Here is a 56,204-nt window from a genome sequence, read left to right as displayed (position 1 = left end):
GGGACGCGCCCAGTAGCAGGTTGACGGCCAGGGGGTAGTTTTTCAGCGTGGTCAGCATCCGAGCCTCAGTGCCAGGGTTTATCCGGTCATAGCTTACCGTTGAGCTAATTTCTGATTTAGGATGCTTTTTACCAAGTTGCCTGAACTGAATTCACCAATAAAGGATGTGCATGTTTTCTTCCGAACGCTTGAAAGGTATCGATGTGTTTGTGTGTGTCTCGGACCACGGCAGCTTTACCGCCGCCGCCGAGAAAATGAACCTGACCGCCTCGGCCATCAGTAAAAGCATCGCGCGGCTGGAAAAACGCTTGGGTGTTCGGCTGTTCCAGCGCACCACGCGGCGCTTGTCCCTCACCGATGCCGGTGTGGCGTTTTACCGGACGTGCACGGGCGTACTGGCCGACTTGGAAGAAGCCGAGCTTTTACTGCACGTGGAAAATACCGAGGCCCGCGGCCGTGTGCGCATCGACCTGCCCAGCGCATTGGGGCGCGCGCAGGTACTGCCGGTGTTACTGCCTTTTTTGCAGGCGCATCCGCTGCTTTTGGCGCACTTCACGTTTGGCGACGGGTTCATCGAGCCGTTCGAGGAAGGCGTGGACATTGTGGTGCGTATCGGCGGCACGAATGCCTGGCCGGAAACCGTCGGGCAGCGTGTGCTCGCCCATGAATGGCACACCTTGTACGCCTCGCCGGTCTACTTGTCGCGGCACGGCACTCCGCTGTCGGAACACGACCTTGAGCACCATCAGTGCATCGCCTACGGCTGGGTGGACGGGCGCATCAGCCCATGGAATTTCGCGGATGAACAGGGCGCTCCCCGACGCAGGCAGATCACCCCGCAACTGGTGGTGGGCAATGGCGACGGGCTGCTGATGGCCGCTTTGGCCGATTGCGGCATCGTGCAATTGCCTTCGTGGATGGTCCAGCAACCGCTGCAGGAAGGGACGCTGGTCGAGGTGTTGCCGCACCTGGCCACCCAAGGGGCGGCAATCACGTTGGGCTGGGTCAAAAGCCGCCAGGCGTTGCCCAAGGTACGCGTGGTACTGGAGGCATTGGTGGCCGGGCTTGGGAAGCAGTAGCTTCAGGTGATTTAACTGGGGGGAGGGGGCAAGCCCTAATGCCAGTCAGCTAAGGGCATTAGGGCTTGCCCCTCCCACAGTTGAGCGGTGCCGTTGCGACAGGCGGTGAGGCTTCGCTTACTTGCGATCCAGCCACACCGTCTGCGCGTTGCAGAATTCCCGCACGCCGAAGTGCGACAACTCACGCCCGAAGCCGCTCTTCTTGATCCCCCCAAACGCTACCCGAGGGTCGGAGACGCTGAAGGCGTTGACGAAAATACCGCCGGTTTCCAGTTGGTTGGCGATGTCCCGTGCCTTCGCGGCGTCGGTGGTGAAGATGCTGGCGGTGAGGCCGAACTCGCTGTCATTCGCCAGGGCCACGGCGTGGTCGGCGTCGCGGGCGGTGATGATCGAGGCGACGGGACCGAACAGTTCCTGTTTGAACGAGGTCATCTGGTCGGTGACGTTGGCCAGTACGGTCGGTGCGTAGTAATTGCCGGCGCCGGGCACTTTGTGGCCGCCCAGCAGCAGGGTCGCCCCTTCTTCCAGCGTGGCCTGGACCTGGTCGTGCAGCTCGTCACGCAAATCGAAACGGGCCATCGGGCCGATGTAGGTGGCCGCTGATGTCGGGTCGCCCATGACCAAGGCACGGCTGGCGTCGAGGAATTTGGCGGTGAAGGCTTCTACCACACCCTCCTCGATGATCAGGCGCTTGGCGGCGGCGCAGACCTGGCCGCTGTTCTGGAAGCGGCCGATCAGTGCGGCTTGCACAGCTGCGTCGAGGTCGGCGTCGTTGAGCACGATGAAGGGGTCGGAGCCGCCCAGCTCCAGCACGCATTTTTTCAGCGCAGCACCGGCTTGTGAACCGATGGCGATCCCGGCACGCACGCTGCCGGTGAGGGTGACGGCGGCGATACGTGGGTCGGCGATGGCTGTGGACACGCCGTCGTTGGCCACGTTGATCACTTCGAACAGGCCTTCAGCGAAGCCCGCTTTTTGGAAGGCCTGCTTGATCAGGTAGGCGCTGCCCATTACGTTCGGGGCGTGTTTGAGCACGTAGGTGTTGCCGGCGAGCATGGTCGGCACGGCGCCACGCAGCACTTGCCACACCGGGAAGTTCCACGGCATCACGGCGAGGATAGGGCCCAGCGGGCGGTACTCGATCTGGGCGCTGCCGTTGTCCACCAGGGTCGGTTCTGGAGCGAGCATGGCCGGGCCATGGGCGGCGTACCATTCGCTGAGCAGCGCGCATTTCTCGATTTCGGCACGGGCCTGGGCGATGGGTTTGCCCATCTCCAGGGTGATCATCTGCGCCATGTCTTCGGCTTGCTCGCGCAGGGCGCCGGCCAGGGCCAGCAGCCATTCGGCGCGCTGGCTCACCGGCTGGCGGCGCCAGGTGCGGAAGGCTTCGGTGGCGCGGTCGAGGGCGGCGTCCAGTTGCAACGCGCTTTCGTAGGGGTAGCTGCCGACTGTTTCGCCAGTGGCGGGGTTGATCGACAGGGCGTGAGTCTGATGAGAAATAGCGTTCATGGCACCGTCCGGCTGAATGAGTGGATGGAGTAAGCCTACGGGGATGCATGTTTTCTGGAAACTGAATAATATTAAGCAATACGTTCACGATTGGAGAATGACTTGGATCTGGTGCAGCTGGAAATCTTCAAGGCCGTCGCCGAGCAAGGCAGCATCAGCGCCGCCGCGCAGTTGATTCATCGCGTGCCATCGAACCTGACCACGCGCATCAAGCAACTGGAGCAGGACCTGGGTGTGGAATTGTTTATCCGCGAGAAAAGTCGCCTGCGCCTGTCACCGGCCGGGTGGAATTTCCTCGGCTATACGCGGCGCATCCTCGATCTGGTGCAGGAAGCCCGCGCGACGGTGGCGGGGGAGGAGCCCCAGGGCGCGTTTGCCCTCGGTTCGCTGGAGAGCACCGCGGCCGTGCGTATCCCGGCGTTGCTGGCGGCGTATAACCAGAAGCACACCAAGGTTGAGTTGGACCTGAGCACCGGGCCCTCGGGCACGATGATCGAGGGCGTGCTGTCGGGGCGGCTGACGGCGGCGTTTGTCGACGGGCCGGTGCTGCATTCCACCTTGGAAGGCGTGGCAGTGTTTGAAGAGGAGATGGTGGTGATCGCGCCGCTGCATCACGCGCCCATCACCCGGGGCCAGGACGTGAATGGTGAGAACATCTACACCTTCCGCTCCAACTGTTCTTATCGGCACCACTTCGAGCGCTGGTTCTCACAGGACGGCGCGGTGCCGGGCAAGATTTTCGAGATCGAGTCCTATCACGGCATGCTCGCCTGCGTCAGCGCCGGCGCCGGGTTGGCGCTGATGCCGCGCAGCATGCTGGAAAGCATGCCGGGGTTTACCACGGTGAGCCTGTGGCCGCTGACGGACAGTTTTCGCACGCTGCATACCTGGCTGATCTGGCGCCGGGGCACGGTATCGCAGAGTTTGAACAGCTTCGTGAAGTTGCTGGAGGAACGCAATCAAATGTGGGAGGGGGCTTGCTCCCGATAGCAGTGTGCCAGTCACTACATCTGTGTCTGAGCCACCGCTATCGGGAGCAAGCCCCCTCCCACATTTTGATAGGTATCAGCCGCCGAATTGCAGGGTGCCCATGGCCAATTTCGCCATGATCGCCGTCGCGCCCAATTGCACCAGCCACAGCGCCAGTCCACCGAGGAACACACCCAGTGCCACTTGCAGCACCAGGCTCTTCTGGCGCTTGGCTTGCGGCGCGCGTGGGGTGAAGTGGTCCAGCTCGTCGCGGTCGGCACGAAGGTCCAGGTCGTCGTTTCTCATAGGGATCTCACAGCAAAGGGGCAATCGACGGTCAGTTTAGGGGCTGAGTGCTGCGCCCAGTGAATTTTTTGCAAACGATGCAATTCCCGTGGCGAGCGCTGAACCTGTGGTGAGCGAGCTTGCTCGCGCTGGGGCGCGCAGCGGCCCCTTGTTCAGGCACCGCGTTCTCTCAGGAAGTTCCAGGTGGCCGGGGATGGGGCTGCTATGCAACCCAGCGCGAGCAAGCTCGCTCACCACAGGTTCGGCATTCGCCCATAAAAAAGGGAAGCCGTGAATGGCTTCCCTTTCATCACACCTGTTTCAGGCTTACAACACCTGAACAATCGCCTTGGTCACCGCACCAATGTTCGACTGGTTCAACGCCGCCACACAGATACGCCCGGTATCCAGTGCGTAGATGCCAAACTCGCTGCGCAAGCGGGTGACTTGCTCAACGGTCAGGCCGGAGTAGGAGAACATCCCACGTTGGCGGCCGACGAAGCTGAAGTCGTGGCCCGGAGCAGCCTTGGCCAGTTCGGCGACCATCTGCTCGCGCATGCCACGGATGCGCAGGCGCATTTCAGCCAGCTCGGCTTCCCACTGGGCGCGCAGCTCAGGGTTGTTCAGTACCGCTGCCACGATCGCCGCGCCGTGGGTCGGCGGGTTGGAGTAGTTGGTGCGGATCACACGCTTGACCTGGGACAGGATGCGCGCGCTTTCTTCCTTGGATTCACTGACGATCGACAGTGCGCCAACGCGCTCGCCGTACAGGGAGAACGACTTGGAGAACGAGCTGGACACAAAGAAGGTCAAGCCCGATTCCGCGAACAGGCGCACCGCGGCGGCGTCTTCGTGGATGCCATCGCCAAAGCCTTGGTAGGCCATGTCGAGGAACGGCACCAGGTTCTTGGCCTTGACCACGTCCAGCACGTTCTGCCAGTCGGCCGGGCTCAGGTCGACGCCGGTCGGGTTGTGGCAGCAGGCGTGCAGCACCACGATGGACTGTGGCGGCAGGGCATTGAGGTCGTCGAGCAGGCCGGCACGGTTCACGTCGTGGGTGGCGGCGTCGTAGTAGCGGTAGTTCTGCACCGGGAAACCGGCCGTTTCGAACAGCGCGCGGTGGTTTTCCCAGCTCGGGTCGCTGATGGCAACGACGGCGTTGGGCAGCAGCTGCTTGAGGAAGTCGGCGCCGATTTTCAGCGCGCCGGTGCCGCCGACCGCTTGTACGGTGACGACGCGGTTGGCTTCGAGCAGGGGCGATTCAGCGCCGAACAGCAGGGTTTGCACGGCCTTGTCGTAGGCCGCGATGCCGTCGATCGGCAAGTAGCCACGGGCGGCGTGTTGCGCCACGCGAATGGCTTCCGCTTCGGCAACGGCACGCAAGAGTGGAATCTTCCCCTCCTCGTCGCAGTAAACGCCCACGCCAAGGTTGACCTTGGTGGTTCGTGTGTCGGCGTTGAATGCTTCGTTGAGGCCCAGGATAGGATCGCGTGGTGCCATTTCGACAGCGGAGAACAGGCTCATTTTTGCGGCAGCTCTATGGGGGAATGGAGGGACGTGTCGCGCTCCAGCCGAATGCACTAGAGCGGTGCACAAACGGGGAGCTAGTATAGAGGCCCTCACTGCCGAGGGCGACCACCGAAACGGCTTTTCGGCCAAGTTTTTCGGTTTATTTGCTGACCGTTAGTCTTATTGCAACATTGATCGTAGACGGCAGTCAGGACGATTGCCTTGAAACCCGCCACATTCGCCACCACTTCTATGGCTATCATGGTTTTTTCCTACGATCCGCGCTGAATCTTCGCGGGTGGTGGTCTATTTCGTCCTCGACGGGTTTACAGTCTGGGGTGACTACACGAGGTACGTTATGTCGGATTTCCAACTCGTCACCCGCTTTGAACCCGCTGGCGATCAGCCGGAAGCCATTCGCCAGATGGTCGAAGGCATCGAGGCCGGCCTGGCCCACCAGACGCTGCTCGGGGTGACCGGTTCGGGCAAGACCTTCAGCATCGCCAACGTGATCGCGCAGATCAACCGCCCCACCCTGGTGCTGGCGCCGAACAAAACTTTGGCCGCGCAGCTCTACGGCGAGTTCAAGGCGTTCTTCCCGAACAACGCGGTGGAGTATTTCGTTTCCTATTACGACTACTACCAGCCCGAAGCCTACGTGCCGTCTTCCGATACCTTTATCGAGAAGGATGCGTCGATCAACGACCACATTGAGCAGATGCGGCTGTCGGCGACCAAGGCGCTGCTGGAGCGCAAGGACGCGATCATCGTCACCACGGTGTCGTGCATCTACGGCCTGGGCAGCCCGGAAACCTATTTGAAGATGGTGCTGCACGTTGATCGCGGCGACAAGCTCGACCAGCGCGAGCTGCTGCGTCGGTTGACCAGTTTGCAATACACCCGCAACGACATGGACTTTGCCCGCGCCACCTTCCGGGTGCGTGGTGACGTGATCGACATCTACCCGGCCGAATCCGACCTGGAAGCGATCCGCATCGAACTGTTTGACGATGAAGTCGAGAGCTTGTCGGCCTTCGACCCGTTGACCGGCGAAGTGATCCGCAAGCTGCCGCGCTTCACCTTCTATCCGAAAAGCCACTACGTGACCCCGCGTGAAACCCTTATGGGCGCCATCGAGGGCATCAAGGTCGAGTTGGCCGAGCGCCTGGAGTACCTGCGCTCCAACAACAAGCTGGTGGAAGCCCAGCGCCTGGAGCAGCGCACCCGCTTTGACCTGGAGATGATCCTGGAGCTGGGGTACTGCAACGGTATCGAAAACTACTCGCGCTACCTGTCGGGCCGTGAATCCGGCGCGCCGCCGCCGACCCTCTACGATTACCTGCCGCCCGACGCGCTGCTGGTGATCGACGAGTCCCACGTCAGCGTGCCGCAGGTCGGCGCGATGTATAAGGGCGACCGCTCGCGTAAAGAAACCTTGGTGGAATACGGTTTCCGCCTGCCGTCGGCGCTGGATAACCGGCCGATGCGCTTTGATGAGTGGGAAGCCATCAGCCCGCAAACCATTTTTGTGTCGGCCACGCCTGGCAACTACGAGGCCGAGCATGCGGGCCGCGTGATCGAGCAACTGGTGCGTCCGACCGGGCTGGTCGACCCGGAAATCGAAATCCGCCCGGCGTTGACCCAGGTGGATGACTTGCTCTCGGAAATCACCAAGCGCGTGGCCCTCGAAGAGCGGGTGCTGGTCACCACGCTGACCAAGCGCATGTCCGAAGACTTGACCGACTACCTGGCCGACCACGGCGTGCGCGTGCGTTACCTGCACTCGGACATCGACACTGTGGAACGGGTGGAAATCATCCGCGACCTGCGCCTGGGCACCTTCGATGTGCTGGTGGGGATCAACCTGCTGCGCGAAGGCCTGGACATGCCGGAAGTGTCGCTGGTGGCGATCCTTGATGCCGACAAAGAAGGCTTCCTGCGCTCCGAGCGCTCGTTGATCCAGACCATCGGTCGCGCCGCGCGGAACCTCAACGGCCGGGCGATTCTTTATGCGGACCGCATCACCGGGTCTATGGAACGCGCGATTGGCGAGACCCAACGCCGTCGCGACAAGCAGATTGCCTTCAACCTGGAAAATGGCATCACCCCGAAAGGCGTGTTCAAGGACGTCGCCGACATCATGGAAGGCGCCACCGTGCCGGGTTCGCGCAGCAAGAAGCGTAAGGGCATGGCCAAGGCTGCCGAGGAAAGCGCCAAGTACGAAAACGAACTGCGCTCGCCGAGTGAGATCACCAAGCGGATTCGACAGCTGGAAGAGAAGATGTACCAGTTGGCGCGAGACCTGGAGTTTGAGGCAGCGGCGCAGACGCGGGATGAGATTGGCAAGTTGCGTGAGCGCTTGCTTGCCGTCTGATTTACCGTGGTTTTACCGGCCTCATCGGGGGCAAGCCCCCTCCCACACTGGACCGCATTTCCATGTTGGACCTCGGTCAAATGTGGGAGGGGGCTTGCCCCCGATGGCCGCGCCTCGGTTTTCCAGAAATCACCCAGGCTGTTACCATTCGCCCCTTGTTTCAATTTTCAGTTTTATCGCCCATTCGAGACCAGCCATGACCACCGTCCGCACGCGCATTGCGCCATCGCCTACTGGGGATCCCCACGTCGGCACTGCTTACATCGCCTTGTTCAACTACTGCTTTGCCAAGCAGCACGGCGGTGAATTCATCCTGCGGATCGAAGACACCGATCAACTGCGCTCCACCCGTGAGTCGGAACAGCAGATTTTCGATGCCTTGCGCTGGCTGGGCATTACCTGGGCGGAAGGCCCGGACGTTGGCGGCCCGCACGGCCCGTATCGCCAGAGCGAGCGCAGCGACATCTACAAGCAGTACACCCAGCAACTGGTCGACATGGGTCACGCGTTCCCGTGCTTCTGCACCGCCGAAGAACTGGACCAGATGCGCGCCGAGCAACAGGCCCGTGGCGAAACCCCGCGCTACGACGGCCGCGCGCTGCTGCTGTCGAAGGAAGAAGTGGCCCAGCGCCTGGCGGCTGGCGAACCTCACGTGATCCGCATGAAAGTGCCGAGCGAAGGCGTATGCGTGGTGCCGGACATGCTGCGCGGTGACGTCGAGATCCCGTGGGACCGCATGGACATGCAGGTGCTGATGAAGACCGACGGCCTGCCGACGTACTTCCTGGCCAACGTGGTCGACGACCACTTGATGGGCATCACCCACGTACTGCGCGGCGAAGAATGGTTGCCATCGGCACCGAAACTGATCCTGCTCTACGAATACTTCGGCTGGGAACAACCGCAGCTGTGCTACATGCCGCTGCTGCGTAACCCGGACAAGAGCAAGCTGTCCAAGCGCAAGAACCCGACCTCGGTGACCTTCTACGAGCGCATGGGCTTCATGCCTGAGGCGATGCTCAACTACCTGGGGCGCATGGGCTGGTCGATGCCGGACGAGCGCGAGAAGTTCTCGCTGCAGGAAATGGTCGACAACTTCGACCTGTCCCGCGTGTCGCTGGGTGGGCCGATCTTCGACATCGAGAAACTGTCGTGGCTCAACGGCCAGTGGCTGCGTGACTTGCCGGTCGAAGAGTTCGCCAGCCGCGTGCAGCAGTGGGCGTTGAACCCTGAGTACATGATGAAAATCGCGCCGCTGGTGCAGGGCAGGGTGGAGACGTTCAGCCAGGTCGCGCCTTTGGCCAGTTTCTTCTTTGCCGGTGGCGTTAATCCGGATCCCAAGCTGTTCGAGTCCAAGAAGCTCTCGGGCGACCAGGTTCGCCAGTTGATGCAGTTGATCCTGTGGAAGCTGGAAAGCCTGCGCCAGTGGGAGAAGGATGCGATCACCGCGACGATCCAGGCGGTGGTGGAATCCCTGGAATTGAAACTGCGCGACGCCATGCCGCTGATGTTCGCCGCGATCACCGGGCAGGCCAGTTCGGTGTCGGTGCTGGATGCAATGGAAATCCTCGGCCCGGACCTGACACGTTTCCGTCTGCGCCAAGCCCTTGATTTGCTTGGTGGTGTATCGAAGAAAGAAAACAAAGAGTGGGAAAAACTGCTGGGCGCTATCGCCTGAGCAAGCGGTTGAAACGACGAAACCCCGGTTTTCCGGGGTTTCGCCGGTAAGTGATTGTTATCCCGGCAAAAAATTTTGGAAATTGTTGAAAATAAATTTGACACACTTCCAAACCGCCATTAAGATTCGCCCCGTCCTCACCGATGAGGGGCTATAGCTCAGCTGGGAGAGCGCTTGCATGGCATGCAAGAGGTCAACGGTTCGATCCCGTTTAGCTCCACCAATTTGTAGGTTCAAGGTCTGGCCACACCGTCCTTGAATTGATCAGTTCTCAGCGCTGATCAGCTGTACAGAAGGTTTTGTCCCCTTCGTCTAGTGGCCTAGGACACCGCCCTTTCACGGCGGTAACAGGGGTTCGAGTCCCCTAGGGGACGCCAGTTTCAACAAGCAGCTCGAAAGGTCTGCTGCGTCGCGAGACGAAAAATCCGGGGCTATAGCTCAGCTGGGAGAGCGCTTGCATGGCATGCAAGAGGTCAACGGTTCGATCCCGTTTAGCTCCACCAATTTACAGGTTCAAGGTTCCGGCCACACCGTCCTTGAATCGATCAGTCTCAGCCTGATCAATGTACAGAAGGTTTGTGTCCCCTTCGTCTAGTGGCCTAGGACACCGCCCTTTCACGGCGGTAACAGGGGTTCGAGTCCCCTAGGGGACGCCACGATTACCCGCTCTGCGGGATTTTTAAGGGTCATTCAATTATTGAATGGCCCTTTTGTTTGTCTGGCGTTTGGCCAATTTTTTCTTCCCTTCTTGCTTTCTCATCTGACCGACGGTCATGCCTGTCGCTTGCCAAATATTATTATGGTAATAATATTCAACCCATGAACGACGGAGGCAATGATGAGCGATAAAAAAGCGCAAACCCGCGAACGTATTTTGCAGGCCGCCAGCGCTGCGTTGATCCAGCGTGGCCCGGCCGAACCGAGTGTGGGTGAAGTCATGGGCGCGGCGGGGCTGACCGTCGGTGGTTTCTACGCGCATTTTGAAAGCAAGGACGCGCTGATGCTGGAGGCCTTCACCCAGTTGCTGGCCAAGCGTCGCGCATCGATTGACGACATGGATTCACAGCTCACCGGCGAGGAGCGCAGAGGCCTGGTGGCGGCATTTTACCTGTCGCGCAAGCACCGTGACTCAACCGCCCAGGCCTGCCCGATCCCCGCGACCGTCGGCGAGATGAGCCGACTGCCGGATGAATTCCGCCAGGCGCTGAGCGACCACTGCGAGCTGATGGCGGCGCAACTCGCCGCGGGCCCTGAAGACACCGACAAAGCGCTGGCTGACATGGCGCTGATGATCGGAGGCCTGGCCTTGGCCCGCGCCTTGGGGCCGGGGGAACTGTCTGACCGTGTGCTGCGCGCCGCCAAGTCGGCCGTGCGCTAGAAGAGGGCTGCATGATGGGCACGTTGACCTGGATTCGTCGCTTCAACGGCACGCTGGGGCGCCTGGCACCCCAAACGGTGGCCAATCGGATGCGTCGCGCCTTCATGACGCCGCGCGACCTGCCACCGCGCGACTGGGAACTGCCGCTGCTGGCGCAATCGGAGCGCATCACCTTGCGTTTCGGGTTGTCCGCCTTGCGCTGGGGCCAAGGGCCCGCGGTGCTGTTGATGCACGGTTGGGAAGGCCGGCCCACCCAGTTTGCCAGCCTGATCACTGCGCTGGTCGACAATGGTTACTCGGTGATTGCCCTGGACGGCCCTGCCCATGGCCGTTCGCCAGGGCGTGAAGCCCACGTGCTGCTGTTTGCCCGCGCCATGCTTGAAGCCGCCGCCGAGTTGCCGCCGCTGCACGCCGTGATCGGCCATTCCATGGGGGGCGCCAGTGCGATGCTCGCGGTGCAGTTGGGGTTGCGCACCGAGGTGTTGGTGAGTATTGCCTCGCCGTCGCGCTTTTTGGACGTGCTGCGCGGCTTTACCCAGATGGTCGGTTTGCCGGCGCGGGCGCGTTCGGCGTTTATCCAGGAAGTCGAGTTGACGTTCGGGATGCCGCTCAAACACTTGGACGTGGCCCATTACCAAATGAATATTCCCGGCCTGATCGTGCATGCCGAAGACGATACCTTCGTCCCGGTCAAGGCGTCTCAGGCCATCCACGAAGCCTGGTTCGACAGCCGCTTGCTGCGCCTGGAGCAGGGCGGTCACCAGAAAGTGCTGGCTGATCCGCGTCTGATCGACGCTGTGCTGGCGCTGTTGGCCGGCCGTCGTTTACAGGCGCTGCAAAGCGCCTGATACACTCTCCCCGCCGACATTAATCGACTGGGAGCAAGGCATGGGTTGGGATTTGGCAACGCCGTTTATCATCGATCTGCAGGTTGCATCTGAAGACATCGACGGCCTGGGTCACGCCAATAACGCGGTGTACGTGTCCTGGCTGGAGCGCTGCGCCTGGCGCCACTCCCAGCGCCTGGGGCTGGACCTTACCGAATATCGCCGCCTGGACCGTGCCATGGCCGTGGTGCGGCACGAGATCGACTACCTGGCTGCAGGTTATGAAGGCGACGAATTGCAACTGGCCACCTGGATCGTCGACTGGGACCAGCGCCTGAAGATGACCCGGCGTTTTCAGCTGGTCCGGCCGCGTGACGGCGTCACGCTGTTGCGCGCGCACACCACCTTTGTCTGCATCGAACTGTCCAGCGGCAAGCCTAAGCGCATGCCCGCCGAGTTTCTCGACGGTTACGGCCCCGCCCTGACAGGGGGTTAACGGTTGCTGTGGGAAACCCAGTAAACTGCGCCACGATTTTTGTTGAGTGTTTTCCATGCAAATTGCTTTGGCGCCCATGGAGGGGTTGGTCGACAACATCCTGCGGGACGTGCTGACCCGCGTCGGCGGTATCGATTGGTGCGTGACCGAGTTTATCCGCGTCAATGACCGCCTGCTCACCCCAGCGTATTTCCACAAGCTCGCCCCGGAACTGCTGCACGGTGCCCACACCGCTGCCGGCGTGCCGCTGCGTGTGCAATTACTCGGCTCTGACCCGGTGTGCCTGGCGGAAAACGCCGCCCTGGCGTGTGAGCTGGGTTCGCAGGTCATCGACCTCAACTTCGGCTGCCCGGCCAAGACCGTCAACAAATCCCGGGGCGGCGCGGTGCTGCTCAAGGAGCCGGAGCTGCTTAATCAAATCGTCGAGCACGTGCGCCGCGCGGTACCGGCTCACATACCGGTCACTGCCAAGATGCGCCTGGGTTTCGACAGCCCGGACGGCGCCCTGGTCTGCGCCACCGCCCTGGCCGAAGGCGGCGCGGCACATATTGTCGTGCATGCGCGCACCAAGACCGATGGCTACAAGCCGCCGGCCCACTGGGAATGGATCCCGCGGGTCCAGGACGTGGTCAAGGTGCCGGTGTTCGCCAACGGTGATATCTGGAGTGTCGAAGATTGGCGCCGTTGCCGGGAAATCAGCGGCGTCGAAGACATCATGCTGGGTCGTGGCCTTGTAGCGCGCCCGGACCTGGCGCGGCAGATCGCAGCGGCGCGGGCGGGCGAGGAAGTGGTCGAGATGACCTGGGCAGAGATGCAGCCCATGCTTCAGGATTTCTGGACCCAGTCGGTGGCGCAACTGACCGAGCGTCAAGCACCGGGCCGCTTGAAGCAATGGCTGGCGATGCTCACGCGCAATTACCCTGAGGCTGTGGCGTTATTTACCCTGATGCGCAGGGAGACAGACCTGGAGCAGGTCGGACGTTTGCTGGGTATGCCTCGTCAACGAGAGCAGTCAGCGGTGTTGCAAGATTAAGTTTACATATATAAGTGTTTCATCCTTTGCTGTAACGGGCGCCGAAAGGCGCCTTTTTTTTGCCTGAAAAGTTACGTGGGGCGTAACGGCATGATGTCTGGGGCGATTTTCAATATTCATAGTCATTGGGCAGTTGTTGGGGTGTTGCGGGATATATGAAAGTAACCATGAGTGGCTGGCTCGACTGCTACTAAGTTTTAATGCGTGATTTTGTCGCTCGGCTGCCCAAGTCATTGCGTGCGCGTCAATTAACATACGTTGGATGAGCTAATTAAGTTGAATGTTTTCTTTAAGTTGCTTTTTTGCCGGGGTGTTACCCGATGTGTGTGCTAAAGAGGCGAATGATCCACGCTCAGCCTTGATTTCTCGCTGGATGTCCATAGGTAAAAGTTTCCATCGATCATTTGGTTTCCTTATATGAGCTGCGATTTTTCGGAACTCATCTCCGTTACGCCCCACGAATCTTGCGAGTTTGTAGTGCTCACGGTTGTTTCATACTCTAAATCACTCAGTGTGCCTTCTCTGCCAGTGCGGGGGATGGCACAGCTTAAGGAATGAAAAATATGTCTAATGTATCGACCAAACAGTTCGTGCCGATGAACACGGATTACGCACAACTTAATCAATCATCAGTGCCCATGAATAATCCGCTTGAACTGACCTCGTCCACGGACAGCGCGAATAAGTTTCTGAAAGACAGTCATCCTGCGCCAAAAGAAAACAATGTGAGCGTGAATAAGGAGTCCCTGGAAAAGTTGTTTGCCATGTTTGAGTTCGCGGTGAAGGCGATGCGTAGCATGCTCGCCGGCATGGGGGTGCTGCCCAAGTTGCCCGGTGAACTGGATGCCCAGCCCCAACTGAAACCTGGCGCCGATTCCAAGGTTGTTGCGGACACGGGCGTATCGGACAAAGGGACTCCCGAAACGGATGCCAAGACCAAAACCAAGCCGGGCCCTGACGCCAAAGTGACTACGAATACGAATACGAGCGTACCACCCAAGCTTGTTACTGAAGGGGATACCAAGGCCAAAACCAAGCCGGAGCAGGATTCCAAAGCGACTACGCAGACGAGCGTGCCACCCAAGCTTGTTACTGAAGGGGATACCAAGGCCAACACGAAGCCGGAGCAGGATTCCAAAGCGACTACGCAGACGAGCGTGCCACCCAAGCTTGTCACTGAAGGGGATACCAAGGCCAGCACGAAGCCGGAGCAGGATTCCAAAGCGGCGATCACTACGAGCGTGCCACTCACGCTCTTGCCTAGTAGCAAACCGCAATTAACGCCTCTCACCCATGTTGAACAGAATAATAAACAGTCTTCGGAGATCAACCTGACCGTGCAGGTCCAGGGCTGTCACTGCCCGCATACCGGTGAAAAAGTTGCGCCACAGCCGCCGGTGACGACGAATGTCGATAAGCAACCGACGCCACAACCGCCGGTGTCGACGAATGTCGATAAGCAACCATCGCCACAACCGCCGGTGTCGACGAATGTCGATAAGCAACCATCGCCACAACCGCCGGTGTCGACGAATGTCGATAAGCAACCATCGCCACAACCGCCGGTGTCGACGAATGTCGATAAGCAACCGGCGCCACAACCGCCGGTGACGACGAATGTCGATAGGCAACCATCGCCACAACCGCCGGTGACGACGAATGTCGATAAGCAACCGGCGCCACAGTCTCCGGTTACCCCGCCCACCGTGGACCCGAAGCCCAACACTCCGCCCACTCCGGACATTACCTGCCCCGCACCGGATGACGTGGACGGTTTCAACAAGGCTTCGCACAACCGTTTCGACAACCATCGAGCTGCAAGGCCCAGCCTCCGTCCACGCTTCTGAGCCTGCTTTCTTGAGGCGTTGAGCATCAATGTCCGCTCCCTGGCCAATGCGGTCAGGGAGCACTCAGAGAGATTTGAAGCATGTCATCGATAAGCCATAACCCTGCTGCACGACTTTCCATCGAGCCCCTCCGAGTCCCTGACCCTGGTACTCGCGGCGCACCGGCTTCCGTTAACCGGGCCAGCGCAAATGAGGCGACACCGGCGCCCCGTACAAACGTGACGCCCCAAGGCTTTGGTAACAACGCAGACCCTACGGCCTTGATGGGGATGCTGGTAGATCTGTTCGCACAGTTCTTCAACCAGTTGCAGAGGCTTTTGCGTAAAGATGTACCCCCACCTGATTCGACCCACAATGACGTACCTCTACCACAACCCCGTGTGCTACCGGCTCCTGATACAACACCCACCGATAAGCGACGCGAGCCGATCCCCGAACTTTCCACTAAGCGTAAAGGTGAAAAACCCGACAATATCTGGAATGGCTTTCGGCAAGGAAAGGATGGTAATTGCGTAACCGTTTCCGCCATCAAGGCGGCGATGGCGAAGTTTGGTCAAAGCCCAAAGGCTATCTACACGTCTGTTGAGCCGGTCGCAGAGGGTTTTAAAGTTGTTATGCGCGATGGGTTTGAGTTGAAACTGACGAAGTCAGAGTTGAATAGCGCTATTCGTGGTTCCAAATTTGTGCAACTTAATGATCCTGGAATGCTAAAGGATGCGCACTTCCTGTTTGCGTGTTCTGCCAAGCGAGCGCAAATGGAGAACAACGACGGCTGGGCGAATAGAAGTTTTAATGCGGCCATCGCCACGCTCAATAATGGTGAGGATGAATACGGGCCGGGGGAAGGTTTCAAACGCCTGGGGTTAAAAGATCATATGAAGCGCGTGTCGGTGCGTGAGTTCGCTGACCAAGCGTTGATCGGGATGGTCAACAGGCGCCGGCACTCGGTTGCGGTGGTGAACGGGAGTGAGGAGCTCTACGGACGTAAAGGCGGCCGACCCACAGAGGGGCAAGCCATTGCGTTGATCTGATAACGCCGTTCGACGGCCCGAATTATCGGTCACGGATTCGCCCGACTATTTCATTTAAGAGTTAATGATATGAGTACGTTCGCAACGGGTTCTTCTGCTCGCTCAATGTCACTGGCGCCGCTGTTGTCGAGTCACTTGGAAAAACAAGTTACGCCCCTCACTGCATTTGATGCGCCGGAGCGTCGCTTTGGCGAGCATTTCAACGCGAGTTCACACAGTGCAGTCATCAAGCTGATGATGCTTACCTTTGGCGCGCGTCCTACCGATATGTTCAATGATGTACGCAGCACCGGTGAGGGTTATGACGTGACCATGAAAGATGGTATCCAACTGCATCTTTCCCGGCAGGAGTTGCAGCAGGCGGCCGCCGCGTCGCGTTTTGCCGGCAATGATAGCGATATCTTGAGCAGTGCCTATTTCGCGCTGGCTGTATTCATCAAACGCAAACAACTCGGCAGTTGCAACGCCGCTGGCCTTGCAGGTTTTGAGGCGGTATTGACCGAGTCTTTGCAGGGGGAGACGACGTTTAACATGCTCAAAGGCATGGGGTTGTCCGGTCATCTCCAATATGTACCCACCGCGACGGTTGTCGGCGAAGGGGGTAACGGTGTGGCAGATAGCTATGATGCGGGTTCGTCCCTGATTCACGCTGGCAAGGCGCACCGCTTCGGCAGGGAGAGCTCACCTGATCGTAGTTATCTGTACACGTTGGTGAACGATAGCGCGCCGAAGCCCCGCATCATCCCGTCCCCTGTCACGCCGGTCGTCGTGCCTGAAGCCGACCCGCCCACGAAGAATGTCCGCCCCCAGGCCGCCGAGGTGTTGCAGGGTTTCACCACGTCCTCGCGAAACTTTGGTGAAGTATTTGACCTGAGCAGCCATGCCGCCGTCATCAAACTGATGATGCTCAGGTTCGGTCGGTCGCCCTCCGACATGTTTGAAAAAGTCGAGGGTACGCAGAGCGGGTACAGCGTCACCATGAAGGATGGGTTTGAACTGACGTTATCCCGGCAAGAGCTGCAGCGTGCCAGCGAAGCATCACGGTTTACCGGCCCGGACGCGCAAATGATCACGGACGCCCATTTCATGCTGGCCGCGTTTGCCAAGCGCAAGCAAATTGAACGCGATGTTCAGTTTGATTCGGCGTTATCGGGCACTTTGCGTGGAGAAACCCCTTACAACGTCTTGAGGGGCATGGGCCTGATCGGTTTTTTGCGGGTTGCACCACCCGGCAAGTTGCTTGAACCACACAGCGTCGGCGTCACCAATACGTTCAACTTTTCAGGCGCGTTGGTCGTCGAGGGCATCAAGCATGGTCAGGGTGGGAAAGCGGCTGTCGTGAAGGACTACGGCTATCAACTTGCTGCGGATTTACCCGGCGAACCCCACAAGGGTAGGCCTGCGCAGTTCTCGGCGGCGCCTGTAGGCGTTTCGCCTGCCGATATCTGGGCCGGGTTCTATCAAGGCGTGGAGGGCAACTGTGTCACGGTGTCGGCGATCAAGGCGGCGATGATGAAGTACGGGCAAAACCCGCTGGGCATCTACAAGCGAGTGACTGAAACATCGGAAGGTTTCACCATCACCATGCGCGACGCCTGCACGGTGACGCTCACCCATGCCGAGCTGGAAATGGCACGAGCAGCCGCCAACTTCAAGGGGGAGGATAAGGGCCTGGTTGACGACGCTGTGTTCCTTTATGCAGTGAGCGCCAAGCGCGCCCAACGGGAGAATCATGAGTTCAAGGCCGGGGGCAGCTTTGGCGCTGCGCTGCAAACGCTGAACGACGGTGAGATGCCCGGCGATGCATTGCGCCGCCTTGGCTTGTACGCCTTTACTCGGCCAAGCAGTGTGCAGGAACTCGCGTCAGGCGTGCCAGGCACCCTGGCGAACTTCTGGCACTCCGTGGTGGTGGTCGAGGGCGCCCTGGATGAATATGGCGCCAAGCGCGACTTGCAAGGCTCGGAATGGATGCAAAAGGGCGGCGTTGCACTCAAACTGATTTAGGCCAGACCATCGCCTGCGATCAAGCGCTCCCTGAATCCGAGCATAGGCAGTGGCCGGCTGTGCAAATACCCTTGGTACAGATGGCAACCCAGGCCTTGCAGAAATGCCAATTGCTCCTGGGTTTCCACACCTTCGGCAATCACCTCCAGGTTCAAGCTGCGGGCCATGGCCACGATGGCACGGATGATTTCGGCGTCGTTAGGGTCATGGGTGGCGTCACGCACGAAGGATTGGTCGATCTTCAGCGCGTCCACCGGCAAGCGTTTGAGGTACGTGAGCGACGAGTAGCCGGTGCCGAAGTCATCCATCGCGAAGCTCACGCCGAGCTTTTTCAGGCGGCGCATTTTGCTGATGGTGTCGTCCAGGTTCTGGATCACGATGCCCTCGGTAATTTCCAGCTTCAACAGGCTGAACGGCAGGTGGTGTTGCTTGAGACTGCGCTCCACCCGCTCGACAAAATCGTTCTGGCGAAACTGCCGTGGGCTGATATTCACGCACAGGCTGAAATTCAGCGGGTCCACCAAGCCCTCCGCGATCAGCTGTTGAAAGGCCGCGCAGGCTTCATCAAGGATCCAGGTGCCGACTTCAAGGATCAGGCCGCTGTCCTCCAGCACCTTGATAAATTCGGCGGGCGACTGCGCGCCCAGTTGCGGATGCTGCCAGCGCACCAGGGCCTCTGCGCCGACGATCTTGTTGCCGCGCGCGTCCACTTGCGGCTGGTAGTGCACGCTGAACTCGCCGCGCGAGAGGGCCAGGCGCAGGTCGGTCTCCATGCGCAGGCGTTCGCTGGCGGTTTTTTGCATGCTGTTGTGGAACATCTGCGTGGTGTTGCGCCCTGAGTCCTTGGCGCGGTACAGGGCGATGTCGGCGCGCTTGAGCAAGTCGGCGGGGGTGGAGCCATGATCGGGAATCAGCGCAACCCCAATACTCGGCGTGACCTGCAGGCGGTGGCCATCGAGGAACATGGGTTCCGAGAGCAATTCGCGCAGGGTGTCGGCCAGTTCCTGTACCTGGGCGCTGACTTCCATGCGCGAACCGTCCAGGCCGCTGAGCAGCACCACAAATTCATCGCCCCCCAGGCGCGCCACGGTGTCTTCCATGCGCACGCTGGCTTCCAGGCGTGCGGTGACGATCTTCAGCACCGTGTCCCCCACCGGATGGCCGAGGGAATCGTTGATGTGCTTGAAGTGGTCGAGGTCGAGGAACAGCAGCGCGCCGCGCAGGTTATGGCGCTTGAGCAGGGCGATCTGCTGGCTGAGGCGGTCCATCAACAGGGCGCGGTTGGGCAAGTTGGTCAGCGGGTCGTGGTAGGCCAGGTGGCGGATCTGCGCCTGGGCGTTTTTCAGCAGGCTCACGTCGCGGGCGGTCAGCAGCAGGCACGGGGTTTCATTCAGGGTGATGGGCTCCACCGACACTTCCACTGCCAGCAAGTCGCCGCGTTTGTTGTGCCAGAGCATTTCCAGGTGGTGGATGCGGCCTTTGATCTGCAGCTCGGCCAACAGCGCCGAGCGCTGGTTTTCATCGGCCCAGATACCGATCTGGTAGAGGGTCAGGCCGATGGCCTCCTCGGCACGGTAGCCGGTCAGGCGACAGAAACCATCGTTGACCTCCACATAACGCCCGGTATCGCGCTCGGTGATGGAAATGGCGTCGGGACTGGAATGGAAGGCCTTGGCGAACTTCTCTTCGCTGGCCTTGAGGGCCGCTTCCGAGCGTTGTTGCTGGGTGATATCGCGCAGCGTGGTGACAATGCACGGCTGGTCGCCGACCTTGATCAGACGACTGGAAATCACGCAGGTCAGACTTTGGCCGTTTTTGTGATGCACCATGATCGCCACATTGTTCAGCGTCTGCTCGCGGATCACCCGTTCGATACGCTCCAGTCGCTTGCTCGACTCGTCCCACAGGCCAATCTGCTCAGCGCTTTTGTCGATCACCTCGGCCGCTGTCCAGCCGAAGGTCTGGGTAAAGGCGGGGTTGATCTCGATAAACGCGCCGCCGTCCAGGCAGGTGACGCAGATGGGGTCGGGGCTGGCCTGGAACAGGCTGGCGAATTTTTCTTCGGAGGCGGTCAAGCGTTGTTCGCGTTCCACTTGGTCGGTGATGTCCAGCAAGGTCCCGGCCATGCGCAGTGGCGCGCCTTGGGCGTCGCGGTAGAGGCGGGCGCGACTTTCCAGGTAGCGTGAACTGCCGTCTTCCATGGGCACCCGGTAGGTCAGTTGATAGTTACCGGCCGGGCCCTCGCGCAGGGTTCGGTAAGCGTTGCGCATGTTTTCGCGCTCTTCACCGGGCATGCCCTCGAAAAAAGCATCGAAGGATTCGTGGAACGGTTCCGGCGGCAGGCCGTGTAATTGAGCGGCGCGCGCCGAGCCGTAGAGCATGCCGGTAGGGATGTGCCAGTCCCATGTGCCCAGTTGCGCCGAGTCCAGGGCCAGGTCAAGGCGCTCCTGGCTGTCCTTGAGCGCCTGTTCGGCGTTTTTGCGCTCGGTGGTGTCGAGGAAGGTGCTGAGCAAATAGGCCTCGCCTTCCAGTTCGACCTTTTGCGCGCTGAGGGTGCCATCGTGGATCTGGCCATTACTGGCGCAAAACTGCACCTCCATGGTGATGGGCTCGCCCTTGCGCTGTGTGGCCTTGACCAACTGCGCGCGTTGCTCGGGGTGGCGCCATAGGCCCAGGTCCAGGGTGGTGCGCCCGATGGCGTCGGCCACCGGCCAGCCGAAGAGCATTTCGAAATACTGGTTGGCTTCGCTGATCAGCCCGTCGGCCTGGCGGGTCAGCAGAACCATGTTGGGGCACAGGTGGAACAGCGTGGCGAAGCGTTTTTCGGAGTGGCTGAGGGCATGCTCGCGTTCGCGCTGGCGCGTAGTCTCGCGGATCACCCCGATCATGCGGCGCCGCCCGGCCTTGTCCGGCGCCAGGCTGCCGTTGATTTCCAGCCAGTGATGGGTGCCATCCGGCCATTGAATGTGGTGGTGCATGGCCTGTTCGAACGGCTCCCCAGCCAGCACCGCGTGAAAAGCCCGTATCACCCGGCCGCGATCCTGCGGGGCCAGCAGGTCCAGGTAATCCAGGTCCTTGGGCAGCGGCTGGCGGGGGTCGAAGCCGAACAGCGCCTGGGTGCCCCGTGACCAACTGATGCGCCCGGTGTCGATTTCCCAGCACCACGCACCCAGCCGGGCAGCATTAAGGGCTGCCAGCAGTTGCGGGGCGCTGTCCCAGCTTTGTTCCGCCTCTTGAGGGTCAAGGGCGTAAATGCGGGGCAGGGGTGGCACGGAATCGACGGGGTTGCGCATTATCAAAGGGCCTTGGCTCGATGGGCGTATAGCGCGGTTTATTCAGGCCCTGAGGCCGCACGGTTTCATGCCGGTATCCCTGGCAGATCGACCTGTGCATCCAATAGGCTCATGAAAGCCCGCGCAGCGTTCGACAGCGTCCTTTCGGTGTGCACGATATAGCCTAGCTGGCGACTGAGCTGTATGCCCGGCAAAGCGATACTTGCTACCTGATCATCGAGCATGGTGCGCGGCAATACGCTCCAGGCCAGGCCGATGGACACCATCATCTTGATAGTTTCCAGGTAGTTAGTGCTCATCGCGATGTTCGGCGTGAGGCCCTGGGCCTCGAACAGCCGGCTGACAATATGGTGGGTAAAGGTGTTGCCACCGGGGAAAACCGCCGGGTGGCCGGCAATATCGGCCAGGCTGACACGGCCGTTGCTGATCAGGCTGTGCTCCGGCGCCACCACGAAATCCAGTGGGTCGTCCCACACGGGTGTGGCACGCACGAGGTGGTGGGGCTCGGGCGCCAGGGTGATCACCGCCACTTCGGCGCGGCCATGGAGGATTTCTTCGTAGGCCACTTCTGAATCGAGGAACTGAATATCCAGCGCCACATTCGGGTATTCCCGGGTAAAGGTCCGCAGCACCGGCGGCAAGCGGTGCAGGCCAATGTGGTGACTGGTGGCCAGCGTGAGGCGCCCGCTGACTTCACCGGTGAGATTGGTCAGGGCGCGACGTGTGTCGTCCAGCACATTTAGGATCTGATAGGCGCGTGGCAGCAGGGCCCGTCCGGCTTCGGTCAAGCCGACTTCACGGCCCAGGCGGTCGAACAAACGCACCTTTAATTGTTGCTCCAGGCCGGCAATGCGTTTGCTGATGGCCGGCTGGGTCAGGTGCAGGCGTTCACCGGCGTCGGAGAAACTGCCGGTCTCGGCGATGGCAATAAAGGCATTGAGGTTGGCCAGGTCCATGGTGGTATTCCAGTTGGTAATCCAAAGCATAAAAAATATGAATTTGAGTTATTTAATGTAGCGCCATACCATCAGCCTCACAAGCCAAAGGGTTATTGAAAAGCCCGGCATAGAGAAACACCGCTGATGAGGACCGACTGATGGCCGGCAAAACGCTTTACGACAAGCTTTGGGATTCCCATGAAGTGAAACGGCGCGACGATGGCTCGTCGCTGATCTATATCGACCGTCACATCATCCATGAAGTGACCTCGCCCCAAGCGTTCGAAGGCCTGCGGCTGGCCGGGCGCAAGCCTTGGCGCGTCGATTCCATCATCGCCACCCCGGACCACAACGTACCCACGACCCCTGAGCGCAAGGGTGGTATCGAAGCCATTGCCGACCAAGTGTCGCGTTTGCAGGTGCAGACCCTCGACGACTACTGCGACGAATATGGCATCACCGAATTCAAGATGAATGACGTGCGTCAAGGCATCGTGCACGTGATCGGCCCGGAGCAGGGCGCCACCTTGCCCGGCATGACCGTGGTCTGCGGCGATTCCCACACCTCCACCCACGGTGCGTTTGGCGCCTTGGCCCACGGCATCGGCACTTCCGAGGTGGAACATGTGTTCGCCACCCAGTGCCTGGTCGCCAAAAAGATGAAGAATATGTTGGTGAAGGTCGAAGGCACGTTGCCGTTCGGCGTGACCGCCAAGGACATCGTGCTCGCGGTGATCGGCAAGATCGGTACCGCCGGCGGTAACGGCCATGCCATCGAGTTTGCCGGCAGTGCGATTCGCGACTTGTCGATCGAAGGCCGCATGACCATCTGCAACATGTCCATCGAAGCCGGTGCCCGTGTGGGCATGGTGGCGGCGGATGAAAAGACCGTCGACTACGTCAAGGGGCGTCCATTCGCACCTGCAGGCGCGGATTGGGATGCAGCGGTGGAAGCCTGGAAAGACTTGGTGTCCGACGCCGATGCGGTGTTCGACACGGTGGTCGAGCTGGACGCGGCCCAGATCAAGCCGCAAGTCAGCTGGGGCACTTCGCCGGAAATGGTTCTGGCGGTTGACCAGAACGTGCCGGATCCGGCTAAAGAGGCTGACCTGGTCAAGCGTGGTTCCATCGAGCGCGCGCTGAAGTACATGGGGTTGAAAGCCAACCAGGCGATTACTGACATTCAGTTGGATCGCGTATTCATCGGTTCCTGCACCAACTCGCGGATCGAAGACCTGCGCGCCGCGGCGGTGATCGCCAAGGGCCGCAAAGTCGCCTCGACCATCAAGCAGGCGATCGTGGTGCCGGGTTCAGGCCTGGTGAAAGCCCAGGCAGAAGCTGAAGGCCTCGATAAGATCTTCCTCGAAGCCGGTTTTGAATGGCGTGAGCCGGGCTGCTCGATGTGCCTGGCGATGAACCCCGACCGCCTGGAGTCGGGCGAGCATTGCGCGTCCACCTCCAACCGTAACTTCGAAGGGCGTCAGGGCGCCGGCGGGCGTACCCACCTGGTCAGCCCGGCCATGGCCGCTGCCGCTGCCGTCAACGGTCGTTTCATCGACGTTCGCGAATTGATCTGAGGAATACCCGATGCGTGCTTTTACTCAACACACTGGCCTTGTCGCCCCTTTGGACCGTGCCAACGTCGACACCGACCAGATCATCCCCAAGCAGTTCTTGAAGTCGATCAAGCGCACCGGTTTCGGCCCGAACCTGTTCGACGAGTGGCGCTACCTGGACGTGGGCTACGCCTACCAGGATAACTCCAAGCGCCCGTTGAACAAGGACTTCGTGCTCAACGCCGAGCGTTACCAGGGCGCCAGCGTGCTGCTGGCGCGGGAAAACTTCGGCTGCGGCTCCAGCCGTGAGCACGCGCCGTGGGCGCTGGAAGAATATGGCTTTCGCAGCATCATCGCGCCGAGCTACGCGGACATCTTCTTCAACAACAGCTTCAAGAACGGCCTGTTGCCGATCATCTTGAGCGATGCCGAAGTCGACGAGCTGTTCAAGCAGGTGGAAGCCGAAGAGGGCTACCAGTTGACCGTCGACCTGGCCGCGCAAACCGTGACGCGTCCGGACGGCAAGGTGTATCACTTTGAAGTGGATGCGTTCCGTAAGCACTGCCTGATCAACGGCCTGGACGATATCGGCCTGACTTTGCAGGACGGCGATGCGATTGCCGCGTTTGAAGCCAAGCACCGGGCGAGCCAGCCTTGGTTGTTTCGTGATTGAGGTAAGCAGGACCGCCGCTATCGGGGGCAAGTCGAATCGTCGCACCGCCCCTCCCACATTTGGAATGCGTTCCCCTGTGGGAGGGGGCTTGCCCCCGATGAGGCCAGTGTTAACAACACCAATCTCAGGGGAAACACCATGACCGCCACCGCCCACACCCAAGTCGTGCAAAAACAATTCGGCGAGCAAGCCTCGGCCTACCTGAGCAGTGCCGTACACGCCCAAGGCACCGAATTCGCGCTGCTGCAGGCCGAACTGGCCGGGCAGGGCGCTGCGCGACTGCTGGACCTGGGTTGCGGTGCCGGTCATGTGAGTTTCAATATGGCGCCGCTGGTTAAAGAGGTCGTGGCCTATGACCTCTCCCAGCAGATGCTCGACGTCGTCGCCACCGCTGCGGTAGACCGCGGCTTTGAGAACATCCGCACCGTACAGGGCGCCGCCGAACGCCTGCCGTTCGCCGACGGTGAGTTCGACTTCGTGTTCAGCCGTTATTCGGCCCACCACTGGAGCGACCTTCGCCTGGCCCTGCGCGAAGTGCGCCGCGTGCTCAAGCCGGGCGGCGTGGTGGCGTTCGTCGACGTCTTGTCACCGGGCAGCCCGCTGTTGGACACTTACCTGCAAACCGCCGAAGTGCTGCGCGACACCAGCCACGTGCGCGATTACTCCGCCGCCGAGTGGATGCAGCAGCTCAGCGAAACCGGTCTGCACGTGCGCAACAGTAGCCGCCAGCGTTTGCGCCTGGAATACACCTCCTGGGTCGAGCGCATGCGCACGCCAGAGGTGTTGCGTGCCGCGATCCTTGAGCTGCAACAGGCGATGGGCCAGGAAGTGCGCGATTACTACGAAATTCAAGCCGACGGCACCTTCAGCACCGACGTGCTGGTGGTCTTTGCCGAACGCTGATTGATTTTTCCCGACCTGCCCACGGGCGGGTCGCTTGATGAAATGAGGAACGCATGAGCAAGCAGATTCTGATTCTCCCTGGCGACGGCATTGGTCCGGAAATCATGGCCGAAGCGGTCAAGGTCCTGGAGCTCGCCAACAGCAAGTACAGCCTGGGCTTCGAGCTGAGCCACGACGTGATCGGCGGCGCTGCCATCGACAAGCACGGCGTACCGCTGGCCGACGAGACCCTGGACCGTGCCCGCGCGGCCGACGCCGTGCTGCTCGGTGCCGTGGGCGGCCCGAAATGGGACAAGATCGAACGTGACATCCGCCCTGAGCGCGGCCTGCTGAAAATCCGCGCGCAACTGGGCCTGTTCGGCAACCTGCGCCCGGCCATCCTCTATCCGCAACTGGCGGACGCTTCAAGCCTCAAGCCGGAAGTGGTCGCGGGCCTGGATATCCTGATCGTGCGCGAGCTGACCGGTGGTATCTACTTTGGCTCGCCACGCGGTGTGCGTGAGTTGGAAAATGGTGAGCGCCAGGCCTACGACACCCTGCCGTACAGCGAGAGCGAAATCCGCCGTATCGCCCGTGTCGGTTTCGACATGGCCCGCGTGCGTGGCAAGAAGGTCTGCTCGGTGGACAAGGCCAACGTGCTGGCCTCCAGCCAACTGTGGCGCGAAATCGTCGAAGAAGTGGCCAAGGACTACCCGGACGTCGAACTGAGCCACATGTACGTCGACAACGCCGCCATGCAACTGGTGCGTGCACCCAAGCAGTTCGACGTGATCGTCACCGACAACCTGTTCGGCGACATCCTGTCCGACCAGGCGTCGATGCTCACCGGTTCCATCGGCATGCTGCCGTCGGCGTCCCTGGACACCCACAACAAGGGCATGTACGAGCCTTGCCACGGTTCGGCGCCGGACATCGCAGGCCAGGGCATTGCTAACCCGTTGGCGACCATTTTGTCGGTCTCTATGATGCTGCGTTACAGCTTTAACCTGAGCGACGCGGCGGATGCCATCGAGAAGGCCGTGAGCCTGGTGCTCGATCAGGGCCTGCGCACCGGCGACATCTGGTCGCAGGGTTGCACCAAGGTCGGTACGCAAGAAATGGGCGACGCAGTAGTCGCCGCGCTGCGGAATCTGTAATCTCTCGGGCCCGCTTGCAGTTGTTGCTGCAAGGCGGCCCACTTTTTAACAAGGTGTAGTTGCGATGAAACGTGTAGGTCTGATCGGTTGGCGCGGTATGGTCGGTTCCGTGCTCATGCAGCGGATGCTGGAAGAGCAGGATTTCGATCTTATTGAGCCGGTGTTTTTCACCACTTCGAACGTGGGTGGCCAAGGGCCGTCCGTGGGCAAGGATATTGCTCCGCTCAAGGACGCCTACAACATTGAAGAGCTGAAAACCCTCGACGTGATTCTGACCTGTCAGGGTGGCGACTACACCAGCGAAGTCTTCCCCAAGCTGCGCGAAGCCGGCTGGCAGGGTTACTGGATCGACGCCGCCTCCAGCCTGCGCATGCAGGATGATGCGGTGATCATCCTTGACCCGGTGAACCGCAAGGTCATCGACCAGCAACTGGACGCCGGCACCAAGAACTACGTCGGCGGCAACTGCACCGTCAGCCTGATGCTGATGGGCCTGGGTGGCCTGTTCGAAGCCGGCCTGGTCGAGTGGATGAGCGCCATGACTTATCAGGCGGCCTCCGGGGCCGGCGCGCAGAACATGCGCGAACTGATCAAGCAAATGGGCGCGACCCACGCTGCCGTCGCCGATCAACTGGCCGACCCGGCCAGCGCGATCCTCGACATCGACCGCCGTGTGGCTGAAGCCATGCGCAGCGAGGCGTACCCGACCGAGAACTTCGGCGTGCCATTGGCCGGCAGCCTGATCCCCTGGATCGACAAAGAGCTGCCGAACGGCCAGAGCCGCGAAGAGTGGAAGGCCCAGGCCGAGACCAACAAGATCCTCGGCCGCTTCAAGAGCCCGATCCCGGTGGACGGCATCTGCGTGCGTATCGGCGCGATGCGCTGCCACAGCCAGGCGCTGACCATCAAGCTGAACAAAGACGTGCCGATCGCCGATATCGAAGCGTTGATCAGCCAGCACAACCCCTGGGTCAAGCTGGTGCCGAACAACCGCGACATCAGCATGCAGGAGCTGAGCCCGACCAAGGTCACCGGCACCCTGAATGTACCGGTAGGCCGTCTGCGCAAGCTGAACATGGGCAGCCAGTTCCTGGGCGCGTTCACCGTAGGCGACCAGCTGCTGTGGGGCGCGGCCGAACCGCTGCGCCGCATGCTGCGGATTCTGCTGGAGCGTTGATCGCTTGAGGCCGTAACAGAAACCCGCGTTCTGGTGACAGGCGCGGGTTTTTTGTTGTTTGGTCGGGCCTCATCGGGGCAAGCCCCCTCCCACCCTTGATTTGCGAACGCGCCCAAATGTGGGAGGGGGCTTGCCCCCGATATGGCCATCAGCCACGCCACAAATCCCAGCTTAATTGCCTCGCCCCCCACCACCCGGTAAAGTGCCGCTCCCCCCGCAATGCCCGAGGCAGTCCCCATGAACCCGACCTTTGATATCGCCGTGATCGGCGCCACCGGCACCGTAGGTGAAACCCTGGTGCAGATCCTCGAAGAGCTGGACTTCCCGGTCGGCACCCTGCATCTGCTGGCAGGCAGCAACTCCGCCGGTGCATCGGTGCCGTTTCGCGGCAAGAACGTGCGGGTGAGGGAGGTTGACGAGTTCGACTTCAGTAAAGTCCAGCTGGCGTTCTTTGCGGCGGGGCCGGCGGTCACCTCGAGTTTTGCGCCGCGTGCCACGGCGGCGGGCTGCTCGTTGATTGATCTGTCTGGCGCATTGCCGGCCGAGCAGGCGCCGCAAGTGGTGCCGGAAGCCAATGCCCATGTGCTGGACGGCCTGAGTAAGCCGTTCCAGATCGGCAGCCCAAGCCCGTCGGCGACCAACTTGGCAGTCGTCCTCGCCCCCTTGCGTGGCGTGCTGGATATCCAGCGCGTGAGCGTCACCGCCAGCCTGGCGATGTCGTCCCAGGGCCGTGAGGCCGTCAGCGAGCTGGCCCGGCAAACCGCCGAGCTGCTGAATATGCGCCCGCTGGAGCCGAAATTCTTTGATCGCCAGGTCGCCTTCAATGTGTTGGCACAAGTCGGCACGCCGGACGCCCAAGGTCATACCGCCTTGGAAAAGCGCCTGGTACACGAACTGCGCGCAGTGCTGGAATTACCTTTGCTAAAGATTTCCGCAACTTGCGTTCAAGCCCCGGTGTTTTTTGGCGATAGCCTGACTGTGTCTCTGCAACTGGGAGCACCGGTGGACCTCGCTGCCGTGAACCGCCTACTCGACGCAGCCCCAGGTATAGAGCTGGTGGACGAGGGCGACTACCCTACGGCGGTGGGTGACGCCGTGGGCCAGGATGTGATCTATGTAGGGCGGGTTCGTGCGGGCGTGGATGACCCGGCGGAACTAAATCTGTGGCTGACGTCAGATAACGTACGCAAAGCCGCCGCGCTGAATGCCGTACAGCTGGCGCAGTTGTTGATAAAAGGCCTTGCGTAAAAGATACTTGGCGGCAATTTGTAGATTGATTCTAGCCAGGCGCTATGCTTGGCCCCAGGTAGGAAAAGTTGCGCGTCGGTGACCTATCGGCTCGCCATGCCTTATGGCAGCGGTTACCAACCTTCTCGCAGGCCGGGGAGTGTTCAAAAAGGATGAGGCTATGGTTCAAGTTCGCAAACTGGTGTTAGCAATAGCGGCCGCCTCGGCGCTGTCCTCCGGTATGGCGCAGGCGCTGCAGCTGGGGGAGATGACCCTCAAGTCGAAGTTGAACCAGCCGTTGGCGGTGGAAATCGAATTGCTCGATGTCGGTGGCCTCACGGCTTCCGAGATCACCCCGAGCCTGGCCTCGTCCCAGGCGTTTGTGGATGCCGGTGTTGATCGCCAGGCATTTCTCAATGACTTGACGTTCACTCCGGTGGTCAATCCCAACGGCCGCAGCGTGGTGCGTGTCACCTCCAGCAAGCCGTTGCCGGACGCCTACGTACGTTTCCTGCTGCAGGTGCAATGGCCTAATGGCCGTTTGATGCGCGACTACAGCGTTTTGCTCGACCCGGCCAAGTTCGACCAGCCCGCACCGACGACCGCCGCGCCGGCACCGCGCCTGGCAGCGCCGTCCAGCACAGCGCCGGCCGTGAGCAAACCCGCACAGCACACCACCACGCCGCGCGACACCTTGTGGGAAATTGCCGCGAAGAACCGTAATGGCGGCTCGGTTCAGCAGACCATGCTGGCGATCCAGGCGCTGAACCCGGACGCGTTTATCGACGGCAATATCAACCGCCTTAAAACCGGTCACGTCCTGCGCCTGCCGGATACCGTACAAAGCACCGCACTGCCGCAACCCCAGGCGATTGCCGAAGTGAGCGCGCAGAACGCCGCCTGGCGCCAGGGGCGACGTGCCGCAACCAATCCTGCGGTGGGCAAGCAGCAGCTGGACGCCACCAAGCGCACCCAGGCTGGCAATGCGCCTGCAAGCACCAACGCCAAGGACAACTTGAGCCTGGTGTCGGCCGAGGCGGCCAAGAAGGGCGCCAAGGGCAAGGCGGGCGATAGCGCGGCGCTGAGCGACAAACTGGCGATGACCCAGGAGCAACTGGACACCACCCGTCGCGACAACGAAGAGCTGAAAAGCCGCGCTGCCGACCTGCAAAGCCAGTTGGACAAGCTGCAAAAGCTGATTCAACTGAAAAACGATCAACTCGCGCGTCTACAGGCTGAAAAGGGTGTCCCGGCCGCTTCGGCCACGGCGGCGATGCCCGCGCAGTTGGCCGGCGAGCCGGCGGCTGCCCCGTCTGCCCCGGCCGCGCCCGATGCCGCCACCACTACCGCTACCCCAGCGCCCGCCGCGCCCGCGCCTGAGCCGGTCAAGGCGGATGCAGCGCCTGACAGCACCGAAGGTAAATTCAATGACGTGCTGACCAACCCGATCGTACTCGGCGTGGTCGGCGGTGCGGCAGGCCTGCTGGTGCTGTTGCTCCTGCTGTTGTGGGCGCGCCATCGCAACGCACGCCTCGAAGAGGAAAAGCACCTGCGCATGGCGCGGGCCCTGGCTGAAGAGCCGGTGTTCACCTCGAACATCGACCACGACCTTCCGCCGGACAGCTTCGAAGGCCTGGAAGTGCCGCCGCCAAACGTCAAGCTGGCCGCTGCGCCAGCACCGGCCCCGGTGGCTGAGCCGGCTGTCGTTGTGCCGACCGTTGCTTCCGTGCTGGCGCCGCTGGCCGTTGCTGTCGCCCCGGTAAACGCCAACGATGCGTTGGCCCAAGCTCAATCCCATATCGATCGTGGCCACCTGAACCAGGCCGCCGATGTATTGCAGCAGGCGATCAAGCATGAGCCCAAGCGCAGCGATCTGCGTTTGAAGCTGATGGAAGTCTACGGTTTGCAAAACGACAAGGACGGCTTCGTGAGCCAGGAGCGTCAACTGGTGGCCAATGGTGAAAACCATGCCCAGGTCGAGCAGCTCAAGAGTCGCTTCCCGGCCATGGCCGTGTTGGCGGCGGGTGTCAGCGCGGCGGTGGCCGCCGCTGCCCTGGATGCTCAATACGTTAAGGATTTGCTCGAAGACAAGCCGGCGCCTGCGCAACCGGAGGCTTTTGACACCGATTTCGATCTGAGCCTGGACGACCTGGAAGAAGCCTCCCCAGCGGAGGTCAAGGACGATCAGCAGACCTTCGAGTCGCTTCTGAAGCAGCAGACCGAAGCCAACGCCAGCCCCGATGACCTGTCGGACTTCGACCTGGACCTGCAACTGGATGCGCCGGCTTCGGCGCAATCCGATGACGACTTCCTCTCAGGCCTGGAAGACCAGATGAAGGACGTGCCGGCCGTCGAGCCGCCGACCTTGACGCCTGCGGCACTGGACGACTTCGACCTGCCGGAAGATTTCGACCTGTCCCTGGCCGATGAGCCGGAAGCGGGCGCCAAGCCTGATGCGTTCGCGTCGGAGCTGGATGATGTCAACGCCGAGCTGGACCGTCTGTCCCAGAGCTTGGAGCACCCGTCCATCGAACCATCGTTCACCGCGGAAGACGCGGCAATGGGCGATGACGAGCCGGAGTTCGACTTCCTTTCCGGCACAGACGAAGTGGCAACCAAGCTCGACCTGGCCCAGGCCTATATCGACATGGGTGATGCGGACGGCGCACGGGACATCCTCTCCGAAGTGCTGACCGAGGGTGACGAGGCGCAGCGTGGCGAGGCCAAGGAAATGCTCGGCCGTATTTAACGGGCGACGCAAATCCAGTGTGGGGCTTGCCATGGTGATCGGGCTTCCTGTGGTGAGCGGGCTTGCCCCGCGCTGGGCTGCGAAGCAGCCCCACTAGATCTGGAGGAATAACCCCACCCACCACCGCAAGCCCCCTCCCACATTGGCTCCAGCCAATCCATTACAAAAGCGCCCGCCACTGTGTAGTCGCCTTTATAATGGCCGCCTTCGCGCAACTCATCAGGCTCTCAGTTCTTGGCAAATATAGATAATCCGGCCGCCGAAATGGCGGCCGCAGGCTTTTACCGCATCGCGCTGGGCGTGGAATACAAGGGCTCGCGTTATCGCGGCTGGCAGCGTCAGGCATCCGGCGTGCTGACAGTGCAGGAAACCCTGGAGAAGGCCCTGTCCAAAGTTGCCGACTCGCCAGTGTCGCTGATGTGCGCTGGGCGTACCGATGCTGGCGTGCATGCCTGCGGCCAAGTGGTGCACTTCGACACCCAGGCTGAGCGCTCAATGAAAGCCTGGGTGATGGGGGCCAATATCAATTTGCCCCATGACGTCAGCGTCAGCTGGGCCAAGGTCATGCCTGCGCATTTTCATGCGCGCTTCAAGGCCATTGCCCGGCGTTATCGCTATGTGATCTACAACGACCAGATCCGCCCGGCGCACCTCAACGAAGAAATCACCTGGAACCACCGCCCGCTGGACGCCGAGCGCATGGCCGAAGCTGCGCAGCACCTGGTGGGCGTGCATGATTTCAGTGCCTTCCGTGCCGGCCAGTGCCAGGCGAAGTCGCCGATCAAGGAAGTCCACCACCTGCGCGTGACCCGCCACGGCAAGATGATCGTGCTGGATATCCGCGCAGGGGCGTTCTTGCATCACATGGTGCGCAACATTGCCGGGGTGCTGATGACCATCGGCACCGGCGAGCGCCCGGTGGCGTGGGCCAAGGAAGTGCTGGAAAGCCGGGTTCGCCGTACCGGCGGGGTCACGGCGCATCCGTTCGGTCTGTACCTGGTGGATGTGGAGTACCGCGACGAGTTCGAATTGCCGGAGCGTTTCATCGGGCCACACTTCCTCACAGGTTTCAGCGAACTTGGCGGCTGACGCCCGGAAAAGCTTTTGTTACCATCCGGGACTTTCTCGGCCCAACCCCTGAGGTTTTCACGACATGTCAGCCGTTCGCAGCAAGATTTGCGGGATTACCCGCATAGAAGACGCGCTGGCGGCAGTCGAGGCGGGGGCGGACGCCATTGGTTTGGTGTTTTACGCCAAGAGCCCGCGGTCGGTGAATGTGTTGCAGGCGCGGGCGATCATCGCCGCATTGCCGCCGTTCGTGACCACCGTGGGTTTGTTCGTCAACGCCAGCCGCTGCGAACTCAACGAAACCCTGGATGCCGTGCCCCTGGATATGCTGCAGTTCCACGGTGACGAAACACCCGACGAATGTGAAAGCTATCAGCGCCCGTATATCAAGGCACTGCGCGTCAAATCCGGGGACGATATCGCGGCAGCGTGTGCCGCCTACGGTGGCGCTCGCGGGATCCTGCTGGACACCTACGTCGAAGGCGTGCCCGGCGGTACCGGCGAGGCGTTCGATTGGTCGCTGATTCCCCCGGGATTGAGCAAGCCGATCATCCTGGCCGGTGGGCTCACCCCCACGAATGTCGGGGCGGCGATCGAGCAGGTACAACCGTATGCCGTGGATGTCAGCGGTGGAGTAGAGCAGGGCAAGGGCATCAAGGATCACAGCAAGATTCGCGCGTTCATGCAGGCCGTGCGCAACAGCAGCGGTGCGATGTGACGGCTGGCAGTCTGCCGCCGTCCATAACTACCACTGTGTAAAACAGCCCGGCGCCGCCTGTGGGTGGCCCGGAAATGAAGTGGCAACCCTGCGCTGGCAGGTTGTCTGGAAGGCTGAGGATACATGCGGGAACAGGCCGGTCGAACGTCTGACCCCGTCCAGCATGTGTCATCGCCACATATGAATTTAGCTCAAGGGCATACGCGGGGCTGTGTTCAAGCCACCGGTACTGGAGAAAGAAAGCATGAGCAACTGGTTAGTAGACAAACTGATCCCTTCGATCATGCGTTCCGAGGTGAAGAAAAGCTCGGTTCCTGAAGGTCTGTGGCACAAGTGCCCATCCTGCGACGCGGTGCTGTACCGCCCGGAGCTGGAAAAGACCCTGGACGTTTGCCCCAAGTGCAACCACCACATGCGTATCGGCGCCCGCGCCCGCATCGACATTTTCCTCGATGCCGAAGGCCGTAGCGAGCTGGGCGCGGACCTGGAGCCGGTTGACCGTCTCAAGTTCCGCGACGGCAAGAAGTACAAGGACCGCCTGACCGCTGCGCAGAAGCAGACCGGTGAGAAAGACGCGCTGATTTCCGTCAGCGGTAAGCTGCTGGGCATGCCTGTCGTGGTGTCGGCGTTTGAGTTCTCGTTCATGGGCGGCTCCATGGGTGCCATCGTCGGTGAGCGCTTTGTGCGCGCCGCCAACTACGCCCTGGAAAACCGTTGCCCGATGATCTGCTTCGCCGCCTCCGGTGGCGCGCGTATGCAGGAAGCCCTGATCTCGCTGATGCAAATGGCCAAGACCTCCGCGGTACTGGCGCGTCTGCGTGAAGAAGGCATCCCGTTTATCTCCGTGCTGACCGACCCGGTCTACGGCGGCGTTTCCGCCAGCCTGGCGATGCTGGGTGACGTGATCGTCGGCGAGCCGAAGGCGCTGATCGGCTTTGCCGGCCCGCGTGTGATCGAGCAGACCGTACGTGAAAAACTGCCGGAAGGTTTCCAGCGCAGCGAGTTCCTGCTGGAGCACGGCGCGATCGACCTAATCATCCCGCGCGGTGAACTGCGTCCACGCCTGGGCAACCTGCTGGCACAGATGATGGGCCTGCCGACGCCCGTCTACGTCGCGCCTAAAGTTGAGCCGATCGTTGTGCCGCCGGTGCCTGCGAACCTATGACCCAGCGTACCCTGGGCGAGTGGCTCGCCTACCTTGAGCAGTTGCATCCGTCCGCCATCGACATGGGCCTGGAGCGCTCGCAACAGGTAGCGGCCCGCCTCGGGTTAGGCCGCCCGGCACCGCGCGTGATCACGGTGACCGGTACCAACGGCAAAGGCTCTACCTGTGCCTTTGTCGCGGCGCTGCTGCATGCCCAAGGGCTGAAAGTCGGCGTCTACAATTCCCCGCACCTGCTGCGTTACAACGAGCGGGTGCAGCTCAATGGCGTCGAAGCCACGGATGAGCAACTCTGCGAAGCCTTCGCCGCACTCGATGCGGGCCGGGGCGAGATTTCCCTGACTTACTTCGAGATGGGCACCCTGGCGGCGTTCTGGCTGTTTGAGCGTGCGCAACTGGATGTGGTGGTGCTGGAGGTCGGCCTGGGTGGGCGTCTGGACACGGTCAACGTGGTGGATGCCGATCTGGCGTTGGTCACCAGCATTGGTGTGGACCACGCCGACTACCTGGGCAATACCCGTGAATCCGTGGCCTATGAAAAAGCCGGGATCTTCCGCCAGGGCAAGCCGGCGCTGTGCGGTGACGTGGAGCCGCCGCATACCCTGCTGGATAAGGTGCGTGAGCTGGATTGCCCGTTTTTCCTGCGCGGCCGCGAATTCAACCTCGAGATCGGTGAGCAGCACTGGCAATGGTGTGGGCGCGATGCCCGTGGCCAGGCTGTAGCGTTGCACGATCTGCCGTTGCTGAACCTGCCGATGGAAAACGCCGCACTCGCGCTGCAGGCCTATCTGTTGCTGGACCTACCGTGGAACGCCGAGCAGATTGCCACCACCTTGTTGGCCACGCGCGTGGTCGGGCGGTTGGATCGCCGTGAGTTCGAATGGCAAGGCAAGCGCCTGAACCTGCTGCTGGATGTGGGGCATAACCCCCATGCGGCCGAGTACCTGGCGCAGCGGCTGTCCCGCACGCCGCCGGTCGGTCGTCGCCTTGCAGTCTTTGGTCTGCTGGCTGATAAGGATCTGGAAGGTGTGGTTGCGCCCTTGTTGGGCAATGTCCAGGCCTGGGCCGTGGCGCCGCTGGATACCCCGCGCAGCCGTCCGGCCGCTGAACTGGAAGTGGCCTTGCAGAACCTTGGTGCAGCGGTGGCGTCGTATGCAAGCGTGACCGATGCCCTTGAAGCACAGTGCGCCATTGCCACGCCCGATGATGAGATTCTGTTGTTCGGGTCATTTTATTGTGTTGCCGAGGCGCTTGAGTGGTTGGCCCGGCGCTCCACGGAGGAAGCTGCACATGGCATTACTGGATAGCGCATACAAGCAGCGAATGGTCGGAGCCTTGGTTCTGGTGGCGCTGGCGGTGATTTTCCTGCCGATGCTGTTTTCTCGCCAGGACGAAGAGCGTCAGGTGGTGGTTGAGGCTCCGGCCGCGCCACAAGCCCCGGCGGTGCCGCAGGTTCAGGTTGAGCCGGTGGTGGTGCCTGAGCCTCAGGCGTTGCCGGAAGAAGAACCCGTGCCGACCGATGATGAAGTGGCCGCGCAGCAGGCACCGTCGATGCCGGTGCAGCCCAGCGTGCCAGTGGTCAAGCCGGCGCCCGCCGCGCCGGTTGCCGCCGCCAAGCCGGCTGCGCCCGCGCCTGCACCTAAGCCGGTAGCGCCGCAACCTGCCGCACCGGGCAAGCCGGAGGTGGGGCAGAGCCGTATCGATCCGAATGGTCTGCCGATCAGTTGGTCGATTCAGGTGGCCAGTCTGGGCAATCGCGAAGGCGCCGACGCGTTGCAGAAGAAGCTGCGTAGCCAGGGCTATAACGCCTATATCCGCAGCGCCGATGGCAAGAACCGCGTGTTTATCGGGCCGCTGATCGAGCGTGCCGAGGCGGATCGCCTGCGGGACTTGCTGGATCGCCAGCAGAACCTGAAGGGGTTTGTGACCCGTTTCCAGCCTGAGCGCGGCTGATTTCGCAGCGGTTTGAGCTTGGAATGCAGTCAAGTGTGGGAGGGGGCTTGCCCCCGATGGCGATGGATCAGTCATGTGTGTATTGGCTGGCAGTCCGCTATCGGGGGTAAGTCTCCTCCCACAGTTGTTTTAGGGTGTGCTTGAAATTGGATTCACTCGCCACAAACTATTGATTTGCAAAGCAGCCGCAATCACAGCTTACCGACAGCCCAGCGCTCTGCTAAAATGCGCCGCCTCATCCGTCCGTAGGCTCAAACGTGCCATTTACCTGGGTTGATTGGGCGATTGTTGCAGTCGTCGCCATCTCCGCTTTGATCAGTCTAAGCCGCGGCTTCGTAAAAGAAGCATTGTCGTTGCTGACCTGGATCATCGCAGGAGTCGTAGCCTGGATGTTCGGCGGTTCATTGTCGGTCTACCTGGCCGGATACATCGAGACACCTTCGGCTCGCGTCATCGCGGGCTGCGCCATCATGTTCATCGCCACGCTGCTGGTGGGAGCAATGGTCAATTATCTTATTGGCGAGTTGATACGTGTCACCGGCCTCTCTGGGACCGATCGATTTCTCGGCATGGCTTTCGGCGCTGCGCGTGGCGCGTTGCTGGTGGTCGTGGCGGTCGGGCTGTTGAGCCTGGGGCCGGTACAGCAGGATTCGTGGTGGCAGGAGTCGGTACTCGTGCCAAAATTTCTATTGGTTGCAGACTGGTCCAAGAACCTCATTCTGGGGTGGAGCAGTCAGTGGCTGGCCAGCGGAATCAGCGTACCCGCTGATCTTCCGTTCAAGGAACACCTCTTGCCGGCCAAAACGCCTCAGTAAGCTGTGTTCAGTCAAGATTCATTAAGTAGGGGTTGCGTCGCATGTGTGGCATCGTCGGTATCGTCGGTAAGTCGAACGTCAATCAGGCGCTGTATGACGCGCTAACCGTCCTCCAGCACCGCGGCCAGGACGCTGCCGGTATTGTGACCAGCCACGACGGCCGGTTATTCCTGCGCAAGGATAATGGTCTGGTACGTGACGTGTTCCACCAGCGTCACATGCAGCGCCTGGTCGGGCACATGGGCATTGGTCATGTGCGTTACCCGACTGCCGGTAGCTCGACATCGGCCGAAGCTCAACCGTTTTACGTCAACTCGCCGTACGGCATCACCTTGGCGCACAACGGTAACCTGACCAACGTTGAACAACTGGCCAAGGAGATTTACGAATCTGACCTGCGCCACGTCAACACCAGTTCCGACTCTGAAGTGCTGCTCAACGTGTTCGCCCACGAGCTGGCCCAGCGCGGCAAGCTGCAGCCGACCGAAGAAGACGTGTTCGCCGCCGTCACCGACGTGCACAACCGTTGCGTGGGTGGCTACGCCGTAGTGGCCATGGTCACGGGTTATGGCATCGTCGGCTTCCGTGACCCGCACGGCATTCGTCCGATCGTGTTCGGCCAGCGTCACACCGACGAAGGCGTCGAGTACATGATCGCTTCCGAAAGCGTATCCCTGGACGTGCTGGGCTTCACCCTGATCCGCGACCTCGCGCCGGGTGAAGCGGTGTACATCACCGAAGATGGCAAGCTGCACACCCGCCAGTGCGCCGTGGCGCCGAAACTCACCCCGTGCATCTTCGAACACGTCTACCTGGCGCGTCCGGATTCGATCATTGACGGTGTTTCGGTGTACAAGGCACGTCTGCGCATGGGCGAGAAGCTGGCCGAGAAGATCCTGCGCGAGCGTCCAGAGCACGATATCGACGTGGTGATCCCGATCCCGGACACCAGCCGCACCGCTGCGCTGGAGCTGGCCAACCACCTGGGCGTCAAGTTCCGCGAAGGCTTCGTGAAGAACCGCTACATCGGCCGGACATTCATCATGCCGGGCCAGGCTGCGCGCAAGAAGTCGGTGCGCCAGAAGCTCAACGCCATCGAGCTGGAGTTTCGCGGTAAGAACGTGATGCTGGTGGATGACTCCATCGTGCGTGGCACCACCTGCAAGCAGATCATCCAGATGGCCCGCGAAGCCGGTGCGAAGAACGTGTACTTCTGTTCCGCTGCGCCTGCCGTGCGTTACCCGAACGTGTACGGTATCGACATGCCGAGCGCCCATGAACTGATCGCTCACAACCGTTCGACCCAGGACGTTGCCGACCTGATCGGCGCGGATTGGCTGATCTACCAGGACCTGCCGGACCTGATCGAAGCGGTCGGCGGTGGCAAGATCAAGATCGACCAGTTCGACTGCGCCGTGTTCGACGGCAAATACGTGACCGGTGACGTCGACGAGGCCTACCTGAACAAGATCGAGCAGGCGCGTAACGACTCGTCGAAGATCAAGACCCAGGCGGTCAGTGCGATCATCGATCTGTACAACAACTGAGTGACCACCGGCCCTGAGGGGCCGGTTTTGTATCTTAAATAAAGAATTGAGTAAGGAGTCGCAGCATGAGTCAGGAATGGGATGCCGGTCGGTTGGACAGCGACCTCGATGGCGTAGCTTTCGATACCCTGGCTGTGCGCGCCGGCCAGCACCGCACACCGGAAGGTGAGCACGGTGACCCGATGTTCTTCACCTCCAGCTATGTGTTCCGTACGGCGGCCGATGCGGCTGCGCGCTTTGCTGGCGAAGTACCGGGCAACGTGTATTCGCGTTATACCAACCCGACTGTGCGCGCGTTCGAAGAGCGTATCGCGGCGTTGGAAGGTGCTGAGCAGGCAGTGGCCACGGCCACTGGCATGGCGGCGATCCTGGCGGTGGTGATGAGCCTGTGCAGTGCCGGCGACCACGTGCTGGTGTCGCGCAGCGTGTTCGGCTCGACCATCAGCCTGTTCGAGAAGTATTTCAAGCGCTTCGGCATCGAAGTGGACTACGTGCCGCTGGCGGACCTGTCCGGCTGGGAGGCGGCGATCAAGGCCAACACCAAGCTGCTGTTCGTCGAGTCGCCCTCCAACCCATTGGCGGAGCTGGTGGATATCGCGGCGTTGTCCGAAGTGGCGCACGCCAAGGGCGCCATGCTGGTGGTCGACAACTGCTTCTGCACGCCGGCGCTGCAACAGCCGTTGAAGCTGGGCGCGGACATCGTCGTGCACTCGGCCACCAAGTTCATCGACGGCCAGGGTCGTTGCATGGGCGGTGTGGTTGCGGGTCGCAGCGAGCAGATGAAAGAAGTCGTCGGCTTCCTGCGCACGGCCGGTCCGACTTTGAGCCCGTTCAACGCCTGGATCTTCCTCAAAGGCCTGGAAACCCTCAGCCTGCGCATGAAGGCCCATTGCGCCAACGCCCAGGCGCTGGCCGAGTGGCTGGAGCAGCAGGACGGTATCGAGAAGGTGCACTACGCCGGCCTCAAGAGCCACCCGCAACACGCGTTGGCCCAGCGCCAGCAACGAGGTTTCGGCGCCGTGGTGAGCTTCGAAGTGAAGGGTGGCAAAGACGGGGCCTGGCGCTTTATCGATGCGACCCGCCTGATCTCTATCACCGCCAATCTAGGGGATAGCAAGACCACCATTACCCACCCGAGCACCACGTCCCACGGTCGCCTGGCGCCGCAGGAGCGTGAGGCGGCGGGTATCCGTGACAGTCTGATCCGCATCGCGGTCGGCCTCGAAGACGTGGCTGACTTGCAAGCTGACCTGGCTCGCGGGCTGGCTGCCTTGTGATCGAGTGGTCCATGGAAGCTGCGGCCGCCAGTAACGGGCGTGTTGCGCTGGTCACGGGCGCGGCGCGTGGCATAGGCCTCGGGATTGCCGCGTGGCTGATCAGCGAAGGCTGGCAAGTGGTGTTGACCGACCTGGACCGCGAGCGCGGTTCCAAGGTGTCCAAGGCGCTGGGTGAGAATGCTTGGTTTATCAGCATGGACGTGGCTGACGAGAAGCAAGTCGCCCAAGGTGTCGCCGAGGTATTGGGGCAGTTTGGGCGCCTGGACGCCTTGGTCTGCAACGCAGCGGTGGCGGACCCGCGCAATATGACCCTGGAAAGCCTGGACCTGGCCTACTGGAATCGTGTGCTGGCCGTGAACCTCAGTGGGCCGATGTTATTGGCCAAGCACTGTGCGCCGTATCTGCGGGCTCATGGTGGCGCCATCGTCAACCTGGCGTCGACCCGGGCTCGCCAGTCGGAGCCGGACACCGAGGCCTACGCGGCGAGCAAGGGTGGCCTGTTGGCCCTCACGCATGCCTTGGCGATGAGCCTGGGGCCGGAAGTGCGGGTCAATGCGGTCAGCCCTGGCTGGATCGATGCGCGTGATCCTGCAGCGCGTCGTGCCGAGCCGTTGAGTGACGCCGATCATGCCCAGCATCCGGCGGGCAGGGTGGGCACCGTGGAGGACGTGGCGGCGATGGTGGCGTGGCTGCTGTCGCGTCAGGCGGGGTTTGTCACCGGGCAAGAGTTCGTGGTGGACGGTGGCATGAGTAAGAAGATGATTTACAGCGAGTAGAGCGGATAGCCGTCTTGAAGCCATTTTGTCTTTTTCAGAAAAACTTCAAGCGGGCTATTGACTTAGGTCCGCTACCTGCGTAAATTTCGCGGCCTCAACGAAGCAAAGGGTGATTAGCTCAGCTGGGAGAGCATCTGCCTTACAAGCAGAGGGTCGGCGGTTCGATCCCGTCATCACCCACCACTTCTTGAGAGTTTTGCCCCAGGGCAAGACGCAACGTTAAAGGTTGCACCGNGCGCAGCGGTAGTTCAGTCGGTTAGAATACCGGCCTGTCACGCCGGGGGTCGCGGGTTCGAGTCCCGTCCGCTGCGCCATATTTTCCAGGTTCGATTCGTCGGGCTTGAGATCGAACAGCCAAGGCTGATCGGTCAGATGTTTAAAGACGGTTGAGGCTTTGAGCTCAGCTGGTCAAGCGATACGCAGCGGTAGTTCAGTCGGTTAGAATACCGGCCTGTCACGCCGGGGGTCGCGGGTTCGAGTCCCGTCCGCTGCGCCATATCTGCCTCAAGGCCCACTGAACGCCTTGAAGCACAAAGAAAGCCGTTGGCTACTTTGATCCGATAGCAAAGACCCTGGTCGAAAGACCGGGGTTTTTTGTGTCTGCGATTTGGCTCGGGGTGCGCCTCCATCAAACGGTGGGAGCAAGTGCGCTCCCACGATTGAGTTGGCTCAAAACCCCAGTTTATCTCGCAGCCCGTAATACCAGGCCCCCAACGCCGCGAACGGGGTGCGCAGCAGTTGCCCGCCCGGGAACGGATAGTGCGGCAGGTCGGCAAACGCATCAAAGCGCTCTGCCTGGCCTCTGAGTGCCTCCGCCAGTACCTTGCCCGCCAGGTGCGTATACGTTACGCCATGACCACTGCAGCCCTGTGAATAGTAGATGTTGTCGCCCAGGCGACCCACCTGCGGCAAGCGCGACAGGGTCAGCAGGAAGTTGCCGGTCCAGGCGTAGTCAATCTTTACGTCCTTGAGCTGCGGAAACGCCTTGAGCATCTTCGGCCGGATGATCGCCTCGATGTTCGCCGGGTCGCGCGCGCCATACACCACGCCACCGCCGAAGATCAGGCGCTTATCGTTGGTGAGGCGGTAGTAGTCGAGCAGGTAGTTGCAGTCTTCGACGCAGTAGTCCTGCGGCAGCAGCGTTTTTGCCAGTTCGTCGCCCAAGGGGGCGGTGGTGATCACTTGTGTGCCGCACGGCATCGACTTGGCCGCCAGCTCCGGAACGAGATTGCCCAGGTAGGCATTGCCTGCGACGATGATGAACTTGGCCCTGACCTTGCCTTCGGCGGTGTGCACCACCGGGTTGGCGCCGCGCTCGATTCGCACCGCTGCCGATTGCTCGTAGATCGTACCGCCCAGAGACTCCACGGCTGCCGCTTCGCCGAGAGCCAGGTTGAGGGGATGGATGTGCCCGCCACTCATGTCCAGCAAACCGCCCACATAGTTGTCACACGCCACTACTTCGCGGATACGGCGCTCGTCCAGCAACTCCAGTTGCGTGTGGCCGTAGCGCTCCCACAGGCGCTTCTGTGACTCCAGGTGGCCCATGTGCTTGCTGTTGAGCGCGGCGAACACACCGCCGTCCTTCAGGTCGCATTGGATCTGATACTTGGCCACCCGCTCGCGGATGATCCTGCCGCCCTCAAACGCCATCTCCCCCAGCAGTTGTGCCTGTTTGGGCCCGACGCTGCGTTCGATCACATCGATATCACGGCTGTAGCTGTTGACGATCTGCCCGCCGTTGCGGCCCGAGGCGCCAAAACCCACCTTGGCGGCTTCCAGCACCGTTACGCGAAAACCGTTCTCCAGCAGGAACAACGCACTGGAAAGACCGGTGTAGCCGGCGCCAATCACGCACACATCGGTTTCGACTTCGCCTTGCAGCACGGGGCGAGGTGGAACGGCATTCGCGGAAGCGGCGTAATACGACTGGGGGTAGGGGGTGTTCGCCATCCTGCAACCTCTGTTTTATATTTTTTACGAGTGCGCCGATCCTACCTGAGTTGAAAATTGCCTGCCAGCCACCCGAAATCCGCAGGTGTGCTCCACGCAAATAAAAAATTCGCATATTCATAGGGTTAGCTGCAAAAAAGATGTTGACACCCCTCCGGAATTCCGTAAAATGCCGCCTCACAGCAGGCACGTAGCTCAGTTGGTTAGAGCACCACCTTGACATGGTGGGGGTCGTTGGTTCGAGTCCAATCGCGCCTACCAAACAAAATCCGCTCTGCTGGGCGGTCTAGAAGGGCTCACCGAAAGGTGGGCCCTTTTTTGTTGCTTGTGATTTGAAAAACGTTTGCAAGCGCCAATCAAAAAGGAAGATGGTCATGGCGAGTAAAAAACTTGAATCGTTCCGGGCGTGGTTTACGCCGAAGCGCCGTCGAGGAGCAGGCGGTGCTTTATTGATTATGTGGATCATCGGACTGGTTGCGTATCCAAGCAACCGCTGGCTCTATGTGATGATTCCAGCGGTGATTTTTTTCTTCAGCGCCTGGCCGCCTGAGGTTCAGGATAAACGTTGAAGCACAGCGCCACCCACCGAGTTGGCTCACTCAACGTCGCGTCAACACGCTTTCCCCCGCCTGCGCCGGTAACCGATACACGTCCACCAGCGCCAACATCCCCAACACGGCGACCCCGACAAACGCTACCCGAAAATCCGTGACCTGGGCTTGAACGTCATGCCCCTGCACGCTCATGGACGCGCGCAACAACAAGGCCGCCACCGTTACGCCCATGCTCATGGCCAGTTGGAACGACATGCTGAACAACGCCGACGCTTCGCTCATCCGCGCTTTCGGCACGTCGGCGAAGCCAATCGAGTTGTAGCAGGTGAACTGCATCGAGCGTGACAGGCCGCCGACGAACAACACCGCTGCAATCACTGCCAATGGCGTCTGCGCCGTGAACAAGGCGCAGGCAGCAATTGACACCACCCCGATCACCCCATTGAGCATCAGCACCTTGCGAAACCCGAAGCGCTGCATGAGGGTCGTGGTAAATGGCTTCATCACCAGGTTACCGGCGAATACCGCCAGCACCAACAGACCCGCGTCCATTGGCGATAAGCCGAAGGCGACCTGGAACAGCAACGGCAGCAGGAAGGGCAGGGCACTGATGGCCAGGCGGAACAGTGAGCCGCCGTAGATGCTGACGCGGAAGGTATTGATGGAGAGGGTTTCCAGCGGCAACAACGAATCGGGGTAATGCCGGCAATGGTGCACTGCCCACACCGACAGCAGCAGGCCTGCCGCCACCAGCCCGACACCAGGGATGAGCATTTCGCCAGCTTGGCTGCCCAGCCATTCCAGCCCGCCGAGCAGCGCCACGCAGGCGCCTGCCAGCAGCACAAAGCCCTTGGCGTCGAACTTGCGTACGCTGGCCTCGCGGCCTTCAGGCACCAACCACAGCGCGGCGATCAATGCCAATGCGCCTAAGGGCAGGTTCACGTAGAAGATCCACGGCCACGAGGCATGGGTGACGATCAACCCACCTGCCAATGGACCCAGAATCGGTGCGACCAGCCCTGGCCAGGTGATGATCGCGATCATTTTTACCAAGTCTTTTTTGTCGGTATTGCGCAGCACCGCCAAACGCCCCACAGGCACCATCAGCGCGCCACCGATGCCTTGCAGGACGCGGGCAAACACGAACATCTCAAGGTTCTGGCTCAGGCCGCAAAGCAGTGACGCGAGGGTAAAGACGATGATCGCACCGGCAAATACCCGGCGCGCCCCAAATCGGTCGGCGATCCAGCTGGACAGCGGTATGAAGATCGCCACGGCGAGTAGGTAGGCGGTGATGCCGATGTTCATGTCGACCGGCGTCACGCCGAAGGCCGATGCCATGGTCGGCAGGGCGGTAGCTATCACCGTGGCATCGAGGTTTTCCATGAAGAAGGTCACGGCGACCACCAAGGCAATCAGGCGGGTTTGTACGCTGAGACCGGTGTCGGCGCGGGTATCTGAAGGGGGTGTAGTCACCGATGCAGGCCCTTGTTCAGTGAAGGTCGCTTGGGCCTGACAATACCGGGTGGCCGTCTCAGCCGCTATCTCCGAGGAAAATCTGCAGCAACACCGGTTCAACGACCACCACCCCTTCAAGCCGCCTGTACGCCAAACCGATGTGCTTCCCGATACATTCGAGACATGCGCGCTCGGTGACGGCTTACTTGGCCTTGGCGTTCTTGATGTCGCTGATCATCTGCTTGGCAATGGCCTGTACTTGCTTCTGTGTCATGGCCGAGGCAATCCCTTCCCAGGCGGACGATGACGTGTCGTAGGTACGCGAGCCAATGGGCGCGCCAGTCTTCAGGTCTGAGTAGTCGGCGCGGGAGAACACCCAGGCGTTGCCGACCAGCGCACCGGCGACGTACCGCGAGCCCGGTTCGATGTAACGGAACTTGCTCACATTGATGCTGATGCCGACACCCTCTTCGCCACTCGGCGTCACCGAGGCACTTGGCGTGACGTTGAAACCTGCCTGGCGGGCTTCCACCTGGAGTGCGTTGTTCCAGTCACGGGTCAGTAGGTTCCAGTCCGGGTTTTGCTCGACCTGGCTATCGCCTTTGATGCTGACCACCAGGTTTTGCTTGGCGGCTTCCGGGATGGCCAGTGCGACGCTGCCGCCGCTTTTGACCTTGGCGGCACATCCGCCCAGCATGGACAACGCCACAGCGCAGGAGAGAGCGATCAGGACCTTTTGGGTTTTCATAGAATTTCCATATCCACAGCAGTAATGGGGAGGCGTGTGCTGATTTGAGGCGCACGCCTCATAAAACAGGCGGCGCTAAGATGCGCGAATCCCTGCTGGTCTGTCCACATCTCGTTACATGCGCGCGCTTCAATCGCCCACAAAATTTATTGGTTCGCAGCAACAACTTTTCTTGTTGGACACCTCCCGCTCTCAGGCAGCAAAGTTGCCGCCACTGACGCTCACCCTTTCGGGTCAACAATAAAAAACCGAGCCGACTGCACGCCACTTCCTGCTGTGAACCCTTTGTTCACATCCTGCTGTAATGGCGCCGCAGCGCGCACTTAAGGACCTCACCGCCATGCAAACTGTTGTGAACTTATGGCCGTTGATCGGCGTACTTGTGATCGTGGTTGGCTTCGTTTTGCGCTTCAACCCGCTGTTGGTGGTCACCGCCGCCGCTATCGCCACCGGGCTTGCCGCCCATTTTCCGCTGGAAAAAATCCTCGCCACCATGGGCGATGGCTTCCTTCAGACCCGTGCCCTGCAATTGATTCTGTTATTGCCCCTGGCGGTCATCGGCCTGCTGGAGCGCCATGGGTTGCGCCTGCATGCGCAGAACTGGATTGCACGGTTCGAGCGCGCCACCGTGGGGCGCTTGTTGATCATCTATCTGTTTGTGCGTGAATCCACGGCGGCCATGGGCTTGACCAGCCTGGGCGGGCACCCGCAGATGGTGCGTCCGCTGCTGGCACCGATGGCCGAGGGTGCGGCGGAAAAGCGCTACGGCAAACTGCCGGACAAACTGCGTCACAAGGTGCTGGCCATGTGCGCCGCGACGGACAACGTCGGCCTGTTTTTTGGTGAAGATATTTTTGTCGCCTTTGGTGCGATCGCGTTGATGCACACCTTCCTGCTCGGCTCGGGAATTGATGTGGAGCCGCTGCATATTGCGGTATGGGGTATTCCTACGGCGATCTGCGCTTTCATCATCCATGCCATTCGCCTGCATCGGTTCGACCGACGGTTGACCCGTGAGATGACGCCGGCCGCCACGGCTGTGGAGGCCGCGCAATGATCATTTCCATTCAATACCTGTACTGGCTGGCCGGGGTTTTGCTGTTGATCACGGCGGGTATGATCCTGTTGGACAGGACCCACCCTAAACGCTGGTCCACTGCTTTGTTCTGGCTGTTGTTCGCCATTCCATTCCTGGTGGGGGAGCGCCTGCCGTCGGTGGTCATTGGCGCTGGCGTAGTGGTGATGGCGTTGATCGCAGGTTTAGGCGGTGTCGGCCGTGGCACGCATGTCGAGCTGCATGACAAGGCGTCCCGTGCCAGTGCCGGTCGGCTGGGTCACAAGCTGTTTATCCCGGCGCTGGCCATTCCGCTGACCACGGTGATCGGCTCGGTAGTGCTCAAGCACACCGAGATCGGTGGCGTACCGCTGTTGGACCCGAAAAACACCACCTTCGTCTCCCTCGGTATCGGCTGCCTGATCGCCCTTGGCCTGGCCTGCTGGCTGACCCGCGATACGCCGGTGCAAGCCTTGCGCGAATCCCGGCGCCTGACAGAAGCCCTGGGCTGGGCCATGGTGCTTCCGCAAATGTTGGCGATGCTTGGCTTGCTGTTTAACGAGGCCGGCGTTGGTACGGCTGTCGCGCATGTGACCACGACCTATATCAACTTGGATTTCAAGTTAGTGGCGGTGATGGTCTACGTGCTGGGCATGGCGTTGTTTACAGTGATCATGGGTAATGGTTTCGCGGCTTTCCCGGTGATGACCGGCGGTGTCGGCGTGCCGGTGCTGGTGGGTATCTACGGCGGCAATCCAGCAGTGATGGCAGCCATCGGCATGTTCTCCGGCTACTGCGGTACCCTGATGACCCCTATGGCGGCCAACTTCAATATCGTTCCGGCGGCGTTGCTCGAACTGCCCGACAAGAACGCGGTGATCAAGGCCCAACTGCCGACCGCGCTGATGATGCTGGTGGTCAATATTGTGCTGCTTTATCTGTTGATGTGAGGCCGAGATGCGAATTGTACTGCTGACGGGTTTCGAGCCCTTTGATCAAGACCCGGTGAATCCGTCCTGGGAGGCGGTGCGCCAATTGGAGGGGGTGCAACTGGCTGATGATGTGCAAATTATTGCGCGTCGACTGCCCTGCGCGTTTGCCACGGCGGGCGCGCGCCTGGCCCAGTTGATCGACGAATTGCATCCGGAGATGGTGATTGCTACCGGCCTGGGGCCGGGGCGGAGCGATATTTCCATCGAACGGGTGGCGATCAATGTCAACGATGCACGCATTCCCGATAACCTGGGCGAGCAACCGATTGATACGGCGGTGGCGCCTGACGGCCCGGCGGCCTATTTCACGACCCTGCCGATCAAGGCGATGGTCAGGGCCGTGCGCGGGGCGGGGATTGCCGCCTCGGTATCGCAGACGGCCGGCACGTTTGTGTGTAATCAGGTGTTTTATTTATTGCAGCATGCTTTGGCCGCGACGGCCGTACGCAGTGGGTTTATCCATGTACCGTATCTGCCGGAGCAGGTGATGGGTTCGCAGCGGCCCTCGATGGCGCTGGAGACAATGGTCGCCGGATTGCACGCCGCCGTACTGGCGGCGTGGCAAACACCGGTGGATGCGAAAGAAGCGGGCGGGCAGGTCAGCTGACCGGCCCGACGCGTCTCAACCGGCAAACAGTCGGGTGAGCCCGAAGGTGATGGCGCAAGCCAGGCCTGTCATTGCGAATGCGGTTGCCACGTACCACTTGATAAGGTTCAGTTCAGTGGTTGCCAGGTCTGCCTTGGAAGCGAAGTGCTTATCCATGGAGTCTGCCCGGCCCGAAACGGTGATCAGCTTCTCTTTCATCTCAGCCAGCCCCTTTTCCAGTACACCCAATCGTATTTCCATTCCTGAATCTCCATGTTCGCTGTTGCAGGCTCAGCCTTGAGCCAGAATGTGCTTGAGAAGCGAGCGTAGTGTGGCGTGAGTCCAACGTTAAGAGGCAAACCTTTGCAAAATAACACCAGCCTTCTACGGCGAGTCCTCCCGCCGTGGAAAGAACAGCTCAAAGCACGTGACCCCCGCTTCACTGCTCACACTGTACCGTCCGTTATGCAGCTGCATGATGGTCGCCACAATCGACAAGCCCAATCCGTTGGACTGAGCCGAGCGTTCCCGTGACTCATCTACTCGGTAAAACCGTTCGAACAGTCGCGGCAGGTGCTCGGCTGCAATGGTTTCGCCTCGATTGCTGACCCTCAGGTGAATGCCTTCGGCATTGGGCACCGCCTGGATCACCAGTTCAGTACACGGCGCACCATATTTAATGGCGTTGGCGCACAGGTTTGCCAGGGCCCTGCGCAGCAGCATCGGCTCCGCCCAGATCACCCCTTCACCTTCGGCGTGAATGCTGATCTGCGCATCACCCGCCAAACCTTCAAAGTAGTCGGCGATGCGTTCTACCTCATCCGCTGCACTCAGCTCCTGACGCTGGCGCAGCGCGCTGGCCGGGTCGGTCCTGGCCAGGAACAGCATGTTGTCGAGCATCCGCGCCAGGCGTTCAAGTTCTTCGACATTAGATGCCAGCAGTTGCTGATAGCTCTCGATGCTACGGCTCTGTTGCAGCGCGACCTGGGTTTCTCCCAGCAGATTGTTGATGGGCGTGCGCAGTTCGTGGGCCATGTCGGTGGACACCTGGCCCAATTGAACGAAACCCTTGGCCAGGCGCTCGAGCATGGTGTTGAACGAGTCGATCATCGGCAGCAGTTCTTTCGGTGCGTCGTGGCTGTCGAGGCGTTCGGCGAGGTTACCGACGCCGATGCCTTGGGCGTGTCGGGCCAGACGGCGCAATGGCAAAAGCCCGCGATGAACCAGCAGGTAACCCACCACGGCCAGGATGATTGCGGCCATGCTCGCCAGGATATAAACGCTCAAGCGATAGCTGGCGAGCACGGCGGTGCGCTCGGTCATCAGGCGCCCCGTAGTGACTTGCAGGCTGCCCAGGTCGCCGGAGTCGATGGAGGCCGCGACGGTGGCGAAGGGCACGCCATTGATGCTGGGAAAATGGTGCACGTCGGCGAACGTCAGTGCGTGGTTCTTGGGGACCGGAGGCACGGATGGCAGTTCGATATTGCCAGGGTTGACCGTCAGCAGCGGCTTTTGCCCCGGTGCGACAATCCTCAGTACCGACTCGCGGTTGCCCAGCATGTTCTGGAACAGTTCCGGCTTGGTTTTGATCAGGTCCAGGGTATTGCTGTCATTGAGCAGGTTGCGCAATTGATCGATGCGGTTGATCAAGGCTGCGTCGTCACGCATGATCAACTCCCGCTCCAGCTCGCGGTACAGCGCCACGCCCAAGGTCGCCAGCAGCGCGAAGGCGAGCAGGGCGAAGATTAACGCCAAGCGCAGGGTCAGGGAGTAGTGACGGCGCTTATTCATGGTTGGGTATCGAAACGGTAGCCGATGCCACGCACGCTGTGGATCAGCTTGAGCTGGAAAGGGTCGTCGATTTTCAAGCGCAGGCGCCGCACGGCCACGTCTACCACGTTGGTGTCGCTGTCGAAATTCATGTCCCACACCCGCGATGCGATCAGCGAGCGGGAGAGCACCTGGTCCTGGTGAGTCGCGAACAGATGCAGCAAGGCGAACTCTTTGTTGGTCAAGGTGATGCGGGTGCCGGCGCGGGTGACGCGACGCTTCAGCACGTCGATTTGCAGGTCGGCGATCTGCAACTGCTCCTCTTCGCGGCTTGGCCCGCGGCGGGTCAGGGTGCGCAAGCGTGCTACCAGTTCAGCGAAGGAAAAGGGCTTGATCAAGTAGTCATCGGCGCCCAGTTCCAGGCCCTTGATACGGTCAGCGATGTCGTCGCGGGCCGTCAGAAAAAGTACCGGCGTGTCGGCTTCCTTGCGCAGACGGCGCAGCACTTCCCAGCCGTCCATTTTCGGCATCATCACATCCAGCACGATGACGTCGAACGGCGTTTCCAGGGCTTGGTGCAAGCCGTCTACACCGTCGCGGGCGAGGCTGACGGAGTAGCCCAGTTCCTGCAGGCCGTTGAGCAGGTAATTGCCGGCCTTGGGTTCGTCTTCGACGACGAGAATGTTCATGGGAAGTGCCCTGTCTCAGTGCGTGGCGCAAGTGTAGCGCGATCAATTGTCACTGGCGCAACCGATGCCTTGGACCTGGTAGTCCAGCACGTGCTCGCGGCCTTGGCTGTCCAGATAGTCGAGTCGCGCCGGGACGATGCCGCATTGGCCGTAGGTGTCGGTGCTCGACAACACTTTGGCCACGTCCAGGTGTACGAAGAAGCCGGTTTTGTCGTGGATCACCGGTTCAGCAGCCAGTACGGAGCCGGTAGCGAGTAACGCGGCAAAGCCGAGGATAAACAGTTTCATGGTGGTCTCTCTTTTAAAGGGGTGGCCGCCGGTTCGTGGCGGTGAATTCACAGTAACCAGGCGCCTCGAACAGCCAACCAACAGGAGGATGACAAGTTTGTAATGCAGTGTTTTTTAATGCAGGGCTTCGGGCGGGCGGCCAGAGGCTTCGAGGATCAGGTCGGTGATTTCCTTGGCGTGGGACACCAGCGACAAGTGGCTCGACGGCAACTCGATGGTCGTGGCGTTCATGCGCTTGGCGAGGAAGCGCTCGAGGTCCGGGTTGATCGTCTGGTCATTCGCCGACACCGCATACCAGGACGGCTTGGTGTGCCAGGCAGCATTGACGGTGCGCCCGCTGAACAGGGTCTTGGTGATGGGTTGCTGCACGGCGTACAACGCCAGGGCCTTGGCCTGCGGTACATCGGCGGCGAAGTACTTGAGGAAGGCGTCCTGGCTCAAGGTGAGGTAGCCGTCGTGATCTTCAACGCCAGCCCGCACCGGCATGCTCGGGTACTGGGCGTAGAGCGCGACGAAGTCTTCATTGGCGTCCGGTGCGCGGGCGGCCACGTACACCAGGGCGCTGACTTTCGGGTCGACTCCGGCATCGCTTACTACCGTACCGGCGTAGGAATGGCCGACCAGCACGGTAGGGCCGTCCTGTTGGTCCAGCACACGTTTGGTGGCGGCGACATCGTCGGCCACCGAGGTCAGCGGGTTCTGCACGGCGGTGACGTGCAGGCCGGCGGCCTGGAGGCGGGTGATCACCTCGGACCAACTCGAGCCGTCAGCCCAGGAACCGTGCACCAGCACTACGTTATTGGCGTTGACCGACGCGACAGTGCCGGCCAGTGCCGTGCCCAGCATCAGCAGGCTGGCGGCGATCAGGCAGAGTTTGCTTGCAGGTTTCATGGGGTACCCCTTTTCATCAGTAGGAAGTGGCGTCATCCGGTGAGGGCGACTGACGACTCCACTGTATGAAGTGAGGGTGCCGACAAGACTTACAGCTTGATTACAAACCTGTAATGCAATCGATGTCGGTAGCGTTTACAAGCACCGACGTGATCCGTAGATTGCACCGGGCTCATCATTTGTCACCGCCTATGAGGAACCGCACAGTGTCGATCCGAGGTCCCGCCGTATTCAACCGCCGTTACCGTGCCTTTCTGTTTGATATGGATGGGACTTTGCTCAACTCCATCGCCGCCGCCGAGCGGGTGTGGAGCATCTGGGCTGAACGCCATGGCCTGGAGGTGGCAGCGTTTTTGAAGACCATTCACGGTGCCCGCGCGATTGACACCATCACGCGTCAGGCACTGCCTGGCGTCGACCCCGAGGTTGAGGCGCAATGGATTACCGAGGCTGAACTCAATGATGTCGAGGGGGTTGTAGCGATTCCCGGTGCCGTCGCGTTTCTGAGCAGCTTGCCGGGTGACCAATGGGCGCTGGTCACCTCTGCACCCCGGGAATTGGCGTTGCGTCGACTGCAAGCGGCGGGCATTGCGCCGCCGGCGGTGCTGGTCACGGCCGAAGATGTGGCCATCGGCAAGCCGAACCCCGACTGTTACGTGCTGGGTGCGCAACGTTTGGGTGTACCGGTGCGGGAGTGCCTGGTATTTGAAGATGCGACGGTGGGCATTCGTGCGGGAGAAGCGGCGGGGGCGGACGTGATGGTCGTGACGTCGACGCATCACACGCCGATGGTTACCGAACATCCTTCGATTGACAGTTACGCGCAGCTAAACGTACAGCGCGACGCGCAAGGCTTGTTGTACGTCCAGAACGCGGTGGGCTGATACGAAAAGGCCGAGCCCGTTACCGGTCTCGGCCTTGTTCCAGGCTGGCTGGGTCGGGGGGTTGCATTCGGTTATTCCTAATGCCCTGGCGTGACAGCACCATCTCCCTGAGGATTTCATTCGCCAGCCGCGCAATCGCTTCGGCACCACGATAATGCGCGCGCACGATTCCGGTAATTGCGAAATGGTCGGTTTCCGGGCCGCTGAGCACGGCTGAAAGAGTCCCGTCGGCGTGCAACGTGCAGGTCACTTGATAGCTGGGCAGGCGGGCTGCCAGTGCCGATTCGATTTGGGATTTACTCAGGGTGTCCATCTGCTTGCGCGCCTTTTACGGAGGGGGCACGCCCAAGCATAGGTGCTGTTGCGGCGCTGTAAATACCGGCGATCTAATTACGGAGAACGACGCTTCAGCGTGTCGTTTGTCCATTAGTCCGTCGACACAATCTACGCTGCACGGTCTTCTGGATGGGCTTGAGACAAAACAGGAACAGGTACCCGCAGAGCATCAGCGTCAGGTCCAGCCAGGAGTGGGGTTCGGCAGAACCCGTGTCTTCTATTGCACACCTTAAGGCATAAGCCAGTCCGAGGAAGGCCAGCCCTATCAATAAGGCGATCATCCAAGACCTGTAGGCAAATGGTGGTGCGTTCGTAGGCCTCATCGACGTGCTCCTGAATGCACACGAATGGCGGGGGTGTCAGTCAGGAGATTCGGCTGTAAATGAAACAACAAGTTCCAGGCGTGAAGACAGTTTCATCTTTCCATGAAGATGAACACATCGGCGAGGTCAATCACGCAACAACACAAGATCAGTCCGAAGGCGTTTTCGCCAGCCGTTACAGTGAACGAAAGGGCTGGCTACTGAGGGGGCTTCAAGGCGTCTGGTTTTTGTCCGGAGCGGTCAGGCCAGCCTGGATGCGCTGGTAGATCTCCTCGCGATGCACGGCAACATCCTTGGGTGCGTTGATGCCGATTCGTACTTGCTGGCCGCTGACGCCCAGGATGGTGATCGTGATGTCATCACCGATGTTTATGCTTTCACCAACTTTGCGGGTGAGTATAAGCATGGACTTCTCCTTGATTACTTTTAAGGACACATGTTTCAGACAGGGCAGGTGTCGGATGTGTGTAGCTTACTGCTAAGCGCTTCCCTGTGACTGCCTCTTTTAGGACGCATAGAGGCGACATTAATTCCCATGGCGGCATCATACAGGTCTGCGATACATCATTCGCATTGTTTAAGCCAATGTTTATGACGGCCAGAATAGACAGTGAATGATAAAGTCGCCTCTTTATCTTTTAAGGAGCAGGGCAGTGCGTAAAGTAGCGATGGCAATTGCGGTGTTGGCATTGGCCGGTTGCGGTGAAGGCAAAAGCGTCGAGGCGCCCAAGGCCAAGCCTGCCGTGACTGAAAGCCAGCCCCAGACCGGTGCGATTGCCGCCCAGGAATGGGACGTGTGGGTAGGCCCGCCTGACCACAAGTTACAGGCGATCACCGACCTGACGGCCTGGTTGCTGGAGCACGGTTTCAATTTCTACATCGTGAAAGTGGACGGCAAGGACGAAGTCCTCCTGGGGCCGTTCGCAACCAAGGCTGAGGCTGAGGCCAAGCAGACGCTGCTCAACGAGAAGATGGCGCGCGCCAAGAAAACAGACACGATCTCAGAGGTCGTTGAGCATAAAACCGCGCAGTAACGGCCTGGCGGGGCGCAAGTCCCGCCCACGTTCAACCGCAGGCTTTCAGGTTCACCGGGCCGACAAACTCATTGCCACGCCCCATCACACACGCCACGGTCTGGTTGCGCTGGCGCTCCCAGGCCTGCACCGGGTAGGTCTTGTTCCAGGCTTCGTACAACTGGCGATCCTGTTTTGACAGGCGCAAGCCGTACTGCTTGCTCATGTAGAAATACGTGCGAGCGATCATTCCCCGAATGGAAGGGCGTGGCATCACCTTCTTGGCCTTGAAGTCCACTTGGGTCAGGCATGAACCGTACTGCCCGCTTTGCACCGGCAGCCAGCCAAAACTGAAGTTGTTACGGTCACCGTTGACCTGATTATCCGATAAGACACCGCATTGACATTTTTACTGAGAATACTTAAAACCTAGTAAAATCAACGGTTTTAGTCGGGGTTAACGTGTCATTTAAATCACCAAAATCTTGTCAACGTTGACATTTTGACCCTTCAGCGCAGCCGAATTTATATCCGACGAACGGTAGGGCTGTATTCGGATCCGGATGTACGTCCGTTCAAAAATGAGCCCATCCGACTCCCTCATCTGTTCATATCTCTGCCAGAGCTTTCCACTCCGTCCGCACAGATTTCTCTAGGCGAACCCTGCCTACGTCGCCTGAAAATGTCCCCAATTCCACCTGATGAGAATGCGAGTTTCGGTCGACGCAACCTGACGATGCCCCTATTCGTTCCTGAGGAAATGATGGTGAAGCGGCTACTGATTTCACCACCACCATCATTTAACAAACAGAAACTCAGCCGTCAGATTTTCGATTCCAAAGCCGGCGCAAGGTGGAACCCGGAATTCCGAGCTCCTTTGCGGCCTGCGACTGACTGAATCCTCGTGCTTTCAGATCCTGAACCGCCAGCCATTTTTTGCGGGCCTCTTTGACCACTGCTGTTGTCAAAGGCTGAGGTTCGGTGGGCAGTTGCACGTCTGCGAGACCCAAGGTTTCGACTTCTGCCAGAGAAGCCAGGAGAACCTCACGCACTGTGCGTTTTTCGTGAGATGCGACAGCAAGTGAGAGAAGGGTGATGGGCTCTACTTTGAGGGCAGCAGCGATCTGAACACTCATATCGACTGTGGCTGAATTCTTGGCGAGTTCGAGGCTACTTATGTTTGCTTGAGTCAGTGAGCCAGCGAGGTTTGCCTGGAGCAGCCCTTTCTGAGTGCGTAGCAGTCGAAGCACTGCCGCGTAGGAGTGGCGCAGAGACATCCAATGATCCCCATAAAAGCAGACGGTATGCCGTGTTTGCCTATAGCCACACAAACATATATATTTGTATTGGTGGCGCTTTGCTCCTGAAGGCGCTTTAATTTACGAATATTGTCGAGATAGGCGGTGGTGGGTGGTTAGTCCCAAGGAGAATGGATTGCTGGGGCAGGAGGGCATTGAGCTGCGAGGTTCCGAGCTCCCCCTTGATGAAGCCATCGCTTTGGCCAGAAATCGCTACAAATGGATGCCCCTATGCGCCGTCGAGGAGTGGATCGTCCTAGATGCCATCGTCACCGACGAAGAGCGAGCCAAAGTAGCCGCCGCAGGCTGCCAACCAATGTTTATGTTTGCCCACAAGGTCGTGGATGACGAGCAGAGACGTTTTGAACCTGGCCACTGGG

Annotated in this window: 52 protein-coding genes, 8 tRNA genes and 1 pseudogene (1 of these 61 running past the window's edge); 42 read left to right on the top strand and 19 right to left on the bottom strand. The window is 60.5% G+C overall.

Annotation, left to right across the window (positions count from 1 at the left end; genetic code table 11):
• Positions 1-58: the 5' portion of an MFS transporter gene (locus AO064_RS27065; RefSeq protein WP_064055155.1), read on the bottom strand. 1,142 nt of this gene lie to the left of the window's left edge; only the first 58 of its 1,200 coding nucleotides appear in the window; its start codon is at positions 56-58; the stop codon falls past the left edge of the window.
• 112 nt (positions 59-170) lie between these two features.
• On the opposite strand from AO064_RS27065, the gene AO064_RS27060 reads away from it, so the two are divergent.
• Entirely contained in the window at positions 171-1,079 is a 909-nt protein-coding gene (locus AO064_RS27060) for a LysR family transcriptional regulator (protein WP_064055154.1), read from the top strand.
• A 117-nt stretch (positions 1,080-1,196) separates the two neighbouring features.
• On the opposite strand, the gene AO064_RS27055 is transcribed toward AO064_RS27060, so the two are convergent.
• Positions 1,197-2,588 (bottom strand): aldehyde dehydrogenase family protein, encoded by a 1,392-nt coding sequence (locus AO064_RS27055; RefSeq protein ID WP_064055153.1) that lies wholly within the window; start codon positions 2,586-2,588, stop codon positions 1,197-1,199.
• A 102-nt stretch (positions 2,589-2,690) separates the two neighbouring features.
• Here AO064_RS27055 and ptrR point away from each other — a divergent pair, with 102 nt between their 5' ends.
• The gene (ptrR, locus tag AO064_RS27050) at positions 2,691-3,578 is read left to right on the top strand and encodes a putrescine utilization regulator PtrR (RefSeq protein ID WP_064055152.1); all 888 of its coding nucleotides are present in this window, start codon (positions 2,691-2,693) and stop codon (positions 3,576-3,578) included.
• Between the two features lie 75 nt (positions 3,579-3,653).
• Here ptrR and AO064_RS27045 read toward each other — a convergent pair whose 3' ends face one another.
• Positions 3,654-3,863 carry a hypothetical protein gene (locus tag AO064_RS27045; RefSeq protein WP_017847720.1) on the bottom strand — a complete coding sequence of 70 codons (210 nt, stop codon included), beginning with the start codon at positions 3,861-3,863 and terminating at the stop codon, positions 3,654-3,656.
• Between the two features lie 306 nt (positions 3,864-4,169).
• Positions 4,170-5,366 (bottom strand): amino acid aminotransferase, encoded by a 1,197-nt coding sequence (locus AO064_RS27040; RefSeq protein WP_015884988.1) that lies wholly within the window; start codon positions 5,364-5,366, stop codon positions 4,170-4,172.
• 343 nt (positions 5,367-5,709) lie between these two features.
• Here AO064_RS27040 and uvrB point away from each other — a divergent pair, with 343 nt between their 5' ends.
• The 13 genes from uvrB (at position 5,710) to AO064_RS26975 (ending at position 18,019) form a co-directional block, all read left to right on the top strand.
• Positions 5,710-7,725 carry an excinuclease ABC subunit UvrB gene (gene uvrB, locus AO064_RS27035; protein WP_010209048.1) on the top strand — a complete coding sequence of 672 codons (2,016 nt, stop codon included), beginning with the start codon at positions 5,710-5,712 and terminating at the stop codon, positions 7,723-7,725.
• Between the two features lie 196 nt (positions 7,726-7,921).
• Positions 7,922-9,403, top strand: coding sequence for a glutamate--tRNA ligase (gene gltX, locus AO064_RS27030; RefSeq protein WP_015884987.1), 1,482 nt, complete (start codon positions 7,922-7,924; stop codon positions 9,401-9,403).
• 147 nt (positions 9,404-9,550) lie between these two features.
• Positions 9,551-9,626: transfer RNA gene (locus AO064_RS27025), tRNA-Ala, on the top strand.
• A gap of 78 nt (positions 9,627-9,704) precedes the next feature.
• Positions 9,705-9,780, top strand: a tRNA-Glu gene (locus AO064_RS27020).
• Positions 9,781-9,830: 50 nt separating this feature from the next.
• Positions 9,831-9,906, top strand: a tRNA-Ala gene (locus AO064_RS27015).
• A 77-nt stretch (positions 9,907-9,983) separates the two neighbouring features.
• Positions 9,984-10,059, top strand: a tRNA-Glu gene (locus AO064_RS27010).
• A 182-nt stretch (positions 10,060-10,241) separates the two neighbouring features.
• Positions 10,242-10,781 (top strand): TetR/AcrR family transcriptional regulator, encoded by a 540-nt coding sequence (locus tag AO064_RS27005; RefSeq protein WP_064055151.1) that lies wholly within the window; start codon positions 10,242-10,244, stop codon positions 10,779-10,781.
• A 14-nt stretch (positions 10,782-10,795) separates the two neighbouring features.
• A complete protein-coding gene (locus AO064_RS27000; protein WP_064055161.1) occupies positions 10,796-11,629 on the top strand; it encodes an alpha/beta hydrolase in 834 nt (277 codons plus the stop codon).
• 40 nt (positions 11,630-11,669) lie between these two features.
• Positions 11,670-12,104, top strand: a complete 435-nt coding sequence (locus AO064_RS26995; RefSeq protein ID WP_064055150.1) for an acyl-CoA thioesterase — start codon at positions 11,670-11,672, stop codon at positions 12,102-12,104.
• 55 nt (positions 12,105-12,159) lie between these two features.
• A complete protein-coding gene (locus AO064_RS26990; RefSeq protein WP_064055149.1) occupies positions 12,160-13,137 on the top strand; it encodes a tRNA dihydrouridine synthase in 978 nt (325 codons plus the stop codon).
• 563 nt (positions 13,138-13,700) lie between these two features.
• The gene (locus tag AO064_RS26985; protein ID WP_064055148.1) at positions 13,701-14,984 is read left to right on the top strand and encodes a hypothetical protein; all 1,284 of its coding nucleotides are present in this window, start codon (positions 13,701-13,703) and stop codon (positions 14,982-14,984) included.
• A 269-nt stretch (positions 14,985-15,253) separates the two neighbouring features.
• The gene (locus AO064_RS26980; RefSeq protein ID WP_310886963.1) at positions 15,254-16,015 is read left to right on the top strand and encodes a hypothetical protein; all 762 of its coding nucleotides are present in this window, start codon (positions 15,254-15,256) and stop codon (positions 16,013-16,015) included.
• Between the two features lie 69 nt (positions 16,016-16,084).
• Positions 16,085-18,019, top strand: coding sequence for a hypothetical protein (locus tag AO064_RS26975; protein ID WP_064055147.1), 1,935 nt, complete (start codon positions 16,085-16,087; stop codon positions 18,017-18,019).
• Here AO064_RS26975 and AO064_RS26970 read toward each other — a convergent pair.
• Positions 18,016-21,312 (bottom strand): EAL domain-containing protein, encoded by a 3,297-nt coding sequence (locus AO064_RS26970; RefSeq protein WP_064055146.1) that lies wholly within the window; start codon positions 21,310-21,312, stop codon positions 18,016-18,018. The genes AO064_RS26975 and AO064_RS26970 overlap by 4 nt on opposite strands.
• 65 nt (positions 21,313-21,377) lie before the next feature.
• Complete coding sequence (locus tag AO064_RS26965) at positions 21,378-22,268, bottom strand: LysR family transcriptional regulator (protein ID WP_064055145.1); 891 nt, start codon at positions 22,266-22,268, stop codon at positions 21,378-21,380.
• A gap of 140 nt (positions 22,269-22,408) precedes the next feature.
• Here AO064_RS26965 and leuC point away from each other — a divergent pair, with 140 nt between their 5' ends.
• The 19 genes from leuC (at position 22,409) to AO064_RS26870 (ending at position 41,483) form a co-directional block, all read left to right on the top strand.
• Positions 22,409-23,827: a 3-isopropylmalate dehydratase large subunit gene (gene leuC, locus AO064_RS26960; RefSeq protein WP_015884977.1), complete on the top strand. Its 1,419-nt coding sequence runs from the start codon at positions 22,409-22,411 to the stop codon at positions 23,825-23,827.
• A 10-nt stretch (positions 23,828-23,837) separates the two neighbouring features.
• Positions 23,838-24,479: a 3-isopropylmalate dehydratase small subunit gene (gene leuD, locus AO064_RS26955; RefSeq protein ID WP_064055144.1), complete on the top strand. Its 642-nt coding sequence runs from the start codon at positions 23,838-23,840 to the stop codon at positions 24,477-24,479.
• Positions 24,480-24,617: 138 nt separating this feature from the next.
• The gene (locus AO064_RS26950) at positions 24,618-25,382 is read left to right on the top strand and encodes a class I SAM-dependent methyltransferase (RefSeq protein ID WP_064055143.1); all 765 of its coding nucleotides are present in this window, start codon (positions 24,618-24,620) and stop codon (positions 25,380-25,382) included.
• Between the two features lie 53 nt (positions 25,383-25,435).
• On the top strand, positions 25,436-26,518 hold the full coding sequence (leuB, locus tag AO064_RS26945; protein WP_049712330.1) for a 3-isopropylmalate dehydrogenase: 1,083 nt from the start codon (positions 25,436-25,438) through the stop codon (positions 26,516-26,518).
• A gap of 64 nt (positions 26,519-26,582) precedes the next feature.
• On the top strand, positions 26,583-27,695 hold the full coding sequence (gene asd, locus AO064_RS26940) for an aspartate-semialdehyde dehydrogenase (RefSeq protein ID WP_015884973.1): 1,113 nt from the start codon (positions 26,583-26,585) through the stop codon (positions 27,693-27,695).
• A gap of 237 nt (positions 27,696-27,932) precedes the next feature.
• Complete coding sequence (locus AO064_RS26935; protein ID WP_064055142.1) at positions 27,933-28,943, top strand: aspartate-semialdehyde dehydrogenase; 1,011 nt, start codon at positions 27,933-27,935, stop codon at positions 28,941-28,943.
• 160 nt (positions 28,944-29,103) lie between these two features.
• Positions 29,104-31,671 carry a FimV/HubP family polar landmark protein gene (locus tag AO064_RS26930; RefSeq protein ID WP_064055141.1) on the top strand — a complete coding sequence of 856 codons (2,568 nt, stop codon included), beginning with the start codon at positions 29,104-29,106 and terminating at the stop codon, positions 31,669-31,671.
• Positions 31,672-31,935: 264 nt separating this feature from the next.
• A complete protein-coding gene (gene truA / locus AO064_RS26925) occupies positions 31,936-32,760 on the top strand; it encodes a tRNA pseudouridine(38-40) synthase TruA (protein ID WP_043205660.1) in 825 nt (274 codons plus the stop codon).
• 64 nt (positions 32,761-32,824) lie between these two features.
• Positions 32,825-33,457: a phosphoribosylanthranilate isomerase gene (locus AO064_RS26920; RefSeq protein WP_064055140.1), complete on the top strand. Its 633-nt coding sequence runs from the start codon at positions 32,825-32,827 to the stop codon at positions 33,455-33,457.
• 244 nt (positions 33,458-33,701) lie between these two features.
• Complete coding sequence (accD, locus tag AO064_RS26915) at positions 33,702-34,622, top strand: acetyl-CoA carboxylase, carboxyltransferase subunit beta (RefSeq protein WP_015884968.1); 921 nt, start codon at positions 33,702-33,704, stop codon at positions 34,620-34,622.
• A complete protein-coding gene (gene folC / locus AO064_RS26910; protein WP_064055139.1) occupies positions 34,619-35,926 on the top strand; it encodes a bifunctional tetrahydrofolate synthase/dihydrofolate synthase in 1,308 nt (435 codons plus the stop codon). The genes accD and folC overlap by 4 nt, the downstream gene beginning before the upstream one ends.
• Positions 35,910-36,572 carry an SPOR domain-containing protein gene (locus tag AO064_RS26905; RefSeq protein WP_043205659.1) on the top strand — a complete coding sequence of 221 codons (663 nt, stop codon included), beginning with the start codon at positions 35,910-35,912 and terminating at the stop codon, positions 36,570-36,572. The genes folC and AO064_RS26905 overlap by 17 nt, the downstream gene beginning before the upstream one ends.
• Before the next feature lie 257 nt (positions 36,573-36,829).
• The gene (locus tag AO064_RS26900; protein WP_015884966.1) at positions 36,830-37,387 is read left to right on the top strand and encodes a CvpA family protein; all 558 of its coding nucleotides are present in this window, start codon (positions 36,830-36,832) and stop codon (positions 37,385-37,387) included.
• Between the two features lie 41 nt (positions 37,388-37,428).
• Positions 37,429-38,934 carry an amidophosphoribosyltransferase gene (purF, locus tag AO064_RS26895; protein WP_015884965.1) on the top strand — a complete coding sequence of 502 codons (1,506 nt, stop codon included), beginning with the start codon at positions 37,429-37,431 and terminating at the stop codon, positions 38,932-38,934.
• Between the two features lie 65 nt (positions 38,935-38,999).
• Positions 39,000-40,211 carry an O-succinylhomoserine sulfhydrylase gene (locus AO064_RS26890; protein ID WP_014719150.1) on the top strand — a complete coding sequence of 404 codons (1,212 nt, stop codon included), beginning with the start codon at positions 39,000-39,002 and terminating at the stop codon, positions 40,209-40,211.
• Between the two features lie 11 nt (positions 40,212-40,222).
• Positions 40,223-40,987, top strand: coding sequence for an SDR family oxidoreductase (locus AO064_RS26885; RefSeq protein ID WP_064055138.1), 765 nt, complete (start codon positions 40,223-40,225; stop codon positions 40,985-40,987).
• A 107-nt stretch (positions 40,988-41,094) separates the two neighbouring features.
• A tRNA-Val gene (locus tag AO064_RS26880) sits at positions 41,095-41,170 on the top strand.
• A 54-nt stretch (positions 41,171-41,224) separates the two neighbouring features.
• Positions 41,225-41,301, top strand: a tRNA-Asp gene (locus tag AO064_RS26875).
• A 105-nt stretch (positions 41,302-41,406) separates the two neighbouring features.
• A tRNA-Asp gene (locus AO064_RS26870) sits at positions 41,407-41,483 on the top strand.
• A 173-nt stretch (positions 41,484-41,656) separates the two neighbouring features.
• On the opposite strand, the gene AO064_RS26865 is transcribed toward AO064_RS26870, so the two are convergent.
• Positions 41,657-42,940 carry an NAD(P)/FAD-dependent oxidoreductase gene (locus AO064_RS26865; RefSeq protein WP_064055137.1) on the bottom strand — a complete coding sequence of 428 codons (1,284 nt, stop codon included), beginning with the start codon at positions 42,938-42,940 and terminating at the stop codon, positions 41,657-41,659.
• Positions 42,941-43,124: 184 nt separating this feature from the next.
• Between AO064_RS26865 and AO064_RS26860 the strand changes: the two genes are divergently transcribed.
• Both AO064_RS26860 and AO064_RS26855 read left to right on the top strand, forming a co-directional pair.
• A tRNA-Val gene (locus tag AO064_RS26860) sits at positions 43,125-43,201 on the top strand.
• A gap of 113 nt (positions 43,202-43,314) precedes the next feature.
• A complete protein-coding gene (locus tag AO064_RS26855) occupies positions 43,315-43,509 on the top strand; it encodes a hypothetical protein (RefSeq protein WP_043205656.1) in 195 nt (64 codons plus the stop codon).
• 30 nt (positions 43,510-43,539) lie between these two features.
• Here AO064_RS26855 and AO064_RS26850 read toward each other — a convergent pair whose 3' ends face one another.
• Together AO064_RS26850 and AO064_RS26845 are read right to left on the bottom strand one after the other, a co-directional pair.
• Positions 43,540-44,970 carry a DHA2 family efflux MFS transporter permease subunit gene (locus tag AO064_RS26850; RefSeq protein ID WP_082893990.1) on the bottom strand — a complete coding sequence of 477 codons (1,431 nt, stop codon included), beginning with the start codon at positions 44,968-44,970 and terminating at the stop codon, positions 43,540-43,542.
• Between the two features lie 184 nt (positions 44,971-45,154).
• Positions 45,155-45,700: a DUF4410 domain-containing protein gene (locus AO064_RS26845; protein ID WP_015884961.1), complete on the bottom strand. Its 546-nt coding sequence runs from the start codon at positions 45,698-45,700 to the stop codon at positions 45,155-45,157.
• 340 nt (positions 45,701-46,040) lie between these two features.
• Between AO064_RS26845 and AO064_RS26840 the strand changes: the two genes are divergently transcribed.
• From AO064_RS26840 to pcp, 3 genes are read left to right on the top strand one after another with little or no spacing between them, the layout of a single operon-like run.
• Entirely contained in the window at positions 46,041-46,757 is a 717-nt protein-coding gene (locus AO064_RS26840; protein ID WP_015884960.1) for a DUF969 domain-containing protein, read from the top strand.
• On the top strand, positions 46,754-47,704 hold the full coding sequence (locus AO064_RS26835) for a DUF979 domain-containing protein (protein WP_015884959.1): 951 nt from the start codon (positions 46,754-46,756) through the stop codon (positions 47,702-47,704). The genes AO064_RS26840 and AO064_RS26835 overlap by 4 nt, the downstream gene beginning before the upstream one ends.
• 7 nt (positions 47,705-47,711) lie before the next feature.
• Positions 47,712-48,353, top strand: a complete 642-nt coding sequence (gene pcp / locus AO064_RS26830) for a pyroglutamyl-peptidase I (RefSeq protein WP_064055136.1) — start codon at positions 47,712-47,714, stop codon at positions 48,351-48,353.
• Between the two features lie 15 nt (positions 48,354-48,368).
• On the opposite strand, the gene AO064_RS26825 is transcribed toward pcp, so the two are convergent.
• The 5 genes from AO064_RS26825 to AO064_RS26805 form a co-directional block, all read right to left on the bottom strand.
• Complete coding sequence (locus AO064_RS26825; RefSeq protein WP_064055135.1) at positions 48,369-48,593, bottom strand: hypothetical protein; 225 nt, start codon at positions 48,591-48,593, stop codon at positions 48,369-48,371.
• Between the two features lie 123 nt (positions 48,594-48,716).
• Complete coding sequence (locus AO064_RS26820) at positions 48,717-50,123, bottom strand: heavy metal sensor histidine kinase (protein ID WP_064055134.1); 1,407 nt, start codon at positions 50,121-50,123, stop codon at positions 48,717-48,719.
• Complete coding sequence (locus AO064_RS26815) at positions 50,120-50,791, bottom strand: heavy metal response regulator transcription factor (RefSeq protein ID WP_015884955.1); 672 nt, start codon at positions 50,789-50,791, stop codon at positions 50,120-50,122. The genes AO064_RS26820 and AO064_RS26815 overlap by 4 nt, the downstream gene beginning before the upstream one ends.
• A gap of 42 nt (positions 50,792-50,833) precedes the next feature.
• A complete protein-coding gene (locus AO064_RS26810) occupies positions 50,834-51,079 on the bottom strand; it encodes a DUF2790 domain-containing protein (protein ID WP_046035329.1) in 246 nt (81 codons plus the stop codon).
• Positions 51,080-51,193: 114 nt separating this feature from the next.
• Positions 51,194-51,970, bottom strand: coding sequence for an alpha/beta fold hydrolase (locus AO064_RS26805; protein WP_064055133.1), 777 nt, complete (start codon positions 51,968-51,970; stop codon positions 51,194-51,196).
• Between the two features lie 206 nt (positions 51,971-52,176).
• On the opposite strand from AO064_RS26805, the gene AO064_RS26800 reads away from it, so the two are divergent.
• Complete coding sequence (locus AO064_RS26800) at positions 52,177-52,854, top strand: HAD family hydrolase (RefSeq protein WP_064055132.1); 678 nt, start codon at positions 52,177-52,179, stop codon at positions 52,852-52,854.
• 19 nt (positions 52,855-52,873) lie between these two features.
• Here AO064_RS26800 and AO064_RS26795 read toward each other — a convergent pair whose 3' ends face one another.
• The 3 genes from AO064_RS26795 to csrA form a co-directional block, all read right to left on the bottom strand.
• Complete coding sequence (locus tag AO064_RS26795; protein ID WP_015884951.1) at positions 52,874-53,167, bottom strand: hypothetical protein; 294 nt, start codon at positions 53,165-53,167, stop codon at positions 52,874-52,876.
• A 94-nt stretch (positions 53,168-53,261) separates the two neighbouring features.
• On the bottom strand, positions 53,262-53,513 hold the full coding sequence (locus tag AO064_RS31410) for a hypothetical protein (protein WP_015884950.1): 252 nt from the start codon (positions 53,511-53,513) through the stop codon (positions 53,262-53,264).
• A gap of 211 nt (positions 53,514-53,724) precedes the next feature.
• On the bottom strand, positions 53,725-53,919 hold the full coding sequence (gene csrA, locus AO064_RS26785) for a carbon storage regulator CsrA (RefSeq protein ID WP_003192511.1): 195 nt from the start codon (positions 53,917-53,919) through the stop codon (positions 53,725-53,727).
• A gap of 262 nt (positions 53,920-54,181) precedes the next feature.
• On the opposite strand from csrA, the gene AO064_RS26780 reads away from it, so the two are divergent.
• Positions 54,182-54,547: a hypothetical protein gene (locus AO064_RS26780; protein WP_043205649.1), complete on the top strand. Its 366-nt coding sequence runs from the start codon at positions 54,182-54,184 to the stop codon at positions 54,545-54,547.
• 31 nt (positions 54,548-54,578) lie between these two features.
• Here AO064_RS26780 and AO064_RS26775 read toward each other — a convergent pair.
• Positions 54,579-54,920, bottom strand: a pseudogene (locus tag AO064_RS26775) (endonuclease); the annotation flags it as partial.
• 421 nt (positions 54,921-55,341) lie between these two features.
• Positions 55,342-55,803, bottom strand: a complete 462-nt coding sequence (locus AO064_RS26770; protein ID WP_064055131.1) for a helix-turn-helix domain-containing protein — start codon at positions 55,801-55,803, stop codon at positions 55,342-55,344.
• A gap of 157 nt (positions 55,804-55,960) precedes the next feature.
• Between AO064_RS26770 and AO064_RS31090 the strand changes: the two genes are divergently transcribed.
• A partial coding sequence (locus AO064_RS31090) for a DUF6957 family protein (RefSeq protein WP_082893989.1) occupies positions 55,961-56,204 on the top strand: 244 nt, incomplete at its 3' end.

This window comes from Pseudomonas marginalis (assembly GCF_001645105.1).
GTDB classification, from domain to species: Bacteria; Pseudomonadota; Gammaproteobacteria; order Pseudomonadales; family Pseudomonadaceae; genus Aquipseudomonas; species Aquipseudomonas petroselini.
The sequence above is the reverse complement of the archived record's forward strand: the minus strand, read 5'-3'. Positions and strand labels throughout refer to the sequence as shown.

Bases quoted from the DNA above. Each gene is read 5' to 3' on its own strand.
- AO064_RS27060 (WP_064055154.1), top strand. From the start codon at position 171: ATGTTTTCTTCCGAACGCTTGAAAGGTATCGATGTGTTTGTGTGTGTC.
- AO064_RS27055 (WP_064055153.1), bottom strand. From the start codon at position 2,588: ATGAACGCTATTTCTCATCAGACTCACGCCCTGTCGATCAACCCCGCC.
- AO064_RS27045 (WP_017847720.1), bottom strand. From the start codon at position 3,863: ATGAGAAACGACGACCTGGACCTTCGTGCCGACCGCGACGAGCTGGAC.
- AO064_RS27040 (WP_015884988.1), bottom strand. From the start codon at position 5,366: ATGAGCCTGTTCTCCGCTGTCGAAATGGCACCACGCGATCCTATCCTG.
- uvrB (WP_010209048.1), top strand. From the start codon at position 5,710: ATGTCGGATTTCCAACTCGTCACCCGCTTTGAACCCGCTGGCGATCAG.
- gltX (WP_015884987.1), top strand. From the start codon at position 7,922: ATGACCACCGTCCGCACGCGCATTGCGCCATCGCCTACTGGGGATCCC.
- AO064_RS27005 (WP_064055151.1), top strand. From the start codon at position 10,242: ATGAGCGATAAAAAAGCGCAAACCCGCGAACGTATTTTGCAGGCCGCC.
- AO064_RS27000 (WP_064055161.1), top strand. From the start codon at position 10,796: ATGGGCACGTTGACCTGGATTCGTCGCTTCAACGGCACGCTGGGGCGC.
- AO064_RS26995 (WP_064055150.1), top strand. From the start codon at position 11,670: ATGGGTTGGGATTTGGCAACGCCGTTTATCATCGATCTGCAGGTTGCA.
- AO064_RS26990 (WP_064055149.1), top strand. From the start codon at position 12,160: ATGCAAATTGCTTTGGCGCCCATGGAGGGGTTGGTCGACAACATCCTG.
- AO064_RS26985 (WP_064055148.1), top strand. From the start codon at position 13,701: ATGTCTAATGTATCGACCAAACAGTTCGTGCCGATGAACACGGATTAC.
- AO064_RS26980 (WP_310886963.1), top strand. From the start codon at position 15,254: ATGCTGGTAGATCTGTTCGCACAGTTCTTCAACCAGTTGCAGAGGCTT.
- AO064_RS26975 (WP_064055147.1), top strand. From the start codon at position 16,085: ATGAGTACGTTCGCAACGGGTTCTTCTGCTCGCTCAATGTCACTGGCG.
- AO064_RS26970 (WP_064055146.1), bottom strand. From the start codon at position 21,312: ATGCGCAACCCCGTCGATTCCGTGCCACCCCTGCCCCGCATTTACGCC.
- AO064_RS26965 (WP_064055145.1), bottom strand. From the start codon at position 22,268: ATGGACCTGGCCAACCTCAATGCCTTTATTGCCATCGCCGAGACCGGC.
- leuC (WP_015884977.1), top strand. From the start codon at position 22,409: ATGGCCGGCAAAACGCTTTACGACAAGCTTTGGGATTCCCATGAAGTG.
- leuD (WP_064055144.1), top strand. From the start codon at position 23,838: ATGCGTGCTTTTACTCAACACACTGGCCTTGTCGCCCCTTTGGACCGT.
- AO064_RS26950 (WP_064055143.1), top strand. From the start codon at position 24,618: ATGACCGCCACCGCCCACACCCAAGTCGTGCAAAAACAATTCGGCGAG.
- leuB (WP_049712330.1), top strand. From the start codon at position 25,436: ATGAGCAAGCAGATTCTGATTCTCCCTGGCGACGGCATTGGTCCGGAA.
- asd (WP_015884973.1), top strand. From the start codon at position 26,583: ATGAAACGTGTAGGTCTGATCGGTTGGCGCGGTATGGTCGGTTCCGTG.
- AO064_RS26935 (WP_064055142.1), top strand. From the start codon at position 27,933: ATGAACCCGACCTTTGATATCGCCGTGATCGGCGCCACCGGCACCGTA.
- AO064_RS26930 (WP_064055141.1), top strand. From the start codon at position 29,104: ATGGTTCAAGTTCGCAAACTGGTGTTAGCAATAGCGGCCGCCTCGGCG.
- truA (WP_043205660.1), top strand. From the start codon at position 31,936: ATGGCGGCCGCAGGCTTTTACCGCATCGCGCTGGGCGTGGAATACAAG.
- AO064_RS26920 (WP_064055140.1), top strand. From the start codon at position 32,825: ATGTCAGCCGTTCGCAGCAAGATTTGCGGGATTACCCGCATAGAAGAC.
- accD (WP_015884968.1), top strand. From the start codon at position 33,702: ATGAGCAACTGGTTAGTAGACAAACTGATCCCTTCGATCATGCGTTCC.
- folC (WP_064055139.1), top strand. From the start codon at position 34,619: ATGACCCAGCGTACCCTGGGCGAGTGGCTCGCCTACCTTGAGCAGTTG.
- AO064_RS26905 (WP_043205659.1), top strand. From the start codon at position 35,910: ATGGCATTACTGGATAGCGCATACAAGCAGCGAATGGTCGGAGCCTTG.
- purF (WP_015884965.1), top strand. From the start codon at position 37,429: ATGTGTGGCATCGTCGGTATCGTCGGTAAGTCGAACGTCAATCAGGCG.
- AO064_RS26890 (WP_014719150.1), top strand. From the start codon at position 39,000: ATGAGTCAGGAATGGGATGCCGGTCGGTTGGACAGCGACCTCGATGGC.
- AO064_RS26885 (WP_064055138.1), top strand. From the start codon at position 40,223: ATGGAAGCTGCGGCCGCCAGTAACGGGCGTGTTGCGCTGGTCACGGGC.
- AO064_RS26865 (WP_064055137.1), bottom strand. From the start codon at position 42,940: ATGGCGAACACCCCCTACCCCCAGTCGTATTACGCCGCTTCCGCGAAT.
- AO064_RS26855 (WP_043205656.1), top strand. From the start codon at position 43,315: ATGGCGAGTAAAAAACTTGAATCGTTCCGGGCGTGGTTTACGCCGAAG.
- AO064_RS26845 (WP_015884961.1), bottom strand. From the start codon at position 45,700: ATGAAAACCCAAAAGGTCCTGATCGCTCTCTCCTGCGCTGTGGCGTTG.
- AO064_RS26840 (WP_015884960.1), top strand. From the start codon at position 46,041: ATGCAAACTGTTGTGAACTTATGGCCGTTGATCGGCGTACTTGTGATC.
- AO064_RS26835 (WP_015884959.1), top strand. From the start codon at position 46,754: ATGATCATTTCCATTCAATACCTGTACTGGCTGGCCGGGGTTTTGCTG.
- pcp (WP_064055136.1), top strand. From the start codon at position 47,712: ATGCGAATTGTACTGCTGACGGGTTTCGAGCCCTTTGATCAAGACCCG.
- AO064_RS26825 (WP_064055135.1), bottom strand. From the start codon at position 48,593: ATGGAAATACGATTGGGTGTACTGGAAAAGGGGCTGGCTGAGATGAAA.
- AO064_RS26820 (WP_064055134.1), bottom strand. From the start codon at position 50,123: ATGAATAAGCGCCGTCACTACTCCCTGACCCTGCGCTTGGCGTTAATC.
- AO064_RS26815 (WP_015884955.1), bottom strand. From the start codon at position 50,791: ATGAACATTCTCGTCGTCGAAGACGAACCCAAGGCCGGCAATTACCTG.
- AO064_RS26810 (WP_046035329.1), bottom strand. From the start codon at position 51,079: ATGAAACTGTTTATCCTCGGCTTTGCCGCGTTACTCGCTACCGGCTCC.
- AO064_RS26805 (WP_064055133.1), bottom strand. From the start codon at position 51,970: ATGAAACCTGCAAGCAAACTCTGCCTGATCGCCGCCAGCCTGCTGATG.
- AO064_RS26795 (WP_015884951.1), bottom strand. From the start codon at position 53,167: ATGGACACCCTGAGTAAATCCCAAATCGAATCGGCACTGGCAGCCCGC.
- AO064_RS31410 (WP_015884950.1), bottom strand. From the start codon at position 53,513: ATGAGGCCTACGAACGCACCACCATTTGCCTACAGGTCTTGGATGATC.
- csrA (WP_003192511.1), bottom strand. From the start codon at position 53,919: ATGCTTATACTCACCCGCAAAGTTGGTGAAAGCATAAACATCGGTGAT.
- AO064_RS26780 (WP_043205649.1), top strand. From the start codon at position 54,182: ATGGCAATTGCGGTGTTGGCATTGGCCGGTTGCGGTGAAGGCAAAAGC.
- AO064_RS26770 (WP_064055131.1), bottom strand. From the start codon at position 55,803: ATGTCTCTGCGCCACTCCTACGCGGCAGTGCTTCGACTGCTACGCACT.